Here is a 55355-nt window from a genome sequence, read left to right as displayed (position 1 = left end):
CGACAGCGACTATGCCCGCACCAAGGCATTGGGCGAAGCTGGCGTATTGGCACATATGCCCGACGCGGTGATCCTGCGCCCCTCGATCATTTTTGGCAGCGAAGACGGGTTCTTTAACCGCTTTGCAGGCATGTCCCGCTTGGGGCCGATCCTGCCGGTTGTGGGTGCGGACACGATGTTCCAGCCTGTCTATGTGGACGATGTGGCGAAGGCCGTCGAAGTGGCGCTGACCACTGACGGTGTTTCCGGTGTCTACGAGCTGGGCGGGCCTGATGTGGAATCCTTCCGCGCATTGATGGACACGATGCTGGATGTGATCCGCCGTCGCCGCTGGGTTCTGAACATCCCGTTCCCTGTGGCCAATGTCATTGCTTTTGCCATGGAGATTGGCGAGAAACTGTCGCTGGGTATCGTGCCCGCGCAGATCACCCGCGATCAGGTGCAGAACCTGCGCAACGACAACGTGGTAAGCGACGGGGCCAAAGGGCTGTCGGATCTGGGCATCGCGCCTGTGGCGCTGGAATCAGTGCTGCCTGACTATCTGTGGCGGTTCCGCCCCTCGGGTCAGTATGACGCGATCAAGGAAAGCGCTAAGAACCTGCGCACCTAAGCGTAGGCCCAAAGCAGCAGACCGATCCCGAAGATTACACGATAGATGACGTAGGGCGTGAAGCTGACGCTGCGCAGCAGGCGCATCATCAGCACAAGCGCCCCCAGTGCCGCGACAAAGGCAAAGGCCGCAGCGATGCCCGCGTCATGGGCCAGCGCCCAGTTCGCCTGCCCCACCACATCAAGGCTGAGGACCGCGCCCGAGGCGATGATGACGGGGATCGACATCAGCATGGACAGCTTGGCCGCCCCTTCCCGCCCATAGCCCAGCTTGCGCGCGGCGGTGATGGTGATGCCGGAACGCGATGTGCCAGGGATCAGGGCGAGGCATTGCGCCAGCCCCATGTAGATCGCGTGTTTTAGCGTCCAGTCCTGCGCGTCGCGTTCTGTGCCGCCGGTGCGGTCGGCCCAGTACAGCACCACACCAAAGCCCAGCATCGTCCAGCCGATCACCGCGACGGAGCGCATCGCCTCGTCCAACCCCGTGACCTTGATGGCGAGGCCGACGATCAGCGCGGGGATGGTTGCGATGATCAGGCACAGGGCAAGAAACGCGCCGGGCGTATCGCTGCGCCCTTGGGCAAGGCGGCCCAACCCGCGCGCGGCCACGGCCACATCCGAGCGGAAATAGAGAATCACGGCCAGCAGCGTGCCGACATGCACCGCCACATCAATTGCCAAGCCCTGATCCGGCCCGCCGGTCAGGGCGGGCAGAAGGATCAGGTGGCCCGAAGAAGACACCGGCAGAAATTCTGTGATGCCTTGGATGATCGCGACGAGCAAAAGTTGGAAGAGGGTCATGGCGCAGCCTTATCTGAATGGCCTGTTACTAGAAGCCTATGATTCTGAACGCAAACCCGCTCATTAAGTCCGATTCGGACCTTTAATTTGCCAAAAAGTCCAGCAGCGGGCGCTAATTTCTAAAAAATTCCACTAATAGGTCAGCACTGCTGCCTTTTATTGTGCGGGTAAATAGAATATCCCGCGCTGACTGAATCCTTACTGGCAGGAGCGTACCATGGCCGAGCAACCGATGCTGAAATTTGTCAACATTCCACGTGATATGCCCGCCAAGCGTGACGCCAGTGTACGGCGGGAAGATTTCGGCGAGATTTATGCCGAGTACGCGACCGCCAAGGCGCAAGAGCAGTCGAGCCGTTGTTCGCAATGTGGTGTGCCTTATTGCCAGTCGCACTGCCCGCTGAACAACAACATCCCCGACTGGCTGCGCCTGACTGCCGAGGGGCGTCTTCAGGAAGCCTACGAAGTGTCGCAGGCCACCAATACCTTCCCCGAAATCTGTGGCCGCATCTGCCCGCAGGACCGTCTGTGTGAAGGCAACTGTGTGATCGAACAGTCCGGCCACGGCACCGTCACCATCGGGTCGGTCGAGAAATATATTACAGACACCGCGTGGGAAAACGGCTGGGTCCAGCCCATCAAGCCCGCCACCGAGCGCGCCGAGTCTGTTGGCATCATCGGCGCTGGCCCCGGTGGTCTGGCGGCGGCGGATGTGCTGCGCCGTGCGGGCGTGCAGGTCACGATCTATGACCGCTATGACCGTGCGGGCGGGTTGCTGACCTATGGCATCCCCGGCTTCAAGCTGGAGAAGGACGTGGTGATGCGCCGCAACGAACAGCTTGAGCTGGGCGGCGTGACCTTCAAACTGAATTGCACAGTGGGCGAGGACATCTCGTTCGCGGACATCCGTGCGGCCCATGATGCGGTGATTATTGCAACAGGCGTGTACAAAAGCCGCGATCTGACCATGCCGAACGGCGAAGCGTCGGGCATCGAAAAGGCGATTGATTTCCTGACCGCCAGCAACCGCAAAAGCTTTGGCGATGATGTGGCCGAGTTCGACACGGGCCGCTTGAACGCAGCCGGTAAGAAGGTTGTGGTCATCGGCGGTGGCGACACGGCGATGGACTGTGTGCGCACGTCGATCCGTCAGGGTGCGACATCGGTCAAATGCCTGTACCGCCGCGACCGTACCAACATGCCGGGCAGCCAGCGTGAAGTGCAAAACGCCGAGGAAGAAGGCGTGGTATTCGAATGGCTGAGCGCGCCCAAAGGGTTCACCACAGATGGCGACAAGGTTGCGGGCGTAATGGTGCAGAAGATGCGCCTTGGCGCACCGGATGCCACAGGCCGTCAGGCCCCCGAAGTGATCGAGGGTGCGGATTATGTGGAAGAGGCCGATCTGGTCATCAAGGCGCTTGGGTTCGAGCCCGAAGAACTGCCGACACTGTGGGACGAGCCCGCGTTGGAAGTGACCCGTTGGGGCACGATCAAGGCCGAGTTCACCACCGGCAGAACCGGTATGGATGGCGTTTACGCCGTTGGTGACATCGTGCGCGGTGCGTCGTTGGTCGTTTGGGCCATTCGCGACGGTCGCGACTGTGCCGAGGGCATTCTGAACACGTTCAACGCCACTGCGATGGCCGCCGAATAGGGTCGATTTTCGCGATACACCACCTGTGCACAGCCTGTGCACTGTTTGTGCACCGCCCCGTGCACCACAAAAAGACGAAGACAGATTTTAGGTCAGCCAAGCTGCCACACCTAGGAGAGACAACATGAACAAGTCGGGGGGATGCCTGTGCGGTGCTGTACGCTTTGACGCAGTCAACGTGCCCGACTCGTATGGTGTCTGTCATTGTGAAAGCTGCCGCCGCTGGACCGGATCGGCCCTGCTGGAAGTGTCGGTGAAGACCGACGACCTGACATGGCATGGCAGCGAGCATATTGCCCGCCGCGCTTTCTCTGACTGGGCCGAGCGTGCGTGGTGCAAGGAATGCGGCACCGCCCTGTTTTTCCGCCACACCAAACGCGACCAGTGGTTCGGCGGCACCGATCTGCCGCTTGGACTGTTTGACGATCCCAACGGCTTTACCCTAAGCCACGAGATTTTCATCGACCACAAGCCCGACAGCTTTGCCTTGGCCGGAAACGGTCACAAGCAGTTGACGCGCGCCGACGTGGCCGCGTTGAACCCCGATCTGGATGCGGGCGCATGAGGGCCGTGGCGATCATATCGCTGATGCTGGCCTGTGGCAGTGCCATGGCGCAAAGCCCCAACCGGTTCTATCCGCCAGAGGGCTGCACCGGCACGCTGACCGTGCAGTCGCGTAGCTGTCAGGTGGACAATATCTGGACCTGCGACGCCAATCCCGGCCATAGCTGGCGCATGGAGTTTCAGGCCGATGGCCCGAGCTTTATGGCGCGCATCGACAGCGAAACGCAGTGGGTCGAATCCTATGACCTGTTCCCGATGCGCCGTCGCGAGTTGATCCAGCCTTCGGATGATCCGGCAAGCCTGAGCGAATTGCTGGAAACCGGCATCGACAGTTATGATTTCACCATGCGCACGCCCACCGGGCCGGTGCGGGTTGTCGGCTTTGACCGGCTGACGGGCGAAGAGGTCGTGATTGACGACGAACCGCTGTTGGTCACCGAGTTCAGCGCCCGTCACGAAACCACCAGCGGCACGGTGCTGGAACTGTCGGGGCATGAATATGTCTCGCTCCGCCACCGCCGTTTCATTGCCGGTACCTATGAAGGCACCAGCGATGGCACCGCCTTCGAGATCGACCAATCGCCTGTGGACTTCATCTATCCTGATGAGCCCGGCTTTTTTACCAAGACCCCGCTTTACGACTGCGAGGCCTCGCTGGCCCGCTTTGTCCCGTCTGAGAAAGGATATGACCAATGACCAAATATGATGCCGAATGGGTGGCCCGCGAGGAAGCCAAGCGCGCGTTCATGGCCGAAAACGGTCTGTATTCCGAAGCCGAAGAGCACAGCTCTTGCGGGGTCGGCCTTGTTGTGTCGGTGGACGGGTCGCGCAGCCGTGCGGTCGTTGAAAACGGCATCAAGGCGCTGAAGGCGATCTGGCACCGTGGTGCGGTAGATGCGGACGGAAAGACCGGCGATGGCGCGGGCATTCACGTGCAAATTCCGGTGTCGTTCTTTTACGACCAGATCGAACGCACAGGTCACACACCCGACCGCAACCTGCTGATGGCGGTGGGTCAGGTGTTCCTGCCCCGCACCGATTTTGGCGCGCAGGAAACCTGCCGGACCATCGTGGAAACCGAAGTGCTGCGCATGGGCTATTACATCTATGGCTGGCGCCATGTGCCTGTGAATATCTCGTGCCTTGGTGAAAAGGCCAACGCCACCCGCCCCGAGATCGAGCAGATCCTGATTTCGAACACCAAGGGTGTGGACGAGGAAACCTTCGAGCGCGAGTTGTACGTGATCCGTCGCCGCATCGAAAAGGCGGCTGCGGCGGCGCAGGTACCAACGCTGTACATCGCGTCGATGTCGTGCCGGTCGATCATCTACAAAGGCATGATGCTGGCCGAACAGGTGGCGGAATTCTATCCCGACCTGATGGACGAGCGGTTTGAGTCCGCCTTTGCGATCTATCACCAGCGCTATTCCACCAACACCTTCCCGCAGTGGTGGCTGGCACAGCCGTTCCGCATGCTGGCCCATAACGGCGAGATCAACACGCTGAAGGGCAACCTGAACTGGATGAAATCTCACGAGATCCGCATGGCAAGCGGTGCCTTTGGCGACATGGCCGAAGACATCAAGCCCATCGTCGCCTCTGGGTCGTCGGACAGTGCCGCGCTGGACGCGGTGTTCGAGGTGCTGGTGCGCGCGGGGCGCAATGCGCCGATGGCCAAGACGATGCTGGTGCCCGAAAGCTGGTCCAAGCAGGCGGTCGAACTGCCCGAAGCGTGGCGCGACATGTATTCCTATTGCAACTCGGTGATGGAGCCGTGGGACGGCCCTGCCGCGCTGGCGATGACCGACGGTCGCTGGGTCTGTGCGGGTCTGGACCGGAACGGTCTGCGCCCGATGCGCTATGTGGTGACGCGCGACGGCATGGTGATTGCGGGTTCCGAAACCGGCATGGTGCCGCAGGACGAAGCGAACGTGGTCGAAAAGGGCGCGCTTGGCCCCGGTCAGTTGCTGGCCGTGGATATGGTCGATGGCAAGCTGTACCACGACACCGAAATCAAGGACCGTCTGGCCGCCAGCCAGCCCTTTGGCGACTGGGTCGGCAAGATCAAGGAACTGGAACCAGAAATCACCGGCGTGACCGAAAAGGCGCTGTTCGCAGGCGATGACCTGCGCCGCCGCCAGATCGCGGCAGGCTATAGCATCGAGGAACTGGAACAGATCCTGTTGCCAATGGCAGAGGACGGGAAGGAAACGCTGGCCTCGATGGGCGATGACACGCCGTCGGCGGTTCTGTCCAAGAAATACCGCCCGCTGTCGCATTTCTTCCGGCAGAACTTCTCTCAGGTCACGAACCCGCCCATCGACAGCTTGCGCGAATTCCGCGTGATGAGCCTGAAAACGCGGTTCGGGAACCTCAAGAACGTGCTGGACGAAAGCAGCGCGCAGACCGAGATCATCACGCTGGACAGCCCCTTTGTGGGCAACGCGCAGTGGGACGTTCTGACCACGCATTTCAACGCCAATCTGGTGGAGATCGATTGTACCTTTACCCCCGGTGCGGGCGCGCTGAACACCAGCCTTGGCCGTATCCGCCGCGAGGTCGAGGACGCGGTACGGTCCGGTGCGGGTCACATCGTTCTGACAGACCAGCATTCGGACGCGGAAAAGATCGCGATGCCGATGATTCTGGCCACCTCGGCGGTGCACAGCCATCTGACACGCAAAGGGCTGCGGACTTTCTGTTCGCTGAACGTGCGGTCGGCGGAATGTATCGACCCACACTATTTTGCGGTTCTGATCGGCTGTGGTGCGACCGTGGTCAACGCCTATCTGGCCGAAGATTCGCTGGCGGACCGCATTGATCGCGGCCTGCTGGACGGCACCCTGACCGAAGCGGTTGCGCGCTATCGCAACGCGATTGATCAGGGGCTTCTCAAGATCATGGCGAAGATGGGTATTTCCGTTATCTCGTCCTATCGGGGCGGCATGAACTTTGAGGCCGTGGGCCTGTCGCGCGCCATGTGCGCCGAATACTTCCCCGGCATGATCAGCCGCATCAGCGGCATCGGCATCACCGGCATCCAAGCCAAAGCCGAAGGCGTGCACAAGCAAGGTTGGGACGGCACCAACGTGCTGCCCATCGGCGGCTTCTACAAGGCGCGTACCTCGGGCGAGACACACGCGTGGGAAGCGACCTCGATGCATATGCTGCAAATGGCGTGCAACAAGGCGTCCTTTGCCATGTGGAAGCAGTATTCGGCCAAGATGCGGTCGGCCCCGCCGATCCACCTGCGCGACCTGATGGACATCAAGCCGCTTGGCCCTGCCGTGCCGCTGGAAGAAGTGGAAAGCATCACCAGCATCCGCAAACGCTTTGTCACGCCGGGCATGTCGCTGGGGGCGCTGTCGCCCGAGGCGCACAAGACGCTGAACGTGGCGATGAACCGGATCGGTGCCAAGTCGGACAGTGGCGAGGGCGGGGAAGATCCCGCGCATTTCCACCCCGAACCCAATGGCGACAACCCGTCTGCGAAGATCAAGCAGGTGGCATCGGGCCGGTTCGGCGTGACTGCCGAATACCTGAACCAGTGCGAAGAACTGGAGATCAAGGTCGCGCAAGGTGCCAAGCCCGGTGAGGGTGGCCAGTTGCCAGGTATGAAGGTCACCGACCTGATTGCCCGTCTGCGCCATTCGACCAAGGGTGTGACGCTGATCTCGCCGCCGCCGCACCACGACATCTATTCGATCGAGGATCTGGCGCAGCTGATCTATGACCTGAAACAGATCAACCCGCGCTGTAAGGTGACGGTGAAACTGGTTGCGTCCTCGGGCGTGGGCACGATTGCCGCCGGTGTGGCCAAGGCCAAGGCCGATGTGATCCTGATTTCGGGGCACAATGGCGGCACGGGTGCGTCCCCTGCGACCTCGATCAAATATGCGGGTCTGCCATGGGAAATGGGCCTGACCGAAGCGCATCAGGTACTGTCGATGAACAACCTGCGCGGTCGCGTCACCCTGCGCACCGATGGTGGTTTGCGCACGGGCCGCGACATCGTGATGGCCGCCATGCTGGGGGCCGAGGAATACGGCATCGGCACTGCGGCGCTGATCGCGATGGGCTGTATCATGGTGCGTCAGTGCCAGTCCAACACCTGCCCCGTGGGCGTGTGTACGCAGGACGAAGCGCTGCGCGACAAGTTCACCGGCAATGCCGACAAGGTTGTGAACCTGATCACCTTCTATGCGCAGGAAGTGCGTGAATTGCTTGCCTCGATCGGGGCGCGCAGCATGGATGACGTGATTGGCCGTGCGGATCTGCTGGCGCAGGTCAGCCGCGGGTCGGCCCATCTGGACGATCTGGACCTGAACCCGATGCTGATCACTGTCGATGGTGCGGCGGACATCGTCTATAACCGCGACAAGGAACGCAACGCGGTCCCTGACACGCTGGACGCACAGATCGTGCGCGATGCGGCGCGGTTCCTTGAGGATGGCGAAAAGATGCAGCTGTCTTATGCGGTGCAGAACACGCATCGTACCGTGGGCACCCGCACCTCCAGCCACATCGTGCGTAAGTTCGGCATGCGCAACAGCCTGCAACCCGATCACCTGACGGTCAAATTGACCGGTTCGGCGGGCCAGTCGCTGGGTGCTTTCGCGGCACCGGGTCTGAAGCTGGAAGTGTCGGGCGATGCCAACGACTATGTCGGCAAGGGCCTGTCCGGTGGCACGATTGTTGTGCGACCGCCCATGGCCTCGCCCATTGTCGCGTCGGAAAACACCATCATCGGCAACACCGTTCTGTATGGTGCGACCGACGGTTACCTGTTTGCCGCAGGGCGCGCGGGTGAACGGTTTGCGGTGCGCAACTCGGGTGCGAAAGTGGTCATCGAAGGCTGCGGGTCGAACGGGTGTGAATACATGACCGGCGGCGTTGCGGTAATCCTTGGCGAGATCGGTGCGAACTTCGGTGCGGGCATGACGGGCGGTATGGCCTATCTCTACGATCCGCATGGCACTGCGCTGGACCTGATGAACATGGAAACGCTGGTCGCCTGCCCTGTGACCGTGTCCCACTGGATGAGCCAGCTTGAAGAACTGCTGGAGCGTCACCTGCTGGAAACAGGCAGCGTCAAAGCCGCCGACATCCTGCAACACTGGGAAGCGGAGCAGCATCATTTCCTTCAGGTCTGCCCGAAAGAGATGCTGGTGCACCTGCCTGCTCCGCTGAGCCTTGATGCAGGGGCCATTCCGGCGGAGTAAGCCCGCGAGCGGAACCTGTTTACCTGACATAAAGGCCGGCGTGCGAAACGCGCGCCGGCCTTTACCCGTTCAGGGGGCTATGCATAGTGGGCGGGACTGAACTTTAGCGAGAGATTTACGATGGTAAGATTTTTGATGGCCTGCGCGGCAGTTGTTCTGATGTCCGGCGCGGCGATGGCCGACAGATTGAAGGGGAAAGAGGCCGCCGCCTTGCTGGCCGCTGGTCCGTTGCAGTTCCAAGCGGGCAGTGTCGCCACGTTCAAACCGGACGGTACATTCGATTTCCAGCACGCGAATGCGGCCGAAACAGGCACATTCAAAATATCCCCGAACGGGAACGTGGAAATCCGCGACGCCGCCACCAAGAAGAAAAGCAAATTCTACTTTGACCGCAAGGCCAACGGCACAACGGTTGTCTATACCAGCGGACCCAATAAAGGGCGGCGCTACCCCCTCAAATAGCTCGGCTGAGGTTCGGAATGGGCCACCATTTTACTGGCCTTGTCGCGGCTGCCGATATGGGTGCTTTCGGATAGGACTGCCGACACGCGGCTGGGCATGGTGCCGAGTTTGTTGGCAATCACATGTTCCGCATCACCGGACCATTTGAGAACCCAGATTAGGGCGGCATCTGCGGCATTCAGGACGCGAAACTGGGGTGCGATTGCACCGGGTACGGTTTGAATGGTTCCTTCGATCATCTCCGTTTCTCCGAAGTTTAAAAGTGCTTCCGATAGAAGGATGATACCCGAATCGTACACACTCCGTTAGCGATTAACCTTTTGTAATTGATTAGAGTTTTCTGCGTTTTTGGTGAATCAAGCGTTCACGGCTGGACAGGCTGGGGTGCCGCCTTACCTCTGGCCCATGCGTATGTTGATGATCATCTTGATTTTTCTTGCTGTCCCCGTGGCGGCAGAGCCTTTGCGGGTTCTGGCCATCGGGGACAGCATTCTGGCCTGGCACAAGTGGACGGGGCGGGACATCCCGTCTGAAATGGGCGACCTTTTGGGTGCCGAGGTCGAGAATGGCGCGGTTGCAGGCGCGCGGTTTTCCAACGACTCGGCCCTTGGGCGGGCCACAGGGTTCGATGTGCGTGCCCAGTTCCGCCGTGGCACATGGGATCTGGTGCTGGTCAATGGTGGGGCCAACGATCTGCTGGCCGACTGCAATTGCAGTGCCTGCGACACGGTGCTGGACGGGCTGATTGCACCGGACCTGACCGGCGAGGTGCCCAAGCTGATGGCCGAAATCCTGAGCAGTGGCACGCGCGTGGTCTGGATGGGTTACTACCTGAGCGCGCGATCAGGGCAGTTCGCCGGATGCCGCCCCTATCTGGTGGAATATGACGCCCGCATCGCACGGCTGGCGGCGCGCACCGACGGGTTACAGTTCCTCGACAGCGAGGACGCGGTATCGGCAAAGGACCGCAGCCTGTTCGCCTTTGACGGCATCCACCCATCGGCAAAGGGCGCACGCAGAATTGGCACATATCTGGCCCAATCGATCGCACAGTAGTTCACTTGGCCCGCCCGCGCCCCTATAGCTGGGCCATGGCGAAACGCAGCACCAAGAAACGCACTCCGCGCAAGTTCAGGCCTGTGCGCTGGACCCTGAAATGGGCCCTGCGCGGCTTTTGCGTGCTGTTTCTGGTGGCCGTGCTGGGCACGATCCTATGGGGGCTGCTGAACCCGCCGACGACCTTCTACATGATGCAGGAATCGCGCCGTCTGGGCGGGGTGTCGCAGGATTGGACCGCGATGGAGAACATCGCGCCCATCATGCCCCGCGCCGCCGTGGCGGCAGAGGATGCGAATTTCTGCCTGCACTGGGGGCTGGATGTGAACGCGATCCGCGCCGCCATCGAAGAAGGCGGCGGGCGCGGTGCCTCGACCATCAGCCAGCAGGTCGTCAAGAACGTCTACCTCTGGCACGGGCGCACATGGCTGCGCAAAGTGATGGAAGCGGGCATGACCCCGCTGGTCGAAGCGCTGTGGAGCAAGCGGCGCATCCTTGAAGTCTATCTGAACGTGGCCGAGTTCGATGAGGGCGTGTTCGGCGTGCAGGCAGCCGCGCAGCACTATTTCGGCGTTGATGCGGCCGACCTGAGCGACACCCAAGCCGCCCGTCTGGCCGCCGTCCTGCCCGACCCCAAGGACCGGTCCGCAGGTAAACCATCGGGATATGTTCGCAAACGGGCGGCACGGATTCTGGATGGGGCGGCTACGATCCGCGCGGACGGACGCGCGGCGTGTTTCCAGAGTTGAAAACCTGACGCCATGCGTGCATGGATGCCTGACCCCTATCCCACTTTGGAAAAATCATGGCCCGCCTATTTCATGTTCCTTTGTCTCCGTTCTGCCGCAAAGTGCGCCTGAGCCTTGCCGAGAAGAAAATCGAGGTCGAGCTTGTCGAGGAGAAGTACTGGGAGGCGGATCCCGACTTTCTGCGGCGCAATCCGGCGGCCAAAGTGCCGGTGCTGCGCCTTGACGGGGTGATGATGTCGGAAAGCGCGGCGATCTGCGAATATATCGAGGAAACCCGCCCCGAACCGTCGCTAATGCCTTCGGGTGCGACCGAGCGGTTGGAAGTGCGTCGGCTGGTGGGCTGGTTTGACGACAAGTTCCACAACGAGGTGACGTCGAAACTGCTGTACGAGCGGGTGAACAAGAAGGTCATGGGTCAGGGTTTCCCCGACAGTCGCAACGTCAAGGATGGCGCGAAGGCGATCAAATACCATCTGGATTACATGACGTGGCTGCTGGACCATCGCCGCTGGCTGGCGGGGGACAACATGACACTGGCCGATTTCGCGGCGGCGGCGCATCTGTCATCGCTCGACTACATTTCGGACGTGGATTGGAACCGCAGCGTGGCGGTCAAGGACTGGTACGCCAAGATCAAATCCCGCCCCGCATTCCGGTCCATTCTGGCCGATCAGGTCGCGGGTTTCCCGCCACCCGAACATTACAATGATCTGGATTTTTGATCCCTTTGGTCTGACCGGGGGGCGTGGCCCGCGTCACCAAGGGCGCGGGCGTCGCATGTGCGGCGATGTCGGCCCTTTCAGTATTTATGGCCAAAAGAAACTATGGACCTGAAAGAGCGGGTCATATCACGCGCGCTTGACGAAGGGTTTGTGGCCGCGCGCGTGTGCCGCCCCGACGCGGTGCCCGAAGTGGGCGCGCGTTTGTCTGCCTTTGTCGAGGCGGGCTATCACGGGCAGATGGCGTGGATGGCCGACCGGATGCATTGGCGCGCCGATCCGTCCGTGCTGTGGCCCGAGGCGCGGTCGGTCATCATGCTTGCCGAAAGCTATGCGCCACTGCATGATCCGCTCGACGTGCTGGAAAAGCCCCTATTAGGGTCTGTTTCCGTCTATGCGCAGGGGCGCGATTACCATGATATCGTGAAAAAGCGGCTGAAGCGTTTGGCGCGTTGGCTGATCGAAGAAGCAGGGGGCGAGGTGAAGGTGTTTGTGGACACCGCCCCCGTGCCGGAAAAGGCGCTCGGGCAGGCGGCGGGGCTGGGCTGGCAAGGGAAACATACCAACCTTTTAAGCCGTGAATGGGGCAATTGGGCTTTTTTAGGGTCTGTTTTTACCACATTGCCGTTAGAGCCTGATCCGGCAGAGGTGGATCACTGCGGGTCGTGCCGCGCCTGTCTGGATGCCTGCCCGACCAATGCCTTTCCCGCGCCCTATCAACTGGATGCGCGGCGCTGCATCTCTTACCTTACGATTGAGCATAAGGGCCCCGTGGACGAGGCATTGCGCCCCGCCCTTGGCAACCGGATTTACGGTTGTGACGACTGCCTTGCCGCCTGCCCGTGGAACAAGTTCGCGGTCGCGGCAAGCGATATGCGCTACCTCGGCGCGGTGGGTGCGCCGCCGTTGGCCGACCTGGCGGCGCTGGATGATCCGGCCTTCAGGGCGCGGTTCTCAGGCTCGCCCATCAAACGGATCGGGCGGGACAGGTTTGTGCGGAACGTGCTCTATGCCATTGGCAATTCGGGCGATCCGGCGTTGATAGGCGTGGCGCAGGAATTGGCCAGCGATCCGGACGCGACAGTGGCCGAAGCCGCGCGCTGGGCCATCGGGCAATTGCGCGAGAAAGTGTAAGGGGCGGATATGGCGATATTGCTGGGCGTGGACACGGGCGGAACCTACACCGACGCGGTGTTGTTGCGCGATGAAGAGGTGGTGCTGGCCCGCGCCAAGGCGCTGACCACCCGCCACGATCTGGCCATCGGCGTGGGCGAGGCCGTACGCGCCGTGCTGGCACAAAGCGATGTGGCGGCGGAAGACATCGCCATGGCGTCCCTGTCCACAACGCTGGCCACCAACGCGCTGGTCGAGGGGCAAGGCGGGCGCGTCGCGCTGATCTATGTCGGGTTCCGCGCGCAGGATCTTGAGGCGCAGGGCTTGGCCGAGGCGCTGGCCGGTGATCCGGTCTGCGTGTTGGCCGGTGGGCACAACCACGACGGATCCGAAGCGGCCCCGCTGGACGAAGATGCCCTATTAGCCTTTTTAGAGACGCATAAAGAGGATGTGAGCGGCTTTGCCGTGGCGGCGCAATTTGCCACCCGTAACCCTGCGCATGAACGGCGTGTGGTCGAACGGGTGCGCGAGGTGACGGGGCGCCCCGTCTCGGCCAGCCACCATTTGTCGGCCAAGCTGGGCGGTCCCAAACGGGCGCTGACGGCGGTGCTGAATGCGCGACTGATCGGGATGATCGACGCGCTGATCGGGCGTGCGGAAAGCGAGTTGCAAGAGATCGGAGTGCAAGCCCCGATGATGGTGGTGCGCGGTGACGGGGCGCTGATGTCCGCCGCACAGGCCCGTTTGAGCCCGATAGAGACGATTCTGTGCGGGCCTGCAGCCTCGATCGTAGGGGCGCGATGGTTGACCGGGGCCGAGCGCGCTTTGGTCAGTGATATTGGCGGGACCACCACGGATGTCGCGATGCTGGAAGGCGGGCGACCTGCCATTGATCCCGATGGCGCGCGCGTTGGCCCCTATCGCACCATGGTCGAGGCGGTAGCGATGCGCACCACCGGCCTTGGCGGTGATAGCGAGGTGCATTTCACGACCGAAGGGTTGGCCGGTGGCGTGACCCTCGGGCCGCGCCGCGTTTTGCCCGTATCGCTACTCGCCACTCAAGAGCCGGAGGTTGTTCTGCCGGTGTTGGAGGCGCAGATGCGAAACACCACGCCGAATGCGCATGACGGGCGCTTTGTCCGCGCGGTGACAGGGGTGCATGCGGGCGGTCTGGGCACACGCGAGGCGGATTTGCTGGCGCGGATCGGAACGGAGGTCCAGCCCTTGGCGGCGGTGCTGCGCACGCGGATCGATCACGGCGCGCTTAAGAAGTTGGTGGCACGCGGCCTTGTGCAAGTGTCAGCCCTGACCCCGTCGGATGCGTGCCACGTGCTAGGACGGTTGGAGGCGTGGGACACGGCGGCAGCGAGGATGGCCTGCCAGTTGTTCGGGCGGCGGCGGACTGGCGCGGGCAAGGTGCTGGCACAATCGGCCGAAGAAATGGCGCAGATCGTTATCGACCAACTGACCCATCAGACGGGACTGGCGATGTTGCAGGCGGCCCTTGCGGCGGACGGGCTGGACGAAGCGCTTGCGAGCCACATCCTGATGCAGAAGGGGTTGGGTGGTCACTGCGATGCAACGCGCATATCGACCGGCCTGGGCGTGCCGGTGATCGGGCTGGGTGCCTCGGCGGCGACCTATTATCCGGCGGTGGGCGTGCAGATGGGCACCGAGATGATCCTGCCGCAGGACGCAGCGGTGGCCAATGCCATCGGCGCTGTGGTCGGGCGCGTCACCATGCGGCAAAGCGGCACTGTAACCTCGCCCAGCGAAGGACGGTTCCGCGTGCATCTGGACACAGGGATCGAGGATTTCAGCGCGTCAGAGGACGCTTTGCGCTTGTTAGAGACTGTTTTGACTGAAAAAGCCCGCGCGGACGCAGAGGCGGCGGGCGTGGATGACATTGAGGTGCAAGTGACGCGGGACATCAGCACCGTTCAGGCAGAGGCACGCGAGGTTTTCGTGCAGGCGATAGTGACTGTTGCAGCCACAGGGCGTCCTCGGGTCGCGGTAGACGCGACATAGCAAAACGCCGCACCATGTAGCGGGCGGCCAATATCCCCCATTTAGGGACTGGTTTTTGAGATTTCCAAAGGTTCGGCCCGGAGCGCGCAAACGCTCCGGGCCCCGTCAGGTTAAGTCTTGGGCTTAGTTGACGGCCTTGGCATCAACCACATCGGTTTCGATCGCTTTTTGACCGGCGATCTCGATGCGACGGGGTTTCAATGCCTCGGGCACTTCTTTGATCAGATCAATGTGCAGCATGCCGTCCACGTGGGACGCGCCTGTGACCACAACGTGATCGGCAAGGTGGAAGCGGCGCTCGAACGCGCGGGTGGCGATACCACGGTGGAGGTAGGATTTCTGATCCTCGTCCGCCTTGTTGGCCGACACGATCAGGCTCTTTTCCTTGACCTCGACATTCAGGTCCGCAGCAGAGAACCCTGCAACAGCGACAGAGATGCGATAGGCATCATCGTCGGTCTTTTCGATGTTGTAGGGCGGGTATGTGTTTGGTGTGGTTTCGGTGGCCAGCACGCGATCCATCAGATCAGCGATTTGGTCAAAACCGACAGTTGCGCGGTAAAGCGGTGCAAAATCATATGTACGCATTGTTATCCTCACTTGAGCGATGACAGGCGGGCCTTCCATCATGGACAGTCCCGCGGGTTGCTATGGTCGGACCCCAAGTCGGGCATCCGATGCATCAAATGTGGGGGGTATTTTTGCCCGTTCAAGCCCCCAAATCAGGGTCGGACGAATTTCGCACCTGTGCCGGTGCGTGTGCTGCTGCTGCCAACCGTGATCCTGCGGGGCTTGGCCGTGGGCGGGGCGGTCTGCATCCGCAGCTGCGCCCTGAGTTCGTCGATGCGGGCGGGCAGCACCATGCCAAGCGCGCGTTTGTCCCCATCGACTTCGATCATGCCGGAGATAACCGAGATGATCCGCCCCCGCCCGTTCATGTGCGAAAACACGGGCGAGCCGGAGGAGCCGAAAGTAACATCACAATCAAAGACCATCGCATCACCCTGCCGCGCCAGTAGGTTGCACGCCTTCTGCCGCGACTGCGCCTCGGCACGGTTGCGGCCATAGGACACCGCGCTGACAGGGCCGGTTGCGATACGGCCGTCGTGGATTTGGAACGGGGGCACCTCGAACGTCGAAATGGGCGTTTCAAGCCGTATTAGAGCCACATCATAGGCAATACTGGTGGCCGTGATCCCGCCATCGGGGACAAACCGTGCATGGGCGGCGGCATCGCGTGCGGCGCGGCTGGCCACTGCCGTGCCATTGCGCAGACCCGCATGGAAGGTGATGTCGGATGTTGCCCAAGGCTGCCCCGTGTCGGGGTGGTAGAGGCAATGCGCCGCCGTCAGCACAAGGTCCGGCGCGATCAGCGTGCCAGAGCAAAACGCCCCGCGCCCGAAATCAATACGCCCCACGGCCTTCCAGCTTGCGGATTCGTAGTCGCCCTCAAGCGATTGCAAGGCGCTGGTCTGCGCCTGTGCGCCCGCAGCGAAGATCAGACAAAATAATAGGGCCAGACGCCTCATGGCCGGATGAACTTGGCCCCGGTGTCGTTGCGATCCCCCGCGCCGACACTGCGGGCCAGTTTGCCTTCTTGGGCGACCATTTCGGCCTGAAGCTGGGCCAGTGGTGCGCCAAGGGACGTGCCAAGCGAAACCGCTTTGCCGTCCACTTCGGCCTTGGCCGAGACGACCGACACGATCTGCACCTCGTTATCGCGCACCAGAAAGATCGGCGCGCCGGAACTGCCAAAATCGACTGTGCAGGACGTGACCAACATGCCCTGTTGCAGCGCCAGAATGCTGCACAATTCCTGAAGCGAGGGCGCTTCGGACCGCCCTTTGCCATAGCTCACCACCGCCACTTTCGCGCCGCGACGCGGCTTGGCCTCGGTCGAGAAGGGCATGATCTTGCCGTTGCGGATCGGGTGGTCAAGTTGCAGCAGCGCCAGATCGGTGCCGACGCCGCCTGACCCGACCTCGCTTGCATAGGTGTAGTCGGGATGCACCACCGCCCGTTTGATACTGCGATAGGCCGAGGCGCGCCCGTCGCGCCATCCGGCCAGAAACTCGATCGAACGGTGGTCGATCCGTGCGCCGGTGGCCTTGTCGAACAGGCAATGCGCCGCCGTCAGCACCATGTTCGATGCGATCAACGCGCCGGTGCAAAATCCGGTGCCGCCCACGTTCAAACGCCCGACAGCTTCCCACGCTTTGGCCTCGTCGCCCGTGGTCAGGCGGCGCAGGCGGGATTCTTGCGCGAACGCAGTCGAAGTCACCACCAAAGCAACCATAGAAAGAGCCATCCAGCGGCGCATAGCATCCCTTGTGTCGACGTCAGAGTTGCCAAGGCACTAGACAGCAAAGGGGGCAGAATTAGGGCACGCGCTGCATTTACCTTAAATTGGACACGTCGGACGGGGCACGATCCAGCCCGGCGGGACGTGGCCCGCCCGTGGCCCAATCCAGCAGTTCGACCGTGTGTACCACTGGCACCCCCGCGGCCGAGCCGATCTGCATCATGCAGCCGATGTTTCCGGCGGCGATAATGTCGGGGTTGTGGGCCATCAAGGTGGCAACCTTGCGGTCCTTCAACTGCTTGGAAATCTCGGGCTGCATCAGGTTATACGTGCCTGCCGATCCGCAGCACAGATGGCTGTCAGCAGGCTCTAACACGGTGAATCCGGCCTTTTTCAGCAGATCCTTGGGGAAGGTCTTGATCTGCTGGCCGTGTTGCAGCGAACAGGCCGCGTGATAGGCGACGGTCATGCCTTGGGGCGCGCTTTCGGGCGGGTCCAGCTTCATCAGCACCTCGCTCACATCCATCGCGATGGAGGCCACGCGCGCCGCGTCCTCAGCTAGCGGGTCGTTGCGGAACATATGCCCGTAATCCTTGACCGTGGTACCGCAGCCCGACGTGTTGATGACAATCGCATCCAGGCCTTCGCCATCCATCTCGCGCGCCCAAGCGGTGATGTTGTTGGCCGCCGAGGCATGGCTTTGCGCGGTTTTGCCCATGTGGTGGGTAATCGCGCCACAGCACCCCGCCCCTTCTGCCACCACAACCTCGCAGCCCAAACGGGTGAGCAGCCGGATCGTGGCGTCGTTGATATCGGTGTTCAGCGCCTTCTGTGCACAGCCCGTCATCAACGCAACGCGCATCTTTTTCGTCGTCGCAGGCGCAAAGCTTTGCGGGTCGTCATTGCGGCTGAAGGGGGGGATATGTTTCGGCGCCATGTCCAGCATCGCACGCAGGCGCGCATCGGGCATCAGCCGCGCAAAGGGCCGCCCGATCTTGGCCCCCAGCAGTGCCAGCCGGAAGCGGGTCGGATAGGGCAGGATTTGCGCCAGCATCCACCGCAACATGCGATCCCCGAGGGGGCGCTTGTAGTTATCCTCGATATATTCACGCGCATGGTCGACCAGATGCATGTAATGCACCCCCGACGGGCAGGTGGTCATGCAGGCAAGGCAGGACAGACAGCGGTCGATATGCTTTACCACCTTTTCGTCCGGCACGCGGTCGTTTTCCAGCATATCCTTGATCAAGTAGATTCGCCCGCGCGGACTGTCCAACTCGTCCCCCAGCACCTGATAGGTCGGGCAGGTCGCCGTGCAAAATCCGCAATGCACACAGTTACGCAGGATTTCATTGCTGCGCTGGATAGCGGGCTTGCTAAGCTGTGCGGGGGTAAACGTGGTTTGCATGGTTTATCCTTGCCCTAAGTGGAAGAGGCGTGTGGCGCGGCCCAAGGCCAGCGATATGGGGCGGCGCACCTTCACGGTGCCGCGAGGTGGCGGGCTGTGGCAAAGCCGAACCAAGGCACGGTCGTGCCCATGGCCAGCACGGCGCGGCTGATACGGCGCAACGTGCGTGTCGGACGGGTGGCAAGCACACCGCGCATCACCATCGCCAGCACAAAAATCCACGCCAGCCAGATCAGCGCGACACTGGCAAACAGCGGCGCGGGATCCGGTGCAAGTGTGACACGCAGATCATTGCGCAGCGTATAGCTGATGGCGGCACAGATCGACGCCCCCAAGGCCAGCGGCCAACGACGCCCCTGCCGCCGCCCCAAGATCAGGAACAGCGCAGGCCCGACCACAAAAGCCATGGCATAAAGCACCACAACCATCATGCCGCCATCAGTCCGGTGTTCAGAATGCCGCGCGGATCGAACCGTACGCGCAATGCCCTTGTCAACGCCGCAATGCCCGCCGCTTCGGGCTGGAACACAGGCACGGCGGCGCGCAAATCCTCCGGCCCCTTGATCAGGGTCGCATGCCCGCCAAGCGTCGCGACGGTAGCCTGCAAGCCGGTGTGGGTCGCTGCATCCGCCTCCCACGCCCCGATCCAGACAAGGCCACCGCCCCAGCCCATCATCGCCTCACAACCGTCGGGCAGGCTAGCGATGACCGTAGGCCCGTCGCTGGGTTTGACCGACACGCGCCAGACAGCAGCATGGTTGTGCAGCGGAACCGCATCCCGCACCCGCGTCCAGTCTGCCGCATCGTCCCGCTCTGCCGTACCATGGGTGCGCAAAACCGCCTGCAACGCACCGGCGCGATAATCCACCGAACTGGCAAACCCCTCAATCCGCAACCAGACCGCCCCGTCAATCCACGCCGCACCGGACACTTCGTAAGGAGAGCCGAGCGCCGCACTCATCGCTGCGACGGCACGTTCGGGCGTAAGCCCATCGATTACCAAGGTAGTCGCAGCTTCGACATCCGGCAGCACCTTGAAACTCACCTCGGTCAGAACGCCCAATGTCCCCCACGATCCGCTCATCAGCTTCACCAGATCATAGCCGGTCACATTCTTCATCACGCGGCCACCGTTCTTGATGACAGACCCCGCCCCGTCCACAAACCGCACACCCAGCGCAAAATCCCGCGCTGCCCCTGCCTGTATGCGGCGCGGCCCGCTGGCATTGGTCGCAATTACCCCGCCAATCGTGCTGCGCCCCTGCGTCTCCAGCATGCCTGTCAGATCATAAGGCTCAAAAGCCAGACGCTGGTTCTCCGCCCGCAGCGCCGCCTCGATATCATCCAAGGGCGTGCCCGCCTGCGCCACCATCGTTAATGCTCCCGGCTCATACAGTGTCACACCGGACAGGGCCGACAGGTCCAGAACCTCGCCCCGCACCACCCGACCAACTGACCGCGTGCCGCCACCGCGTATCCGCAACGGCCCGTTCGCGGATTTCACCGCGTCAACAACTTCGGCTTCACTGGTCAAGGGTATCATCTTCTCTGTTCCCAAAAATCCCGGGGGAAGGCCGACAGGCCTGGGGGCTGGCCCCCATTTACTCCGCCGCCAAAGCAGCCGAACGGCGAGGTTGTGTGACCGCCAGCGGAAACACCTTGGCAGGGTTCAACAACCACTTCGGATCGAACACATCCTTGACGGCCATCTGCGCCTCCAGATCGGCGGGCGCATATTGATGGGTCATCAGATCGCGTTTTTCGATGCCCACCCCGTGCTCTCCGGTCAGGCAACCGCCAACCTCGACACACAGCTTCAACACCTCCGCGCCGAATTCCTCGCAAATCTCCAGATCACCGGGCTTGTTGGCATCATAGCAAATCAGCGGATGCATATTGCCGTCGCCTGCGTGAAACACATTGCCCACGGCCAGCCCGTATTTCTTCGACATCTCGCCGATACGGCGCAGCACATAGGGTAGTTCGCTGACAGGAATCGTACCATCCAGACACATATAATCGCTGACCCGACCAATGGCCGAAAACGCCGCCTTGCGCCCTGCCCAGATGCGCAAGGATTCCTCCGGCGATGCACTCTCGCGCAGCGCCACCGGATTGTGCCGTTTGGCGATGTCGGTGATCAGGGCCAACTGGTTGTCGATCTCGGCCTCGGAGCCCTCAACCTCGACGATCAACAAGGCCTCGCACATAGGATAATCGGCTTTGGCAAAATCCTCGCAGACCTCGATCAGCAACCGGTCCATGAACTCGATGGCAACGGGCAACACCCCCGCCTTGATAATGTCCGCCACACAGGCACCCGCGACCTCTGCACTGTCAAACCCCATCAACACAGGGCGCGCGCCCTCGGGCTTGTGCAGAATGCGCAATGTCGCCTCGGTCACGACGCCCAACTGCCCTTCGGACCCGCAGATCACACCCAGCAGGTCCAGCCCACCCGCATCCAGATACGCACCGCCGATCTCGACAATCTCGCCATCCATCTGGACAAGCGTCACCCCCATGAGGTTGTTCGTCGTCACGCCGTATTTCAGACAATGCGCCCCGCCCGAATTCATTGCGACATTGCCCGCAATCGCACAGGCCAACTGGCTCGACGGGTCCGGCGCGTAAAAGAACCCGTCGGCCTCAACCGCGCCGGTCACAGACAAGTTTGTGCGCCCCGTCTGCACACGGATAAAGCGGTTGTCATAGTCGGTTTCCAACACGGCATTCATCCGTGCCACCCCAAGGATCACGCAATCCGCCGTCGGCAACGCACCACCGGCCAATGACGTCCCCGACCCGCGCGGCACAACAGGCACGCCCTCTTCATAACAGACCCGCAACACGGCCGAGACTTCCTGAGTCGTCGACGGCAGCACCGCCACCATAGGCGGACAGCGATATGCGGTCAGCGCGTCACACTCATAGGCACGCGTTTCCATCGGATCGTCGATCACCGCATCACGGGGCAAAACCTCGCGGAACCGCTCGACCACTCGCGCCTTGCGCGCAAGGACCGCAGCGTCAGGTACCGGCATTTCCATGAGCGACCTCCCGTTGATTGGTAAAATAATATGACCAATTTAGACTGGATGCAATCTTTATCACGCCGGTGTATGACGGCAGGCATGACATGGCTTGACCGCATCCTCTTCTTTTCACCGCTCGACGCGATTGCGCTGGGCGCACTTGTGCTGACTTGGCTGCTGATCGGGTGGCGCATCGAATTCTCCCCCAAGGGTAGACCCTCCACTTCACAAATCATGGCCGAGTTCCGGCGCGAATGGATGACACAGATGGTCACCCGCGAACCACGGGTCTTTGACGCCCAGATCGTCGCAAGCCTGAGACAGGGCACAGCTTTCTTCGCATCCACTTCTGTCATCGCCATCGGCGGTGTACTGGCCGTGATCGGCAGCGCCGAACGCCTGACCGGCATCGCCAACGACCTGACGATGATGGACAACCCCGCCTTTGTTTGGGAGGCCAAACTCGTCGTGCTGGCCCTGTTCCTGACCAATGCCTTTCTGAAATTCGTCTGGGCCAACCGGCTGTTCGGCTATGCCGCCGTGGTGATGGCAGCCGTCCCGAACGATGTCACCCATCCGCTCTGCGACGTGCGCGCCGCCCAAGCTGCCGAGGTCAACATCACCGCCGCCAGATCCTTTAACCGCGGCCTCCGCTCTATCTATTTCGCCCTGACCAGCGCTGCGTGGCTGGCAGGCCCTGTCGCCCTGCTCGCAGCCACCGCTTTTACCCTCGCCGTAATCTGGCGCCGCGAGTTCGCGTCGCAGTCTCGCACGATTCTTCTAGGCACGGACACGTGAAAAGACATCTGGCGCGCGTCCATATACGATCCGAACCATGATACGCGCGATCCTCATTCTGCTCAGCCTCGCCTGCCCGCTGCAAGCGGATGAACCTGTGATCGAGACGGTGACGGTGACGCAAACCGCCCCCAACGAATTCCGCTTTGACGTTACAATCCGCCATCCCGACACCGGATGGGACCATTACGCCGATGGCTGGCGGGTACTGGATATGGACGGCAACGAACTCGGCCTGCGCGAACTGTTCCACCCGCATGTGGACGAACAGCCATTTACCCGCAGCCTCAGAGGGGTAAATATCCCCCCCTCCATCACCCGCGTACAGGTGCAGGCCCGCGACTTGCCACATGGCTGGAACACCTCAACCACTCTGGTAGACCTGCGCTGACTGAAAGCGGATCAGGGGGCCAAAAGAATTCGACTCCAGCTTCTTTTGGCTAAAAATACTGTGGGGGAGACCGAAGGTCGGGGGTGAACCCCCCTAAAACTTGGCGTCGCGCAGCGGCAATCGGGTCAGACGCGGTGGTAGGGGGTGCCGGCGAGGATGGATGCCGCCCTGTAGAGTTGCTCGGAGAGCATCACGCGGACCAGCATATGGGGCCAGACCATGGCACCGAATGACAGTTTATGATCGGCTTCGGCGCGCAGGCTTTTGTCGATACCATCCGCGCCGCCGATAACAAATGCCAGATCGCTGCGGCCTGTGTCCCGCCATCCGGCGATCCGGTTGGCGAAGTCTGGGGAAGATTCGGCGCGGCCGCGTTCATCAAGGCAGCAAATCACCGCGCCTTTCGGCAGCGCCTTGCGCAAGAGGTCCGCTTCGCCCCCCATGCCGCCGCCCTTCTTGTCCTCGACCTCGACAATCGACAAAGGGCCGAGCCCGAGGGCACGTCCCGTACGGTCAAACCGCGTTTTGTAATCGGAAATGAGGTCATGCTCGGGACCGCCCCTAAGGCGGCCCACCGCGCAGATATGCACCCGCATCAGCTGCGCTTCAGTTGTTGGTCGCCGCTGTGGGCAGCCACATCTTCTCTAGCTGGTAGAACTCGCGCACTTCGGGGCGGAAGATATGGACGATCACGTCGCCTGTATCGATCAGCACCCAGTCGCCCGTGCCCTTGCCTTCGGTACGCGAATTGCGCCCGAACTCGGCCTTGAGCCGCTCGACCAGCTTTTCCGACATGGCCGACACTTGCCGCGTCGAACGACCCGAGCAGATGACCATGTAATCGCCGATCTCGGTTTTGCCGCGCAGGTCGATCTGCACGATGTCTTCCGCCTTGTCGTCGGAGAGTGAGGAAAGAACGGCCTCAAGGAGCAACTCGCTTGTGGCTTGCGTTTTCGCGTTGGCCATCATGGCCGTCGCTCCATCAGCGGCGTGCACCGCTTCTGCAGAAATTGACAGGACATTGTCCTCCTTTTCATCGCGCCGCCGATGTCCCCGGCGCTGGGACCTTTATATATTAGCCACGCATGCGTCACTTTTCAATGAAGCGCGTGATTTCGTGCCTTTATGCCCCGCAATTTGGCCACAGCCGCCGCGTCCCTAGTCAATTGGCACGTCCGGCGGCGTACCACCGCCCAGCACGCGCACCTCGCGTTGCGGGAAGGGAATCGAGATATCGTTGGCTTTGAAAATGTCCCACAGCGCAAGGTAGACCGAGCCGCGAATATTGGTCAGCCCCCCTGTCGGGTCGGTGATCCAGAAGCGCAGGATGAAGTCGACCGAACTGTCGCCAAAGCCCACCACATGGCACACAGGGGGACGGCTGGTTAGCACGCGTTCCACATCCGCCGCCGCCTCGACCGCCAGTTTGCGCACCAGATGCGGATCGTTGTCATAGGACGTGCCAAAGAAGATATCGAGGCGCACGAACTCGTCACTATGGGACCAGTTCACCACCTGCCCAGTAATCAGGTCTTCGTTCGGGATCAGGTATTCCTTGCCATCCCGCGTCACCACCGAGGCATAGCGCGCGCCCAAGGTCTGGATCCAGCCGAACGTATCGCCAAGGCTGATCACGTCACCAGGCTTGATCGATTTGTCGAGCAGGATGATCACGCCCGACACAAGGTTACTGACCACCTTTTGCAGGCCAAAGCCCAGCCCCACACCAATCGCGCCGGACAGCACCGCCAGCCCTGTCAGATCAATGCCAAGCGAACGCACCCCGATAAAGAAGGCCATCGTGTAGAACACGATCTGGACCACTTTGGTAATCAGCACCCGCATCGAGGGCGAGATATCCTCGTTCCGCGACACGCGCGCCGAAGTGGTCGTGGTGATAAAACGCGCGGCGACCAGCAACATGCCGATGACGACAATCCCCTTGACCACCGTCAGCATGGACAGACGCATTTCGCCAAAGTGAATGGCCGTCGCTTCGAGGATGCGCGCGGTTTCGTCAACGATCCCGAGGATATAGAGCGTCACGTAGATCAGCGCGCCCAACCGCACCGCGCGGCGCAGCAGGACGGACCGGATCAGGCGGGTAACAAAGGCCACCACAAGCCAAGCCAGCACCAGCGTCCCGATCAATGACAGCACATAAGAACGCGACGGCCACGTGACTTCGCGCATGATCAGGATCACCACCCAGATCAGTATCACATAGAAAATCTGGCGCAGCCGCTGGTGGATCACCACCAGCACACGCATCCGCCATTTGGGCCAGCCTTCGCGCGTGGCCATCCATGCGCGGATATGTGGCCCAAGCCAGCGACGCAGCAGATGCGCCGCCACAAACAGGCCCAGTGCGATCAGAAGTTGATATCCCACCCATGGCCGCATCGTCAGCGCCAGCAGCGCGAGAATTTCGGACCACAGGGTCATCACAAGGGCGATCACCGATTCGACGAGGGTGGCACCATCATCCGTGGTGCCTTGCACGGCGGCTTCGGCGGCTGAATTGACCGCGTCGAGAATGGCGTTGCTGTTATCCTCGGAGATATGGTTGGCCATTGCGCCCCTTTCGATCCCGTTCAAGGTCGCATGACGCATAGCGATGTGGCAAGTCCCTGCCCCCGATCAGAAAAAGGGCCAACACATGACACAATTCCTCCACAATTGGCCGCCAGTTTCTACCTTAGGTTTTAAACGAGTTGGACAGATATTATGCGATCTTTCATGCAATCCCTCTATGATCTGGTGCTGCGCGCGCAGGGTGGCTACCTGCTTTTTCTCGCGATGCTGACCTTGGGGGCAGTGCCTTCGGCCCTGATGGAAGGGGCGATCTGGATGCCATATCTGTGCATCGGGGCGCTGTCCCTCGTAGTCGCCTTAGGGTTGTTACTGAAGGGGTGGACGCCTGCGTTTCTTGCCCGCCCGTCTGGACTCTTGTCCCTGTTCGCGGCGCTGTGCGGCATTTCCGGCGTTTTTGTCGTCGGCGCGCTGGCCGCTTATGCGGGGATCATCGCATTGGGCCTGCCCGAGCCGTTGTCGCGCAATGCCGCGACGGTGATGGCACTACCGACGCTGGTGATGACCGGCATGCTGTGGTTGATCGCCCCTGCCCTCGGGTTGATCGCGCCGGACGCCGGATCGCCGCCCGATGCACCGCAGATCGCGGACCTCCCCAACGTCACCGGACATGTGACGCCCAAACGGCCCCGCCCCTCTGCCTATGCCAAGGCGCTGCGGATGAAGCAGGCCGCACAAACGAACAGCGCGCGCGCCTAACGCGCTCGCTTGCTTGGCTTGCGGAATCCCGTTAACAGCAAGGCATGAACCGCCTCTTTGACATGGATGACCGCGCGCGACTGCGCGAACGCTTTTACGGGGCGACGCATTCCGTGCTCGCGCGTCTATAAACGCGCCTGTTTCCGTTCATCCATTCAAATACCGCCAATCAAAGGGAGAGGACCCCATGTCCCCCAAGACGCTTTACGACAAAATCTGGGATGCCCACGTGGCTCACGAGGCCGAAGACGGCACATGCCTGCTGTATATCGACCGCCACCTCGTGCACGAAGTCACCAGCCCGCAAGCCTTTGAAGGTCTGCGCATGACCAACCGCACCGTGCGCGCACCGGACAAGACAATCGCCGTACCTGACCACAACGTGCCGACAACGCTGGACCGTGCCAATGCCGCGACCATGACCGAAGACAGCCGCGTTCAGGTCGAAGCGCTGGATAAGAACGCCAAGGATTTCGGCATTCACTACTATCCTGTGTCGGACGTCCGTCAGGGCATCGTGCACATCGTCGGCCCAGAACAGGGTTGGACCCTGCCCGGCATGACCGTTGTTTGCGGTGACAGCCACACAGCCACCCACGGCGCGTTCGGCGCGCTGGCCCACGGCATCGGCACTTCCGAGGTCGAGCACGTTCTGGCCACGCAGACGCTGATCCAGAAAAAGTCCAAGAACATGAAGGTCGAGATCACGGGCAAACTTGCCCCCGGCGTCACGGCCAAGGACATCACCATGTCCGTCATCGGCAAAACCGGCACCGCCGGTGGCACCGGCTATGTCATCGAATATTGCGGTGAAGCGATCCGCGATCTGTCGATGGAAGGCCGTATGACCGTCTGCAACATGGCCATCGAGGGCGGCGCACGCGCAGGCCTGATCGCACCGGACGAAAAAACCTTTGCCTATTGCAAAGGTCGACCGCACGCCCCCAAAGGCGCGCAGTGGGAAGCCGCTGAAGCATGGTGGAAAACGCTGTACTCGGATGACGACGCCCATTGGGACAAGGTCATCACCATCAAGGGCGAAGACATCGCCCCCGTCGTGACGTGGGGCACATCGCCCGAGGACGTTCTGCCGATCACCGCCAATGTCCCTTCGCCCGAGGATTTCCAAGGCGGCAAGGTCGGCGCAGCGCAACGCTCGCTTGAGTATATGGGCCTGACACCCGGCATGCCGCTGACCGATATCGAGATCGACACCGTGTTCATCGGTTCCTGCACCAACGGCCGCATCGAAGACCTGCGCGCCGCTGCTGCCATCCTTAAGGGCAAAAAGATCAAGGACGGCCTACGCGCCATGATCGTTCCCGGTTCGGGTCTGGTCCGTGCGCAAGCCGAGGAAGAAGGGTTGGCGGATATCTTCAAGGAGGCCGGTTTCGAATGGCGCCTTGCGGGTTGTTCCATGTGTCTGGCGATGAACCCCGACCAGTTGAGCGAGGGCGAACGCTGTGTGTCGACGTCCAACCGCAACTTCGAAGGGCGTCAGGGCTATAAGGGGCGGACGCACCTTGTATCCCCCGGCATGGCGGCTGCCGCTGCGATCACCGGACGCCTGACGGATGTGCGAGAGTTGATGTGATCAACACGCTCGCCCGCCCACAGATCGGTGCGCTAGGCCTTGCGCACTTCGCTGTGCGACTTCAGCACCTCGCTGCCGTCGTCCTGTTCGATCTTGTAGGCGGGCGAGTCGTCACTGGCATCTCGGGTCACTTCGTTGCCCGAAATCTTGAGAGTGATCTTCTGGGTGTAAACCTTGGTGACCTCTCCGGTGCCGGTGCCGTTGCCCCAATCCCATTCGACGGTCGTGCCTTCTTTGTATGACATGATCTGATCCTCATAATCTGTCTGTTCGCATGAACAACACGCGGTGCGCGGGCCGGTTCCCGCAAAACCGCAAAGCCAAAGGATGAACCCAATGGACAAATTCGAAACACTGACAGGGATCGCGGCGCCCATGCCGCTGGTCAATATCGACACCGATATGATCATTCCCAAGCAATTCCTGAAAACCATCAAACGGTCGGGCCTCGGCGTGAACCTGTTTGACGAAATGCGCTATGACCGCGAAGGCAACGAGAACCCGAACTTCGTTCTCAACAAGGACGCATATCGCGACGCCGAGATTCTGGTGGCAGGCGATAACTTCGGCTGCGGTTCCTCGCGTGAACACGCCCCGTGGGCGATCAAGGACTTCGGCATCCGCTGCGTCATCGCGCCGTCCTTCGCCGACATCTTCTATAACAACTGCTTCAAGAACGGCATTCTGCCCATCGCTCTGCCCACAGAAGTGGTCGATGTGCTGATGAAAGACGCCGAAAAAGGTGCGAACGCCCGCATGACCGTCGATCTGGAAGCCCAGACCGTCACGACATCCGATGGCGAAGTATTCTCGTTCGAGGTGGATTCGTTCAAAAAGCACTGCCTGATGGAAGGGTTGGACGACATCGGCTTGACCCTCGCCAAAGAGGCAAGCATCGACAGCTTTGAAGCGCAGGCAAGCCAAGCGCGCCCGTGGGTTTAACCCCCGACTGCAAGAGCTAGATGGCCTAAACCTAGAGGCCAATATGCCCACAGCAGGGCCCAACCACTAGATGTTGGGCCCTGCCTATTTTTTGACATCGTTCTGATGCACAATGGCACCACCCCCTCCTTCAAAATGCCCAAAGCGTTACCTGTTATACGTGTCGAGACTTGAGCGCCCGAAGTAATCAAGGCAGAATTAGGGCAATAATGAGGCACCCGCCCGATAACGAGGTGGGATCAAGTTGGGACAAGTACGCGACAATGTATCGTGGCTGGCCAGTTTGAAGGGATCGAGACGTGATAACACGAATTTCAGGTGCCGCATTGCGCGGCCTGCTGATGGCATTGATGATTTCGACGCCGGCGCTGATTGTGCCGGGGATTTCGATCGACACATCGCAAGTGACCGTCCTGATCGCTATTCTGGCGTCGTTCCTGACGTTTGTTGAATACTATTCCGGCAGCCCCAGCATTGTTGAATTCCGCGACGCGTCGCCGTTTAACCGCATGCGCTTTTTCGGCCTGTTCGTAACCGTTCTGATGCTCAGCCTGATCTGCAAGGGCAAGACCGATCCTACGCTGCTGACCGGCGCGCTAACGTCGATCGGGCGGATCATCGGCAACAGCATCGACTTCCCCTATTCGCCGGTGCGCCTTGTGGTGCTGATGCTGCCTGCGGGTGTTGATTACGACGTGGTGCAGTCTGTGCGCTCGGCGGCGGGGCTGTCCTATCTGACGTCGCTGTTGTCGATGGTGGCCTTTCTGGTGCTGGTGCGGGTGCTTGGCTGGCCCTCGCGTTCGGGTGCATTCAACGTTTGGGTCAACCTGCCGCTGTTCGATCCCACGACGGGCGGCGATGTGTTGCAGCGCCTGAACCGTGATGCGCGGATCAACATCGCCCTTGGCTTCCTGTTGCCCTTTGCCATCCCCGCGCTGGTCAAGCTGGCAGCGGACCTGCTAAATCCGATCTCACTGGAAAACCCGCAAACCCTGATCTGGACAATGAGCGCATGGGCCTTCCTTCCTGCCAGCATGATCATGCGCGGCATCGCCTTACAGCGGATTGCGGACATGATCCGCGACCAGCGCAAGCGCGCCTATGCCAGCGCCGAGGGCGAGTTACAGCACGCCTGATCGCGCTTTGCCTTGCGGCTTTTGCCTGCCTCGCGCCGGTACTGGCCCAAGCCGACAGCGGCGCAGCACCCGCGGCGCCCCGCGCCGGCACCATTCGTATCGCCACCTATAATACCGAACTTCAGCGCGACGGCCCCGGCCTGTTCCTGCGCGATCTGGTGCGCGGCACCGATCCGCAAATCGACGCCGTGTTGCAGGTGATCGCCGCCGCCGATGCCGATGTGCTGGCGCTGCAAGGCATCGACTATGACCTGACGGGCGAGGCGCTGCGCCGCTTTGCCAAAGCCGCCGGATACCCCCACAGCTTTGCCCTTCGTCCCAACACCGGACTGCCAACCGCGTTTGACATGGATGGTGATGGCAGGCTGGGCGGGCCGCGTGACGCCCAAGGCTATGGACGGTTTTCGGGGCAGGGCGGCATGGCGATCCTGTCGCGTTTTCCTATTGATGCGGAACGTGCGCAGGATTTGTCTGACCTGCTGTGGGTCGACATGCCCGATGCGTTGTTGCCCGAACAGAACGGCACGCCCTTTCCGAGCGTTGAGGCGCTCGCCGCGCAACGTCTGTCTACTACAGGCCACTGGATCGTGCCGTTGGCTGGCCCTGCGGGGCCATTCGATCTGTTGACCTTTCACGCCACACCGCCGGTTTTTGATGGTCCCGAAGACCGCAATGGCAAACGCAACCACGACGAAATCCGCCTATGGGCGCACGTGCTGGCGGGCACTGTGGGCACGGCACCTGCGGGCGCGTTCGTGATCGCGGGCGATGCCAACCTCGACCCCGAAGACGGCGACGGGATCAAGGCGGCGATCCGGTCGCTGCTGGCCCTGCCGCAACTGCAAGACCCCGCCCCGCGTGGCCATGCAGGTACCGATACGGTGGACTGGTCCGACCCCGTTCCAGGCGATCTGCGGGTGGATTACGTGCTGCCCTCGACCCACTTCACCGTGGTGGACAGCGGCGTAATCTGGCCCGCGCCAGAGGATCCGATGGCGGCCACCGTGGCGCTGGCAAGCCGTCACAGACTGGTTTGGGTAGACCTGTCTTATTGACCCTGCCCTGCTGGGCGCGTAACGGAAACTGAACGAATTGAACGCCAGACCAGCAGGAGACTTACCCATGTCCAACCCTTCGCTTTTGATCCTTCCCGGTGACGGTATCGGCCCCGAAGTGATGGACGAAGTTGTCCGCGTCATCGACTGGTTCGGTGCCAAGCGCGATCTGCCCTTTGACGTCGAAACCGATCTGGTGGGCGGCGCGGCCTATGACAAGCACGGCGTGCCATTGCATGACGACACCATGGCACGCGCGATGGAAGTCGATGCTGTGTTGCTGGGCGCCGTAGGTGGCCCGAAATACGACAACCTCGACTTCTCGGTAAAGCCCGAGCGCGGCCTGCTGCGCCTGCGCAAGGAAATGGACCTGTTTTCCAACCTGCGTCCCGCCCAGTGTTTTGACGCACTGGCCGACTTCTCGTCCCTGAAAAAGGACATCGTTGCGGGCCTCGACATCATGATCGTGCGCGAGTTGACCTCGGGCGTCTATTTCGGAGAGCCCCGCGGCATCTTCGAAGAAGGCAACGAGCGCGTCGGCATCAACACGCAACGCTATACCGAAGCCGAGATCGAGCGCGCCGCGCGCTCTGCCTTTGAACTGGCCATGAAGCGCAACAAGAAACTGTGCAGCATGGAAAAAGCCAACGTGATGGAAAGCGGCATCCTGTGGCGCGAAGTCGTGACCAAAGTGGGCGAAGAATACCCCGAGGTCGAGCTGAGCCACATGTATGCCGACAACGGCGCGATGCAGCTGGTGCGCGCACCCAAGCAGTTCGACGTCATCGTGACCGACAACCTGTTCGGCGACATCCTGTCCGATTGCGCCGCGATGCTGACCGGCAGCCTTGGCATGTTGCCTTCGGCCAGCCTTGGTGCACCAATGGCCAATGGCCGCGCACGGGCGATGTACGAACCGGTACACGGCTCGGCCCCCGATATCGCGGGTCAGGGCAAGGCCAACCCGATTGCTTGCATGCTCAGCTTTGCCATGGCGCTCCGCTACAGCTTTGATCAGGGCGACGAGGCGACCCGCCTTGAAAGCGCGATCGAAAAAGTGCTGGCCGATGGCGCACGCACGGCGGACCTGATGGGCCCCGAAGGCGGCACACCGCTGTCCACCACCGAAATGGGCGACGCCATTCTGGCGGCGCTTGACGCGTCTCTCTGACGCGCGGGCAAGCGTTCGGGGTGTTGGCGGCTGTCAACATCCCGTCGCGCCCCCATTGCGTGTGAAATACGCGCAGCGATGGCGCCAAGGTGCCGATTGTCGCGAAAACGCAATCGAAACCTTTTATCTGTTATCGCAAACAGGCATTGCCGTTACATAAGGTCCGTAAAGCAGGCTGTTTGAAACGTATTCAGGACAGGGAAAGTCACGATGCAACCAAATGCAAAAGGCGCACTCCTGTCACTGGTCGCGTTCGCCGTCTATGCGACCCATGACGCGTTCATCAAAATTTTGGGCTCAACCTACTCGCCCGTGCAGATCGTGTTCTTCAGCGTCTTGCTCAGCTTTCCTTTGGCCACGCTTAGCCTGATGCGGGAAAAGGCGCCTGGCACCTTGGTGCCGGTGCATCCATGGTGGATCGGGGCGCGCACCATTGCCGCCGTCATCACAGGTTTCGCGGCCTTTTATGCGTTTTCGAACCTGCCGCTGACCCAGACCTATGCGATCCTGTTCGCAACGCCCCTGATCATTACGGTGCTGTCGATCCCCGTGCTGGGCGAAAAGGTGCGCCTGCCGCGCTGGTTGGCCGTGTTTGTCGGGCTGGCAGGGGTCATGGTCGTACTACGGCCCGGTCAGACGGATCTGTCGCTGGGCCATGCGGCGGCGTTGCTCGCGGCCTTTACGGGGGCTTTTGCGTCCATCGTGCTGCGCAAGATCGGCGCGGACGAACGGCCTGTGGTTGTCATGCTCTATCCGATGGTTGCGAACTTTGTGGTCATGGGCGCGCTGCTGCCCTTCGTCTATGTGCCGATGCCGCTTGAGCATCTTTTGTACCTCGGCATCATCTCGGTCTTTGCGTGGATCGGCGGGCGCGTGATCATCACCGCCTATCAGGTCGGCGAGGCGGCAATCGTGGCCCCGATGCAGTATTCGCAAATCCTGTGGGCGACCCTTTATGGCATGCTGTTCTTTAACGAAGGGCTGGACCTGTTCACCGGCATCGGCGCGGCCATCATCATCGCTTCGGGCCTGTTCATCGTCTTCCGCGAAAGCAAGGGCGGCCATTCGGCCAACACGCCGGTTCTGCGTACCCGCAGCCGGATCGGCACGCCCTCCATGTTCCGCGTCAGCGACCTGATGAAAAGCGGGCGTGCCCGCGACAAGGCGTTCGGCTCGGCCCCCTCTGCGAAATAGAATCGCCTGACGCCCTGCCCCATCAAAGGGCAGGGCGATGCGCCGGCACCTGTCGTTTGCCGAGAAACGCAGCGCAAAACAGGGCCGGATTTTCAAAAAAGCCAAACCGCAGTTCCATGATTTCAATATGGATTGCGCGCGCGCCGTTGCGCTTGCGCGGGCGCAAAACTGCTTCCTAATCTCCTTGCGAAACGCCGATGCAATGCACGGCGACATTCTGGGGCAAGGCTGGGAATATGGCACGTACCTACCTGAAAAAGGCGACATTGCGGGCATCCTCTGACGCGTCGGAAGTGCACGAAACGGTCAAGGCGATCCTTGCCGATATTGAGGCTGGTGGCGACGACGCGGCGCGGGCCTACGCGGCCAAGTTCGACCAATACGACGGCAACGTCCTGATGACCGAGGAAGAGATCGCCGCCGCCTGCGCCCGCGTGCCGGACAAGATCAAGGACGACATCCGCTTTGCCCATGACAACGTGCGCCGCTTTGCCGAGCTTCAAAAGGGAACTGCCACGGATGTCGAGATGGAGATCGCCCCTGGCTTTGTGGCGGGGCAAAAGCTGATCCCCGTGGATGCGGCGGGCTGCTACGTGCCGGGGGGGCGGTACAGCCATATCGCGAGTGCGATCATGACGGTCACCACGGCCAGCGTGGCGGGCTGTCGCCAGATCACCGCATGTTCCCCGCCCCGTCCGGACATCGGCGTGCCACCGGCCATCGTCTATGCGGCCCATATCTGCGGCGCACACAACATTCTGGCCATGGGTGGCGTGCAGGGAGTGGCGGCGATGGCCTATGGCCTGTTCGGCCTGCCCCGCGCCAATATCCTTGTCGGTCCGGGCAACCAGTTCGTGGCCGAGGCCAAGATGATCCTGTTTGGTCGCGTCGGGATCGACATGATCGCGGGCCCCACGGACAGCCTTGTGCTGGCCGATGCCACGGCGGACGCGCTTGTGGTGGCCACCGACCTCGTGTCGCAGGCCGAACACGGCTACAACTCGCCCGTCTGGCTGGTCACGGATGACCGCACGCTGGCCGAAAAGGTGATGCAGATCGTGCCGACCCTGATCGACGCCCTGCCCCCGATCAACCGCGACAACGCCCGCGCTGCATGGCGCGACTATGCCGAGGTGATCCTCTGCGCGGATCGCGAAGACATGGCCGCCTGTTCCGACGCCTACGCGCCCGAACACCTGACCGTACAGGCAGCTGACCTTGACTGGTGGCTGGGGCGGCTGACCTGCTATGGTTCGCTGTTTCTGGGCGAGGAAACGACCGTGTCCTATGGCGACAAGGCGACCGGCACCAACCATGTGCTGCCCACCTCCGGCGCGGCGAGCTATACGGGCGGGCTGTCCGTGCACAAATACATGAAGATCGTCACATGGCAGCGCGCCACCCGCGAAGGGTCAAGACCCGTGGCCGAGGCTACAGCGCGCATATCACGGCTCGAGGGGATGGAGGGCCACGCCCGCGCCGCCGATGTGCGCCTTGCCAAATATTTCCCCGACGAACAGTTCGATCTGCGCGTCGACGCCTGACCCCAACACGCAAGGACAGCGGTTTCGCCCCCGCATATTCACGATACAGTCGCCCCGCGACGACATCCCAAGAAAGGCACGCCGAACATGAACATCGCCCAGAAGATCACCGATGATCTTGTTGCGAACGACATTTCCTTTGTGACCACCGTACCCTGCAAGCAACTGGCCGGTGTCATCGACGAGATCGACGCAAGAGACGAGATTTTCCACATCCCCGCCAACAAGGAAGACGAAGGGATGGGCCTGTGCGCGGGTGCGTGGATGGGTGGCAAACGCCCCGCGATCATCATGCAAAACACAGCCATTGGCGTCACGATCAACTCGCTGGCGACGCTGATCCAGTACTACCGGATGCCCCTGCCGATGTTGATCTCCTATCGCGGGGAGTTACGCGAACCCGTCGCCTGTCAGGTGGAAATGGCGCTCCACACCAAGGCGCTGCTCGCGCAGATGAATATCCCCACCTACCACTTCCATTGGCAAAAGGACGTGGCCGAACTGGGTAACATCCTGAAATACACCTTCATGTGCAACAAACCCGTGGCGATCCTGACCGACGCCAACTTCTGGGGAGGCTATGGCGACCAATGATCCGTTCCGACATCCTGCGCGAGATCGCGCCAATCCTGAACCCGCACCTTGTTGTCTGCAATATCGGCCTGCCCAGTCAGGAACTGCATATGATCGACGACAATGCGCGCAATTTCTACATGCTGGGCACGATGGGCCTGTCGTCTTCGATCGGGCTGGGCCTTGCGCTGTCGCAGGACAAAACCGTGATCGCCATTGACGGCGACGGGTCGGTTCTGACCAACCTTGGCACGCTGCCAACCATCGCTAACAACGTGGCCGACAATTACATCCTGATGATCATCGATAACGGCTCTTACGGCTCGACCGGTGACCAGCCGACCTATGCGGGCAAAAAGACTCGGCTAGAGGCTGTCGCCGCCGCCTGTGGCTGCGAGAATGTCGTTACCTGCGAAGGCAAGGATACAGGCCAAGTGCTGCAAGCGGCCATCGACAGCCACAAGATGACGGTGATCGTGGTGAAGTGCGACAGTGGCAATATCAAGGTGCCTGTTATCACCATGGACCCCGTGGTGATCCGCGACCGTTTCATGAAGGCAGTGGCCGGATAAGCGCCGCGCCTAGAACCCGACCCTGTCGCCGCCCTTGAGGTCGAGGATCGCGCGCGCCTCGTCCGGTGTTGCGACCTCGTGGCCCAGATCTTCGATGATTCGACGGATCTTGGTCACCTGCTGCGCATTCGAGGTCGCCAGTTCACCACGTCGGATGAACAGGCTGTCCTCAAGCCCCACACGCACGTTACCGCCCATCTGGCAGGCGGTGGCGGCCAGACCCATCTGCGCGCCCCCTGCGCCCAGTACGGACCAGCGATAGGCATCCCCGAACAGACGATCGGCGGTGCGTTTCATAAAGATCAGGTTATCCACCTCGGCCCCGATCCCGCCCAGCACGCCGAACACGAACTGGATGAACACCGGCGCTTTGAACAGGCCCGCATCCATCAGGTGCTTGAGGTTATAAAGATGCCCCACGTCATAGCATTCATGTTCGAACTTGGTGCCCAACGGGGTCAACGTCTCGGCAGCCTCGCGGATATCGGCAAAGGTGTTGCGAAAGATATTCGCCTCGGACCCGAGGATATAGTCCTTCTCCCACGGGTGTTTCCACGTGTCATAGCGGCCCGCCAACCCGTGGAAAGCAAAGTTCATCGACCCCATGTTCAGGCTGCACATCTCGGGTCGGAACTCGGTCGCGGCCTCGATCCGTTCGGCAATGCGCATAGTCGGCGCACCGCCCGTGGTGATGTTGATGACCGCGTCGGTTGCCTGCTTTACCCGTGCAAGAATCGGCGCGTAATGTTCGGGCTCGACCGAAGGGCGGCCATCCTCGGGATCACGGGTGTGCAAATGCAGGATCGACGCCCCAGCCTCGGCGGCGGCAATGGCCTGTTCGGCAATCTCGTTCTGGGTGACAGGCAGATGGTCGGACATGGTGGGCGTGTGGATCGCCCCCGTCACAGCGCAGGTGATGATCGTCTTGGATGTCGCCATGGGTGGTGATCCTTTTCATGCGGTTTTACGCGAAGATAGCAGAAAATGCCGAAAAGGATGCACAGCGCATTCTCAACCAAACGAATCACAGAAACGGACGCCGCAATGCCGTATGGCGCCCTGCGCCGCTCAGTCATGTTGGTAGATCATAAGGGAGATAGTGGTGAGCCGTGCAGGGTTCGAACCTGCGACCCGCTGATTAAAAGTCAGCTGCTCTACCAACTGAGCTAACGGCCCCACTAGGTGGCGTATCTAGAAAGGGTGGCGCATGGGGTCAAGCCGATTCTTTGCTGTTTTTTGGCGACATACTGGATTCTGCAAATGCGGGCGGTTATATGCGCCAAATGCACGACACAGAATCCTCCGGTTGGCCCTTCATGAAGATGCACGGGCTTGGCAACGACTTTGTCGTCGTGGATGCGCGTGCGCGCCCTGTAGACTCGCCCAAAGCCCTTGTTTGCGCCCTTGCGGACCGCCATCGCGGCGTCGGATTCGACCAGCTTGCGGTCATCACCGAAGGGCAGGATCTGACGATTACGTTTTTTAATGCCGACGGATCGCAATCTGCGGCCTGCGGCAATGCAACGCGGTGCATCGCGGCGCGTGAGATGGCGATGACGGGCAAGGACCGGCTGGATATCGCCATTACCGGGCGCGGCCAGCTTGCCGCGCTGCGTGATGCGAACGGCGTAACGTCCGTGAACATGGGCCATCCGATGCTCGATTGGCAGGACGTGCCGCTGGCACAGGACACCGACACCCTCGCCCTGCCGATTGATGGTGCGCCCGTGGCGACGGGCATGGGCAATCCGCATTGCACCTTTTTCGTCAACGATGTGGCTGCAATCGACCTCGCCACACGCGGTGCCGAGATGGAGCATCACCCGCTTTTTCCCGAACGCACCAATGTGCAATTCGCCCAAGTGATCGGCCCCGACCATATCCGCATGCGCGTCTGGGAACGCGGCACAGGCATTACGCTGGCCTCCGGCTCCTCTTCCTGTGCGACAGCCGTGGCTGCAGCCCGCAGGGGGCTGACAGGGCGCACGGTGCGCATTGATCTGGACGGTGGCACTCTGCACATCGACTGGCGCGACGATGGCGTCTGGATGTCCGGCCCCACGGCCCATGTGTTTGACGGCACCCTGACCCAAGAGTTTCTGGACAGTTTATGAGCCCGCCCGTCTTCTCAAACCACGGCTGCCGCCTCAACGCCTATGAAACCAAAGCGATGGAGGAACTGGCGGCACAGGCAGGCATGCAGAATGCCGTTGTGGTCAACACCTGCGCGGTAACGGCCGAGGCGGTGCGCAAGGCCCGTCAGGACATCCGCAAACTGCGCCGCGCCCATCCTGACGCGAAACTCATCGTGACCGGCTGCGCCGCCCAGACCGAACCCGCGACGTTCGCAGGCATGGACGAAGTTGACGCCGTCATCGGCAATACGGAAAAGATGCAGGCCAGCACATGGGCGGGCCTTGCTGGCGATTTTGGAACCGAACCTGTGCAGGTGGATGACATCATGTCGGTCACCGAAACGGCAGGCCACCTGATCGACGGTTTTGGCACCCGCAGCCGCGCCTATGTGCAGGTTCAGAACGGCTGCGATCACCGCTGCACTTTCTGCATCATCCCCTTCGGGCGCGGCAACTCGCGCTCGGTGCCTGCGGGCGTTGTGGTGGACCAGATCAAGCGCCTCGTGGATCGCGGTTTTAACGAGGTCGTGCTAACCGGCGTAGACCTGACCTCATGGGGTGCGGACCTGCCCGCGACACCGCGCCTTGGCGATCTTGTGGTGCGCATCCTGAAACTGGTACCAGACCTGCCGCGCCTGCGGATCAGTTCGATTGACTCGATCGAGGTGGACGAGGCACTGATGGGGGCCATCGCCACCGAACCAAGGCTGATGCCGCACCTGCACCTGTCCCTGCAACATGGCGACGACCTGATCCTCAAACGGATGAAACGACGGCACCTGCGCGACGACGCGATCCGCTTTGTGCAAGAGGCGCAGCGCCTGCGCCCCGATATGACCTTTGGCGCCGACATTATCGCCGGTTTCCCGACCGAGACCGAAGCCCATTTCGAGAACGCGCTGGCGCTGGTGCAGGACTGCGACCTGACATGGTTGCACGTCTTCCCCTACTCGCCCCGCGCCGGCACACCTGCAGCCCGTATGCCGCAAGTGGATGGCGCCCTGATCAAGGACCGCGCCGCACGGCTGCGCGCCGCAGGCCAAGCGCAAGTGACCGCGCACCTAGCGGCCCAAGTGGGCAAGACGCACCGCATCCTGATGGAAAACCCGCATATGGGGCGCACTGAACAATTTGCCGAAGTGACCTTTGCCACCCCGCAAACCGAGGGTGCCATCGTGACCGCGCAAATCACCGGCCACAGCGGCACACAGCTACAGGCCTAAGCCCTCCTTCTCTGTTCCAAAAAATCCCGGGGACGCGCGCAGCGCGGGGGCAGAGCCCCTATGCCCCAACCATCCACGCGCCGTCTGCCCCGCCAATTCCCAGAATACTCCGCAAAACAAAAAAGCCCCGCCAGATTGGCGGGGCTTTCAAGCAAGAGATATGCGTCGCCTGTTATTTCTTCTTGGCGCGTGCCTTAACCGGTGCCCAGATGCGCTTGTTGGTCAGGTACAGCAGCACCGACAACAGCGTCAGGAACAGCACACCGACAAAACCGGCTTGCTTGCGTGCGGCAAGCTTGGGCTCAGCGGTCCACATCAGGAAGGCAGAGACATCCTCGGCCAGGTGATGCAGGTCGTTGGCGTGGCCATCTGCAAACTCGACATCCTCACCATAAAGTGGGGGCGCCATAGCGATCCAGCCACCTGGGAAGATTGTGTTTTCGTACAGGACGGAACCCGCTTCTTCCTTTTCTTCACCGGTATAACCCTGAAGCAGGGCCGCGATGTATTCAGGACCGCCGATGCCGTTCATCAACTGGTTGATGCCCAGCCCGTAAGGGCCGTGGAAGCCCGCGCGCGCCTTAGCCATCATGCTCAGGTCAGGCGCGTTGGACAGTGCAGAACCCGGGAAGTTGTCGTTAGGCGTTGCGGGGCGGAAATCGTCCAGCTCGGCGTCGAACACTTCGTAGAACTCGGCATAGGCACGAACCTGATCGTCGGGCAGGTGCGGACCACCGTCATCGCCCAGCGTCCGCAGTGGCACGAATTTCAGACCGTGGCAGGCCGCGCAGATCTCGGTGTAGATCTGCAAGCCGCGCTGCAACTGGTTCTGGTCGTAGGTGCCGAACGGTCCGTCAAAGGAAAACCCGATGTTTTCCACGTGGCCCGTTGCCTCGCCAGCGGCGAATGCGCCGGTGGTCAGCATGATGGCTGCCACCGCGCTTGCTGCAAGTTTCTTGAACATTCGCAGTCTCTCCTTATTCCGCTGGTTGCGTCGATGGGGACGCACCCGCATCGTCGCCACCGTAATGCGCGGCAAAGTCTTCTTCGATGGTCGCAGGCTGCGCATCCGGTTTCTCGATCACGCCAAGCAGTGGCAGGATGACGAGGAAATACGCGAACCAGTAGGCCGACGCGATCAGCGACAGCGATGCGAACGGTTCTTCCGCAGGCATCGCCCCCAGCCACATCAGGGCAAAGAAGTCGACAACCAGCAGGGCAAACCACCATTTGAACATCGGACGATAGCGGCCCGAGCGGACCGAGGATGTGTCCAGCCAAGGGGCCAGCGCCATCACGGCAATCGCACCGAACATCGCCATCACACCAAAGAACTTGGCGTCAACGATGCCGCCTGTCAGCGTCTCTGCGATGATCACAACCCAAACATCCGCCGTAAAGGCACGCAGGATCGCGTAGAACGGCAGGAAGTACCATTCGGGCACGATGTGCGCAGGCGTCGCCAGCGGGTTCGCCTCGATATAGTTGTCAGGGTGGCCAAGGTAGTTCGGCATGAAACCGACCACGGCAAAGAACACCACCAGCACAACGGCCAGCGCAAACAGGTCCTTGATCACGAAGTAGGGCCAGAAAGGCAGGGTGTCTTTTTCTGCTTCTTCCTTGGACCCGCGACGCACTTCGACACCTGTGGGGTTGTTGTTGCCCGTGGTGTGGAAGGCCCAGATGTGCAGGATCACAAGACCCGCAATCACGAAGGGCAGCAGGTAGTGCAGGCTGAAGAAACGGTTCAGTGTCGAGTTATCAACAGCAGGCCCGCCCAGCAGCCATGTTTGCAGCGCTTCGCCCACAAAGGGGATCGCGCCGAACAGACCGGTGATAACCGTGGCACCCCAGAACGACATCTGGCCCCATGGCAGAACGTAGCCCATGAACGCCGTGCCCATCATCAACAGATAGATCAGCATCCCGATCAGCCACGTGATCTCGCGCGGGGCCTTGTAGGACCCGTAGTAGAGACCGCGGAAGATGTGGGCATAAACAGCGATAAAGAACAGCGACGCGCCGTTGGTGTGAATATAGCGCAGCATATGCCCGCCGTTCACGTTGCGCATGATGTGTTCAACCGACGCAAAGGCCAGATCGACATGTGGCGTGTAGTGCATGACCAGCACGATGCCGGTGATGATTTGCAGCGCCAGACAGAACGTCAGAATAATGCCCCAGATCCACATCCAGTTGAGGTTCTTGGGCGTGGGGATCATCAGCGTGTCGTAAAGCAGACCGACAACGGGCAAACGCTTGGCAAGCCCCTTTTCCCAGCCAGCTTTCGGTTCGTAATGGTCGTGAGGAATTCCACCCATGGCTTATCTCTCCCTTAACCGAGTTTGATCGTGGTTTCGTCCACGAATTCAGCAACAGGCACCGGCAGGTTCGTCGGCGCGGGGCCGCGACGGATACGTCCGGCAGTGTCATAGTGCGAACCGTGGCACGGGCAGAACCAGCCACCGAAATCACCGGCGTCGCCCAAAGGCACACAGCCAAGGTGCGTACACACGCCCATCATGACCAGCCATTCACCGGCTTCATCCAGCGTGCGGTTTTCGTCCGACGCGTCGGCACCTGTTGGCGCGTTCGCGTTTTCCGCGCCCGTGTCAGGCAGGGTGTTCACGTCAACCTCGCGCGCGGCCTCGATCTCTTCGGGGGTGCGGCGACGGATAAAGACGGGCTTGCCCAGCCATTTCACAGTCAACTGCGTGCCCGGCTCGACGCTGCTGACGTCGACGCGGATGGAGGACAAGGCCAAAACATCTGCGGAGGGGTTCATTTGGTTGACCAATGGCCAAACTGCGGCTCCGGCTACGACAGCACCAGCGCCAGCGGTGGCGTAGTACAGGAAATCGCGGCGGTTACCTTCGTGCTCTTCTTCTGCGTGGGACACGGGGGACTTCTCCAGTTTCCGGCGACCCGGACGGGCCAATTGCAACACGCGCCGCAAAACCGCAGCGTGTGATTTATCGGGTTATCTATCTTCGCGGCGCGCCCGCGTCCAGCATACAATCTGACACACGTGGTCGCAGGGGCCGCTTTAAGCCTTTGATATGACCCATCAAGACCTATGTCAGTTTCCGCCCCGTTTTCACGCCACCTGTGACACAGCGATCACGGGTCGGTGATTCGCCGTTTCACGATGGAATCGGGGTGTTGTTCCGGCGCTGGAAATGCGCGCCGAAAGCGGTGACATGGCGTCAGGGTTTGCTGGCCTGCATCGACGGGCGGGCGGCGAAGGTTTCGAACCATGCGGCCAGTGCCGGACGGCCCTCGCGCCAGTTCCGGTCGCCGTGGCGCAGATCAAGATAGCCAAGGGCACAAGCGACAGAGATATGTCCGATCCCAATCGGCCCTGACAGGTGGCTCATCCAATGTGATTCCAGCGCGTTGAGCCCGCGCGAAACCTTGGCCCACTGCGCCTCGATCATCGCCTCGGACACTTGTTCCGGCGCGCGCAGGCGGGTTTCGTAGACCATCGCCACGGCGCTATCCATCATGCCGTCGCCGGTGGATTCCAGCGTCAACGCCTCCCACCGCGAACTGCCTGTCGGATACATCCCGCCTTGATAGAGGTCATCGAGGTAGGCTGTGATGACACGGCTGTCATGCAGGGTGATCCCGTCCTCGCGCACAAGCGACGGTAGGCGCGCCAGCGGGTTCGCCGCCACCAGCGCCGGATCAGAGGCAAGCACCGTGGTCGATACCTCGACCCGTTCGACCGCGTCGGTTTTCCCAAGCTCGTCCAGCAGGACAACGACTTTGCGCACGAATGGCGAGGCGGGTGAATAAAAGAGCTTCATGGCTGATCCTTTGCGTTTCGCCGCAACAGTATTCAGAGCGATCAGCCCTGTCTATCTGCACCGCGCATCAGGGCGGCAAGGATGCGGGTTTCGGACCCGATGCCATAGGCGTCCATATAATCCGCAGCGCGCAGGCGCACCGCGTCCGGCTTGTTCTGGTTCAGCTTCCAAGTGCCGTCCACCGCGTCGATCCGCATCCGGCATGGCACGATCTGGCGCAACATCTTGTCCAGCACATCCGGCGTCATCTTGTCGGTTGTCCACGGTGCCTTGGGATCCAACTGCTCTTCGAACAGTGCCGACTGGCGGTCCAGCAGGGCGCGCAATTCTTCCTGCGGTCGCAGTTCAAGCGGGCCTGCCAAATGCACGGCGACATAGTTCCACGTGGGCACCTGATCGGGCACTTCGTACCAGTCGGGCGATACATATCCATCTGCGCCACTGATCGCGATTCGCGCGGCGATCGGACCGGCGGACGCCAGCGCCCGCGCAATTGGGTTTGAACGGACCAGATGCAGGTCCATGTGCCCCGCATCCTCGGACAGCAGAAACGGCACATGCGACATCAATGGCCCCTCATCGCCATTCACCGCCAGAATGCCAAAGCTGCGCGCGCGGGCAAAATCAAGGTTCTGTTGCGCGGTTTCACCACGAAAGGCGGGATTGGGATGCATGGGTCGGGTCCGGTCACTGTTGCATCCCTCTTGCCTCTGGCGGCGGGACTTGGCAAGTTCGCCGTGTTCTCAGGGCGGGGCGGAATTCCCCACCGGCGGTATGCGGGCATCGACCCGTAAGCCCGCGAGCGCCTTGGCCTTGGCCAAGGGTCCAGCAGATCAGGTGAGAGGCCTGAGCCGACGGTCATAGTCCGGATGAAAGAGAACGTGCAGCGGTGCCGCCCTGACGGGTGTGTGGCGCTGTGCGCAATCGCCTTGGGTGAAGTGTCTGGACCTAAAGGAGATATCTGTATGACACACACCCGTTTCGCTTTCGTAAAAGCCCGCTGGCATGCGGATATTGTTGACCGTGCCTATGACGGTTTCACCGAAGTCATCCCCCCCGCACAGGTCGATGCCTATGACGTACCTGGCGCGTTCGAGATGCCGTTGATGGCACAGACGCTGGCCGCCGAAGGGCGCTATGACGCGATCATCTGTGCCGCCTTGGTGGTGGATGGTGGTATCTACCGCCATGATTTTGTCGCCGCCGCCGTTGTCGACGGACTGATGCAGGTGGGGCTGAAGACCGGTGTGCCGGTCCTGTCCGTATCCCTGACCCCGCACCAGTTTCAGGATACCGCGCATCACCACGCGATCTATGCTGATCACTTCGTGACCAAAGGGCGCGAGGCAGCGCAGGCGGCCTTCGGCATCCTTGAGGCGCGCAAAGGATTACGCTCAGTCGCCTAGATAGGCGCGCAGCGCTTCGGGCGGGTTGGCCATGATCTCGGCCACCGGAACGGGGGCATTTGCGTGGCCCTGATCCACAAAGATGACCTGATCCGCCGCCCGTTCTGCATCCTGCGGGGCATGGGTAATCATCAGCACCGTGGCCTGCGTTTCGCGGGCCACATCGCTGGTGAGGTCCAGCATCTCGGCGCGCAGCGCGGGGCCAAGCGCGGCAAAGGGTTCGTCCAGCAGCAGCAGCGGCTTGCCCTGCACCAGCACGCGGGCCAAAGCGGCGCGGCTTTGCTGGCCGCCCGAAATATCCGCCGGTTTGCGCGCGGCATATCCGCCAAGGCCGACACGGTCCAAGGCTTGGGCGACGGATGCCTGCTCGGGCGCGCTTAGCCGCAGGGACGGGCGCAGGCCCAGTCCGACATTCTGCGCCAGCGTCAGATGCGGAAACAGGTTGCCATCCTGAAACAGCATCGCAATCCCGCGCTGGTCCGGTGGCGCATCACTGACATCGCGCCCGCCGATGCGCACGGCACCGTTGCAGGGCAAATAGCCCCCGATGGCCCCTAGCAGGGTCGATTTCCCCGCCCCCGACGGGCCGATCACGGCGACGCGCTGGCCGCTCTCTACCGTGAAATCGGCGGTAAGGGAGAATGCCCCCTGCGTGACGCGCAACGCCTCAACCTGCAACATGCCGTCGCCCCCATGTGTCACACATCCAGAACAGCCCCAATGCCATCGCCAGCAGCAGCAATGCCGCCCCCGCCGCCGCATCGGTGCGGTAGGTGCCCATCAGACGGTACATCTGCAACGGCAAGGTGGCCATGTCCGAATCCGCAAACAGGGTGACCACACCCAGATCGCCCACCGACAGCGCCGCCGCCAGTCCGGCGGCAAATCCAAGCGGCGCGCGTACCCGTGGCAGGATCACAATGCGCCACAAGGCAAAACCGGATAGGCCCAGCCCAGCGCTCAGCCGTCCGTAATCCTTTAACACCTGCCGCATGGCGGGCAGCAGGATACGCACCGCAAAAGGCAGCGCCATGATCGCGTTGACCAGCGCCGTGGCCAGAAGCGCATAATCCACCGGCGAAGCGAAAGGGTAGATCAGGATGAACCACCCCGTCCCGATCATCAGCGGCGACGCGGCGAGGCCGATCAATGTCAGCGCCTCGGCACCGCCCCAGCGCGTTTGCGCCAGCCAGATCGAAACCGGCAGCGACAGCGCAACCAGCAGCACCGTGCACAGCACCGCCACCCACAGCGATGTCCATGCTGCGTGCCACACCAGCGGCGGCATCTGCCCCAAGCCGATCAGCCCCGCGCCGACAATGGCGCCCAGCGGCACCAACAGAAACCCAGCCGCCAACGTGATCCAGAGCGCGTCCAGCAAACGCAGCCCCAGCCCGCGCGCATCCCAGCGCTGCAACGGGCGGTCGCGTCCCATCTGCGCCGTCACCGCAGGCAACACCCAAAGCGCCAACACCGCCGCCGATCCGGCGACCAGCAATTGCAAAAGGCTCAGCACCGCGGCGCGGCCCAGATCGAATTCAAAGCGGAACGCCTGATAGATGGCCAGTTCGATGGTCGTGGCACGCGGCCCGCCGCCCAACGTCAGCGCCACCGCGAAACTGGTCAGACACAGGACGAAGATCAGCGCGAAAGCCCCCGGCACCACCTGACGCAATACCGGCCATTCCAGCGTGCGGAAGACCACCATGGGCGGCAGACCCAACTGGCCCGCAAGGCGGAACTGTTCCGCCGGAATCGCCTGCCAGCCTTGCAGGATCAAGCGCGTCGCCAACGGCATATTGAAAAACACATGGGCCAGCACCACACCGGGCAGGCCATAGATCGACAGCGGCGGTAGGCCTACCAGACCAAGCGCCGCACTGACCCATCCGGCACGGCCGAACACGGTCAGGATGCCCATCACCGCCACAATGACAGGCAGAATGAACGGCGCACCCAGAAGCGTCACCAGCACACCGCGCCCCACAAACCGCCGCCGCGCCAAGGCGCGCGCCACAGGAATGGCAAAGGCGACGCTGAACGCTGCCGACAAAAGCGATTGCCACAGCGTGAACCGCACCGCCGCGCCGTCGCCCGCACCGAAACGCACGGGCCAGTCGGCGCGGCTGGCCACAGCGGCCAGCGCGGCGAGGATCAGCACGATGACCACCCCCGCCGCGACCGGCCCCAAACGGGCGCCCGTTTTTACTGGGAAAGCGTGGCGCGCCATGTCTCGATCGCTTCAGCCTGAATTTCTGCGGCCTCTGTTTCGGAATAGAACAGAACCTTTTCAGGCAAAGGCAGATCGGACCACCCTTCCGGCCAGTCGGCCTGTGGCAGCGCGGATGGCAGCGACCAGTTCGCGCTCGGGATCATGGCTTGGAAATCCGCACTCATCACATAGTCCATGAAAGCATCGGCCAGTTCGGGCACATCCGTGCCTGCGATCTTGCCCACAGTTTCGGCCATGAAATAGTGACCCTCGGGGAAGATCGCCGCCTTCTTGGTGAAATCCTCTTCGGCGAACATGTGATAGGCGGGCGAAGTTGTATAGCTGAGGACCATGTCGGCCTCGCCATCGGTGAACAGGCCATAGCTGGCCGACCAGTCCTTGGTCACGGTCAGGATTTTGGGCGCAAGCTTGGCCCATGCATCGGCAGCGTCGTCGCCATAGACCGCCTCGACCCACAGGACGAGTGCCAGACCCGAGATCGACGTGCGCGGATCCTGAATCACGATCTTGATGTCGTCATCCATCTCCAGCAGGTCGGCAAAGCTTGCCGGCGGCGTGTCGATGCGCGTCTCGTCATAGATGAAGGCCGTGTGCCCGTAGTTGAATGGCAGGAATACGTCGTCCTCCCATGCAATGGGCAGGGTCAGCGCGGCGTTGTCCTGACCGTGCGGCGCGAACAAATCGGTCGCGCGGGCCTTGGCCGTCACGTCGGTGGACAGGCCGATCACGACATCTGCCTTGGTACGCTCACCTTCCAGCAGCAGGCGCGGCATCAGATCGCCAGTAGAAAATTGCAGATCGCAGTCGCAAATTTCCTCGAACCCCGCTTCGATCTTGGGGCCCGGCCCCCATTCAGAGGTGAAATAGTCACCCGCATAAACGGTCAACACAGGTGTGTCGGCCCATGCCGCGCCAGCGGCCAGCACAGCCACAGTTGTCATCAAATACTTCATCGCATTCTCCAATACAGAAGACGGCGGGAATTCGGTGTTGGGATGCTCCAAACCTTCCCTCCGCCGGTGTTAACCGGTTCAGGTTCAACGGGTTCGCATCATTGCATCTCAGCTGTTTCCAGCACCCCGAGGTAGCGCGGAAGCTAGGGGGACGATGCCCCCTTATCAAGCGGAAAACACCTTGAGCCGCCCCACCCGCACCGCTAGACGGGATCGCAAAGGAGCATGCCCCATGTCGATCAACAGCTTTGGCCATCTTTTCCGCGTCACTACATGGGGCGAAAGCCACGGGCCCGCGCTTGGCGCAACGGTTGACGGCTGCCCCCCCGGCGTCGCGATTGACGAGGCGATGATCCAGCAGTGGCTGGACAAGCGCAAACCCGGCCAGAACAAATTCACCACCCAGCGGCGCGAACCGGATGCGGTCAAAATCCTGTCCGGCGTGTTTGAAGGGGTGACCACCGGCACGCCGATCCAGTTGATGATCGAAAACACCGACCAGCGGTCCAAGGACTATGGCGATATTGCCGAGAAATTCCGCCCCGGTCATGCCGACATCACCTATTGGCAGAAATACGGCATCCGCGACTATCGCGGCGGCGGACGGTCTTCGGCACGGGAAACGGCGGCCCGCGTGGCGGCAGGCGGACTGGCCCGCGCGGCATTGGCAAAACTCGCTCCCAAGGTCGAGATCAAAGGCTACATGACCCGCATGGGCGCGCACGAGATCGACCGCGACCAATTCGACTGGGCGCAGATCGACCAGAACCCTTTCTGGGCACCGGATGCACAGGCGGCGGGCACATGGGCCGAATACCTTGACGGCCTGCGCCAGTCCGGCAGCAGCGTCGGCGCGGTGATCGAAGTGGTGGCGCGCGGCGTGCCTGCGGGCCTTGGCGCCCCAGTGTACGGCAAGCTCGACACCGACCTTGCCGCCGCGATGATGTCGATCAACGCGGTTAAAGGGGTCGAGATTGGCGAAGGCATGTCAGCGGCAATGCTGACGGGTGAGTTGAACGCCGACGAAATCACCATGGGGCCGGACGGGCCGGAATATTCCTCGAACCATGCGGGCGGCATCCTTGGCGGAATTTCGACCGGACAGGATGTCGTGGTGCGCTTCGCGGTCAAGCCTACCTCGTCCATCCTGCAAACCCGCAAGACGATCACAAAGTCCGGCGAAAATGCCGAGATTTTCACCAAAGGCCGTCACGATCCCTGTGTCGGCATCCGTGCCGTGCCGGTAGGCGAGGCGATGATGGCCTGCGTGATCCTTGATCACCTTTTGCTGGATCGCGGCCAGACCGGCGGCGTGCGTGGCCAGATCGGTGAGGCGCGCCAGTAGCGCCTTGCCAATCCCGCAAACAGGGTTCATGGATCGGCGCATATGTTAGCTCCATCCACCCAGAATAAACCTGGTCTTGCCATTACGCTCAAGCTGTCGGCGGTGTTCCTGTTCATGGTCATGGCCGCCATGATCAAAGAAGCGACCCAGACCGTTCCCGCAGGCGAGGCCGTCTTTTTCCGCTCTCTCTTTGCGATGCCGATCATCGTCGGCTGGATATGGCAGCGCGGCGATCTGCGCGAGGCTTTGGTGCCCGTCAACCTGATGGGGCATATCTGGCGCGGGCTGTTCGGCACATGCGCGATGGCGCTGACCTTTGCCGGATTGGGCCTGCTGCCCCTGCCCGAAGTGACGGCCATCGGTTACGCCACGCCCATGTTCACCGTCATTCTGGCCGCCCTCATGCTGGGGGAAACCGTGCGCCTGTTCCGCATCAGTGCGGTTGCACTGGGGCTGTTCGGGGTAATGATCGTGATCTGGACACGGCTGAGCATGGACGCAAACACCATCGGTGCCGCGGGCACAATCGGGGTGGTGATGGTGCTGGCCGCGTCAATGCTGCGCGCGCTGGTGCAGGTGCATATCCGCACTTTGGTCAAGACAGAGCATACGGCGGCCATCGTTTTCTACTTCTCGCTGACCGCCACGGTGCTCAGCCTGCTGAGCCTGCCCTTTGGCTGGGTCGTGCCATCGCCGTTCAATATCGGCCTGCTGATCTCGGCAGGGTTGATCGGGGGAGTGGCGCAAATTCTTGTCACGTCGAGCTATCGCTTTGGCGGGGCGTCCATGCTGGCACCGTTCGAATATTCGTCGCTGATCTTTGCCGCGATCATCGGCTATCTCGTCTTTGCCGAGGTGCCGACACCGCACATGGTGGCGGGCGCGGCCTTGGTCGTTCTGGGCGGCGTGCTCATCATCTGGCGCGAGCGTCAGTTGGGCGTAGACCGCAAGAAAGTGCGACAGGTCAGCGACCCGAAAAGCTGAGCGTATCGCGCAACAGGCTGCTGCATGAAAAAACCGCACCCCATGCGCTGCACAGGATGCGGTTTTGATTTTCAACCTTCCAAACGGCGCAGCCAAAGGGCAACGCCGTCAGAGACAATCCGTCTTAGGCGCGGACGAGCTTTTCGTAATCTTCCGCGATTGACCGTGTGATCGTGCCAACCTCGAAATTGTAATCGGCGATCTGGCCCACGGGAGTAACTTCGGCAGCGGTGCCGGTCAGCCAGCACTGTTCGAACCCTTCCAGTTCCTCGGGCATGATCACGCGCTGGTGCACCTTGATCTGCTTGTCCTCAAGCATGCCGATGACTGTCTGACGGGTCAGGCCGTTCAGGAACACGTCTGCCTTGGGCGTGTGCACCTCGCCATCCTTGACGAAAAAGATGTTCGCGCCGGTGCACTCGGCCACATAGCCGCGGTAATCCATGAACAGCGCGTCGGAACAGCCCTTTGCCTCGGCGGCATGTTTGGAGGTGGTGCAGATCATGTAAAGGCCAGCCGCCTTGGCATGGACCGGAATGGTTTCGGGGCTGGGGCGCTTCCACTTGGCGATGTCGATCTTGGCGCCTTTCATCTTGGCGTCGCCATAATAGCTGCCCCATTCCCATGCGGCGATGGCCAGATGGACGGGGTTGCGCGCCGAGGAGACACCCATGTCTTCGCCCGCACCGCGCCATGCAACCGCACGCACATAGGCGTCGGTCAGGCCATTGGCGGTCAGCACCTGCTGCTTGGCGGCTTCGATCTCGTCCACGGTATAGGGGATCTGGAAATCAAGCTCGCCCGCGGAAAAGTGCAGGCGCTCGGAATGTTCGCGGCTCAGGAAAATCTTGCCGTTATAGGCGCGCTCGCCCTCGAAAACCGAGCTTGCATAGTGCATGGCATGGCTCAGGACGTGGACATTGGCAGCGCGCCAGTCGACCATTTGGCCGTCCATCCAGATTTTACCGTCGCGATCATCATATGCAGCCATGTCAGCCTCCGTAATTTGCGAAAATTGCGCCAATACGTCCACTTCGGATATAAAGTTGCGCAAAACCTGAGATTCGATATCGCTTCGCTCTTGGAATGTCAACAAGGCTGACTTAAACTGCCCTGCAACGGTCAGAAAAAGAACGGGGACAGTATGGCAGACGGACGCCCGAGCGCTGCGGTCAGCGGGGAGAACCTGCTGTTTCTGACGGACGAGCAATTGCGGCAAGGCATTGAGGCGATGTTCTTTGCCTATCGCGGCTTTACTGCCGATCCCGACCGGATTCTGGCAGACCTTGCTTATGGGCGCGCCCATCACCGCGCAATCCACTTTATCAACCGCGCCCCGGGAACAACGGTGAATAACCTTCTCAATATCCTCGGGGTAACGAAACAGTCGCTGAACCGCGTGTTGCGCACGCTGATCGGCGACGGTCTGGTGGAAAGCCGCGTGGGGCGATTGGACAAGCGCGAGCGGCATTTGCACCTGACCGACGAGGGGCGCGCGTTGGAGGCGCAACTATCGGATGCACAACGGGCACGTATGCGCGCCGCATTCCGCGATGCGGGGCCGGACGCGGTGGTCGGTTTCCGCACGGTTCTTGAGGCAATGATGGACAGCGAGATGCGCCACGCCTACACCCGCCTCAAGGAGAGCGGCGCATGACAACATTCGACGTGCACCTGTTGATCGTGGATGACGACGAACGCATCCGGTCACTGTTGCGCAAATTCCTGATGCGGAACGGGTTTCTGGTGACAGCAGCCCGCGATGCGCAACATGCACGGCGGATTCTGGCGGGGCTGGATTTCGACCTGATCGTGCTGGACGTGATGATGCCGGGCGAGGACGGGCTGAGCCTGTGCCGGTCCTTGCGCGAAACCCACACGACGCCGATCCTGTTGCTGACCGCCAAGGGCGATACCGAGAACCGGATCGAGGGACTGGAAGCGGGAGCGGACGACTATCTGCCCAAGCCCTTCGAGCCCAAGGAACTGCTGTTGCGCATCAACGCGATCCTGCGCCGCGTACCGGAAACCGACAAGGACGAGGCCGCGCCCAAGATCCTGAGCCTTGGCTCCATCCGCTATGACATGGAGCGGGGCGAGCTGTGGCAGGGGGCCGATCTGATCCGGCTGACCGCGACCGAGATGCAGTTGATGAAACTGTTCGCCGCGCAACCCGGCGAAGCGATCAGCCGCGCCCAACTGGTCGAGGATCTGGGCCGTGACCGCGGACAGGCGCAGGAACGCGCGGTCGATGTGCAGATCACCCGCCTGCGCCGCAAGATCGAGGCCGACCCCAAGCAGCCGCGCTATCTGCAAACCGTGCGCGGTGCGGGCTATATGCTGGCCCCTGACTGAGCCCGTTGGATTTGCATATTTCTGGAACAATGATGTCATGAGCACAGCCCTGATCACCCATACCGCGTGCCTTGGTCACGTCACGCCCGCCTCTGTTCCCGAACAGGTGGCGCGGCTTGAGCATGTGTTGCGCGCTTTGGAAGATTTGCCATTGGTGCGCAGCGAGGCACCGGAGGCGGCGGACGCCGACATCGCGCGCTGCCATCCGCAGGCCTATATCGACAGTATCCGTGCGCGCATTCCCAAAGAAGGGGTGTTGTGCATTGATCCAGGGCTGGATGATGAGACTTTTCTGTCGCCGCAGTCCTATTCCGCCATCTGGCGCGCCGTGGGCGGAGCGGTTGCCGCGGTTGATCTGGTGCTGGGCGGATCCGTGCGAAATGCCTTTGTCGCGACGCGCCCACCGGGCCATCATGCGGAACAGGAACTGCCGATGGGGTTCTGTGTGTTCGGCAATGTCGCCATCGCGGCCAAACACGCGCTGGACCATCACGGGTTATCGCGGGTCGCGGTGGTGGATTTCGACGTGCATCATGGCAATGGCACGCAAGCCCTGTTGCAGGATGATCCGCGCGCTTTAGTCGTGACCTCGCAGCAGATGCCATTGTGGCCGGGCACAGGCGCGGCAGAGGATCGCGGGCCACATGGCACGGTGCTGAACATTCCGCTGCCCCCCGAAACCGACGGAGCGCATGCAATTGCAGCATATGACGCGCAGGTGATTCCCGCGCTGCGCCAGCACCAGCCGGAACTGATCCTGATCTCGGCCGGATTTGACGCCCATGCGGACGACCCGCTGGCCCAGCTGAACTGGTCGGTCGATACCTATAGCGTTCTGACGGACATGCTTGCCAAATCTGCGCAAGAGCTGTGCGAAGGTCGGGTGGTATCGGTGATGGAAGGTGGTTATGATCTGGACGCGCTGGCCCTTTGTGCCCGCGCCCATGTGCAATCGCTGATAAAGGCCGCCCTATGACTGACCGCCCCGTTGAAGAAATGAGCTTTGAAGAGGCGATGGCCGAATTGGAGCAAGTGCTGAGCAAGCTGGAGCGTGGCGATGTCGCGCTGGATGCGTCGATCACCCTGTACGAGCGCGGCGCGGCCCTGAAGGCGCGGTGCGAGACCAAGCTGAAAGAGGCTGAGGAAAAGGTTGCCGCCATCACACTGGACGGCGACGGCAATCCGGCTGGCCTGAAGCCTGTCAGCGACCTGTAACCTTGTTCCAGCAGCGTTTAACGGATGCGGGCCGCGCCATTCAAGCGCAGTTTGATATGGTCCTTGGGGGTTTGGGCGACGTGCCAGTTGTGCACGCGATGGCCCATGCGACCAAGGGTGGCAAACGTCTGCGCGGGTTCATGGTACTGGAAACTGCACGTCTGCACGGCGTTGATCCGGCCGCCGCGATCTGGCCCGCAACAGGGATCGAGGCCTTGCACGCCTATTCGCTGGTGCATGACGATCTGCCCTGCATGGATGACGACGATCTGCGACGCGGCGCACCGACCGTGCATGTAAAGTGGGATGAGGCGACGGCAGTACTGGCCGGAGATGCGCTGCAATCGCTGGCCTTCGAACTGGTCACCGCACCGGACGTGGGCGGGGGTGATGTGCGCGCCGATCTGGCCGCATCGCTGGCGCGCGCGTCGGGGGCGCGGGGCATGGTGCTTGGGCAGGCGCTAGACATCGCCGCCGAAACCGCCGCCACGCCCCTGAACATTGACGAGATCACCGCCCTTCAACAGGGCAAGACCGGTGCGCTGATCGAATGGGCCGCCATGGCGGGTGCGCGCATGGCGCAGGCCGATACCGCACCTTTGCAGACCTATGCGCGCGCCATCGGCCTTGCCTTCCAGATTGCGGATGACATTCTGGATGTAACCGGCGATGCCGACACGGTTGGCAAGGCGACAGGCAAGGATGCAGATGCGGGCAAGGCCACCTTCGTGTCCCTGCTTGGCATGGACGAAGCGAGACGCCGCGCGGATGCGCTGGTGACAGAGGCATGTGATGCCCTAGATATATATGGACCGGATGGCGATGTGTTGCGGGAAACCGCCCGCTTTGTCGTGACCCGCAAGACGTGAAGGCACCCCATGACTGATGGCCTCAAGACCCCGCTGCTTGATACTGTTTCGCGCCCTGCGGACCTGAAACGGTTTTCCGATGCGCAATTGCGCCAGATTGCGGACGAGCTGCGCGCCGAAACCGTATCGGCGGTGTCGGTGACGGGGGGGCATCTGGGCGCAGGGCTGGGCGTTGTAGAACTGACCGTGGCGCTGCATGCGGTGTTCGACACCCCGCGTGACAAGCTGATCTGGGATGTGGGCCACCAGTGCTATCCGCACAAGATCCTGACCGAACGGCGCGACCGTATCCGCACTTTGCGGATGAAGGACGGCCTGAGCGGGTTCACCAAACGCGCCGAATCCCCCTATGACCCGTTCGGGGCGGCGCATTCGTCGACCTCTATCAGTGCCGCGCTCGGCTTTGCCGTGGCGCGTGATCTGGGCGGCGTGGTTCCCGAGGGCCTCGGCGATGCGATTGCCGTGATCGGTGACGGGTCGATGAGTGCCGGCATGGCCTATGAGGCGCTGAACAATGCGGGCCATCTGGGCAAGCGTCTGATTGTGATCCTGAACGACAACGAAATGTCGATTGCGCCGCCGGTGGGGGCGATGTCGACCTATCTGTCGCGGCTGTATTCGCAGAACCCGTTTCAGGACTTCAAGGCGGCAGCCAAGGGCGCGGTCAGCCTGTTGCCCGAACCCTTCCGCGAAGGCGCCAAGCGCGCCAAGGAAATGCTCAAGGGGTTGGCCGTTGGCGGCACCTTGTTCGAGGAACTCGGCTTTAGCTATGTCGGGCCGATTGACGGGCATGACATGTCCCAGCTTTTGCCGGTGATGCGCACCGTCAAGGACCGCGCGAACGG

58 protein-coding genes, 1 tRNA gene and 2 riboswitches (2 of these 61 only partly in view) are annotated in these 55355 nt (G+C 61.6%); of the genes, 34 read left to right on the top strand and 25 right to left on the bottom strand.

Annotated features, from left to right (window positions below; translation table 11 throughout):
• Positions 1-610: the 3' portion of a complex I NDUFA9 subunit family protein gene (locus AC6GQJ_RS12150; RefSeq protein WP_500768574.1), read on the top strand. The gene continues 371 nt to the left of window position 1, outside the view; only the last 610 of its 981 coding nucleotides appear in the window; its start codon lies off the left edge, out of view; its stop codon occupies positions 608-610.
• On the opposite strand, the gene AC6GQJ_RS12145 is transcribed toward AC6GQJ_RS12150, so the two are convergent.
• Positions 607-1410 carry an undecaprenyl-diphosphate phosphatase gene (locus tag AC6GQJ_RS12145; RefSeq protein ID WP_500768572.1) on the bottom strand — a complete coding sequence of 268 codons (804 nt, stop codon included), beginning with the start codon at positions 1408-1410 and terminating at the stop codon, positions 607-609. The two genes, AC6GQJ_RS12150 and AC6GQJ_RS12145, sit on opposite strands and share 4 nt — an antisense overlap.
• Before the next feature lie 217 nt (positions 1411-1627).
• Between AC6GQJ_RS12145 and AC6GQJ_RS12140 the strand changes: the two genes are divergently transcribed.
• From AC6GQJ_RS12140 to AC6GQJ_RS12120, 5 genes are all read left to right on the top strand, one after another.
• Positions 1628-3064, top strand: a complete 1437-nt coding sequence (locus AC6GQJ_RS12140; protein WP_500768570.1) for an NAD(P)-dependent oxidoreductase — start codon at positions 1628-1630, stop codon at positions 3062-3064.
• Between the two features lie 124 nt (positions 3065-3188).
• Positions 3189-3629, top strand: a complete 441-nt coding sequence (locus AC6GQJ_RS12135) for a GFA family protein (RefSeq protein WP_500768568.1) — start codon at positions 3189-3191, stop codon at positions 3627-3629.
• Positions 3626-4324, top strand: a complete 699-nt coding sequence (locus AC6GQJ_RS12130) for a hypothetical protein (RefSeq protein WP_500768566.1) — start codon at positions 3626-3628, stop codon at positions 4322-4324. The genes AC6GQJ_RS12135 and AC6GQJ_RS12130 overlap by 4 nt, the downstream gene beginning before the upstream one ends.
• The gene (gene gltB / locus AC6GQJ_RS12125) at positions 4321-8850 is read left to right on the top strand and encodes a glutamate synthase large subunit (RefSeq protein ID WP_500768564.1); all 4530 of its coding nucleotides are present in this window, start codon (positions 4321-4323) and stop codon (positions 8848-8850) included. The genes AC6GQJ_RS12130 and gltB overlap by 4 nt, the downstream gene beginning before the upstream one ends.
• A gap of 120 nt (positions 8851-8970) precedes the next feature.
• On the top strand, positions 8971-9312 hold the full coding sequence (locus AC6GQJ_RS12120) for a hypothetical protein (protein WP_500768563.1): 342 nt from the start codon (positions 8971-8973) through the stop codon (positions 9310-9312).
• Here the strand turns inward: AC6GQJ_RS12120 and AC6GQJ_RS12115 are convergent.
• A complete protein-coding gene (locus tag AC6GQJ_RS12115; protein ID WP_500768561.1) occupies positions 9297-9551 on the bottom strand; it encodes a hypothetical protein in 255 nt (84 codons plus the stop codon). The two genes, AC6GQJ_RS12120 and AC6GQJ_RS12115, sit on opposite strands and share 16 nt — an antisense overlap.
• Positions 9552-9729: 178 nt before the next feature.
• Between AC6GQJ_RS12115 and AC6GQJ_RS12110 the strand changes: the two genes are divergently transcribed.
• From AC6GQJ_RS12110 to AC6GQJ_RS12090, 5 genes are all read left to right on the top strand, one after another.
• Positions 9730-10368: an SGNH/GDSL hydrolase family protein gene (locus AC6GQJ_RS12110; RefSeq protein ID WP_500768559.1), complete on the top strand. Its 639-nt coding sequence runs from the start codon at positions 9730-9732 to the stop codon at positions 10366-10368.
• A gap of 35 nt (positions 10369-10403) precedes the next feature.
• The gene (gene mtgA, locus AC6GQJ_RS12105) at positions 10404-11117 is read left to right on the top strand and encodes a monofunctional biosynthetic peptidoglycan transglycosylase (RefSeq protein WP_500768557.1); all 714 of its coding nucleotides are present in this window, start codon (positions 10404-10406) and stop codon (positions 11115-11117) included.
• 56 nt (positions 11118-11173) lie between these two features.
• On the top strand, positions 11174-11839 hold the full coding sequence (gene fzlA, locus AC6GQJ_RS12100; protein WP_500768555.1) for an FtsZ-binding protein FzlA: 666 nt from the start codon (positions 11174-11176) through the stop codon (positions 11837-11839).
• 102 nt (positions 11840-11941) lie between these two features.
• A complete protein-coding gene (queG, locus tag AC6GQJ_RS12095; RefSeq protein ID WP_500768553.1) occupies positions 11942-12970 on the top strand; it encodes a tRNA epoxyqueuosine(34) reductase QueG in 1029 nt (342 codons plus the stop codon).
• A gap of 9 nt (positions 12971-12979) precedes the next feature.
• On the top strand, positions 12980-14977 hold the full coding sequence (locus AC6GQJ_RS12090; RefSeq protein WP_500768551.1) for a hydantoinase/oxoprolinase N-terminal domain-containing protein: 1998 nt from the start codon (positions 12980-12982) through the stop codon (positions 14975-14977).
• A 123-nt stretch (positions 14978-15100) separates the two neighbouring features.
• Here AC6GQJ_RS12090 and AC6GQJ_RS12085 read toward each other — a convergent pair whose 3' ends face one another.
• From AC6GQJ_RS12085 to AC6GQJ_RS12055, 7 genes are all read right to left on the bottom strand, one after another.
• The gene (locus AC6GQJ_RS12085; protein ID WP_500768549.1) at positions 15101-15565 is read right to left on the bottom strand and encodes an Hsp20 family protein; all 465 of its coding nucleotides are present in this window, start codon (positions 15563-15565) and stop codon (positions 15101-15103) included.
• Between the two features lie 134 nt (positions 15566-15699).
• A complete protein-coding gene (locus AC6GQJ_RS12080; protein WP_500768547.1) occupies positions 15700-16506 on the bottom strand; it encodes a trypsin-like serine peptidase in 807 nt (268 codons plus the stop codon).
• Positions 16503-17297, bottom strand: a complete 795-nt coding sequence (locus tag AC6GQJ_RS12075; RefSeq protein WP_500768545.1) for a trypsin-like serine peptidase — start codon at positions 17295-17297, stop codon at positions 16503-16505. Before AC6GQJ_RS12075 ends, AC6GQJ_RS12080 begins: the two co-directional genes overlap by 4 nt.
• 76 nt (positions 17298-17373) lie before the next feature.
• Positions 17374-18687 carry a glycolate oxidase subunit GlcF gene (gene glcF / locus AC6GQJ_RS12070; RefSeq protein WP_500768543.1) on the bottom strand — a complete coding sequence of 438 codons (1314 nt, stop codon included), beginning with the start codon at positions 18685-18687 and terminating at the stop codon, positions 17374-17376.
• Positions 18688-18758: 71 nt separating this feature from the next.
• Positions 18759-19118 carry a hypothetical protein gene (locus AC6GQJ_RS12065; protein ID WP_500768541.1) on the bottom strand — a complete coding sequence of 120 codons (360 nt, stop codon included), beginning with the start codon at positions 19116-19118 and terminating at the stop codon, positions 18759-18761.
• The gene (glcE, locus tag AC6GQJ_RS12060) at positions 19115-20230 is read right to left on the bottom strand and encodes a glycolate oxidase subunit GlcE (protein ID WP_500768539.1); all 1116 of its coding nucleotides are present in this window, start codon (positions 20228-20230) and stop codon (positions 19115-19117) included. Before glcE ends, AC6GQJ_RS12065 begins: the two co-directional genes overlap by 4 nt.
• Before the next feature lie 58 nt (positions 20231-20288).
• Entirely contained in the window at positions 20289-21737 is a 1449-nt protein-coding gene (locus tag AC6GQJ_RS12055) for an FAD-linked oxidase C-terminal domain-containing protein (protein WP_500768537.1), read from the bottom strand.
• Between the two features lie 84 nt (positions 21738-21821).
• On the opposite strand from AC6GQJ_RS12055, the gene AC6GQJ_RS12050 reads away from it, so the two are divergent.
• On the top strand, positions 21822-22520 hold the full coding sequence (locus AC6GQJ_RS12050) for a DUF599 domain-containing protein (protein ID WP_500768535.1): 699 nt from the start codon (positions 21822-21824) through the stop codon (positions 22518-22520).
• A 37-nt stretch (positions 22521-22557) separates the two neighbouring features.
• On the top strand, positions 22558-22911 hold the full coding sequence (locus tag AC6GQJ_RS12045) for a hypothetical protein (RefSeq protein ID WP_500768533.1): 354 nt from the start codon (positions 22558-22560) through the stop codon (positions 22909-22911).
• Positions 22912-23036: 125 nt separating this feature from the next.
• On the opposite strand, the gene rlmH is transcribed toward AC6GQJ_RS12045, so the two are convergent.
• The 3 genes from rlmH to AC6GQJ_RS12030 form a co-directional block, all read right to left on the bottom strand.
• A complete protein-coding gene (gene rlmH, locus AC6GQJ_RS12040) occupies positions 23037-23507 on the bottom strand; it encodes a 23S rRNA (pseudouridine(1915)-N(3))-methyltransferase RlmH (protein WP_500768531.1) in 471 nt (156 codons plus the stop codon).
• A gap of 10 nt (positions 23508-23517) precedes the next feature.
• Positions 23518-23880, bottom strand: coding sequence for a ribosome silencing factor (gene rsfS / locus AC6GQJ_RS12035; protein ID WP_500768529.1), 363 nt, complete (start codon positions 23878-23880; stop codon positions 23518-23520).
• A gap of 189 nt (positions 23881-24069) precedes the next feature.
• Complete coding sequence (locus tag AC6GQJ_RS12030) at positions 24070-25485, bottom strand: mechanosensitive ion channel family protein (protein ID WP_500768527.1); 1416 nt, start codon at positions 25483-25485, stop codon at positions 24070-24072.
• 153 nt (positions 25486-25638) lie between these two features.
• Between AC6GQJ_RS12030 and AC6GQJ_RS12025 the strand changes: the two genes are divergently transcribed.
• Positions 25639-26202 (top strand): hypothetical protein, encoded by a 564-nt coding sequence (locus AC6GQJ_RS12025; RefSeq protein ID WP_500768525.1) that lies wholly within the window; start codon positions 25639-25641, stop codon positions 26200-26202.
• Between the two features lie 187 nt (positions 26203-26389).
• Positions 26390-27796 carry a 3-isopropylmalate dehydratase large subunit gene (leuC, locus tag AC6GQJ_RS12020; RefSeq protein WP_500768523.1) on the top strand — a complete coding sequence of 469 codons (1407 nt, stop codon included), beginning with the start codon at positions 26390-26392 and terminating at the stop codon, positions 27794-27796.
• 32 nt (positions 27797-27828) lie between these two features.
• On the opposite strand, the gene AC6GQJ_RS12015 is transcribed toward leuC, so the two are convergent.
• Positions 27829-28041, bottom strand: coding sequence for a hypervirulence associated TUDOR domain-containing protein (locus AC6GQJ_RS12015; protein ID WP_500768521.1), 213 nt, complete (start codon positions 28039-28041; stop codon positions 27829-27831).
• A gap of 91 nt (positions 28042-28132) precedes the next feature.
• Here AC6GQJ_RS12015 and leuD point away from each other — a divergent pair, with 91 nt between their 5' ends.
• The 5 genes from leuD to AC6GQJ_RS11990 all read left to right on the top strand — a co-directional run bounded on the left by leuD (position 28133) and on the right by AC6GQJ_RS11990 (position 33294).
• On the top strand, positions 28133-28738 hold the full coding sequence (gene leuD, locus AC6GQJ_RS12010; protein ID WP_500768520.1) for a 3-isopropylmalate dehydratase small subunit: 606 nt from the start codon (positions 28133-28135) through the stop codon (positions 28736-28738).
• A gap of 299 nt (positions 28739-29037) precedes the next feature.
• A complete protein-coding gene (locus tag AC6GQJ_RS12005; RefSeq protein WP_500768518.1) occupies positions 29038-29874 on the top strand; it encodes a hypothetical protein in 837 nt (278 codons plus the stop codon).
• Positions 29871-30929, top strand: coding sequence for an endonuclease/exonuclease/phosphatase family protein (locus tag AC6GQJ_RS12000; protein ID WP_500773905.1), 1059 nt, complete (start codon positions 29871-29873; stop codon positions 30927-30929). Before AC6GQJ_RS12005 ends, AC6GQJ_RS12000 begins: the two co-directional genes overlap by 4 nt.
• A gap of 67 nt (positions 30930-30996) precedes the next feature.
• Positions 30997-32100 carry a 3-isopropylmalate dehydrogenase gene (gene leuB, locus AC6GQJ_RS11995; protein WP_500768516.1) on the top strand — a complete coding sequence of 368 codons (1104 nt, stop codon included), beginning with the start codon at positions 30997-30999 and terminating at the stop codon, positions 32098-32100.
• Positions 32101-32310: 210 nt separating this feature from the next.
• On the top strand, positions 32311-33294 hold the full coding sequence (locus AC6GQJ_RS11990) for a DMT family transporter (protein ID WP_500768514.1): 984 nt from the start codon (positions 32311-32313) through the stop codon (positions 33292-33294).
• Positions 33295-33316: 22 nt separating this feature from the next.
• Here the strand turns inward: AC6GQJ_RS11990 and AC6GQJ_RS11985 are convergent, their stop codons facing one another.
• Positions 33317-33460, bottom strand: a complete 144-nt coding sequence (locus tag AC6GQJ_RS11985) for a hypothetical protein (RefSeq protein WP_500768512.1) — start codon at positions 33458-33460, stop codon at positions 33317-33319.
• A 70-nt stretch (positions 33461-33530) separates the two neighbouring features.
• On the opposite strand from AC6GQJ_RS11985, the gene hisD reads away from it, so the two are divergent.
• The 3 genes from hisD to comE all read left to right on the top strand — a co-directional run bounded on the left by hisD (position 33531) and on the right by comE (position 35983).
• Positions 33531-34838: a histidinol dehydrogenase gene (gene hisD / locus AC6GQJ_RS11980; RefSeq protein WP_500768510.1), complete on the top strand. Its 1308-nt coding sequence runs from the start codon at positions 33531-33533 to the stop codon at positions 34836-34838.
• Between the two features lie 87 nt (positions 34839-34925).
• Positions 34926-35432, top strand: coding sequence for a sulfopyruvate decarboxylase subunit alpha (locus tag AC6GQJ_RS11975; protein ID WP_500768508.1), 507 nt, complete (start codon positions 34926-34928; stop codon positions 35430-35432).
• A complete protein-coding gene (gene comE / locus AC6GQJ_RS11970) occupies positions 35429-35983 on the top strand; it encodes a sulfopyruvate decarboxylase subunit beta (RefSeq protein WP_500768506.1) in 555 nt (184 codons plus the stop codon). Before AC6GQJ_RS11975 ends, comE begins: the two co-directional genes overlap by 4 nt.
• 9 nt (positions 35984-35992) lie before the next feature.
• On the opposite strand, the gene kce is transcribed toward comE, so the two are convergent.
• On the bottom strand, positions 35993-36922 hold the full coding sequence (gene kce / locus AC6GQJ_RS11965; RefSeq protein WP_500768504.1) for a 3,5-dioxohexanoate:acetyl-CoA acetone transferase: 930 nt from the start codon (positions 36920-36922) through the stop codon (positions 35993-35995).
• 161 nt (positions 36923-37083) lie between these two features.
• Positions 37084-37159 (bottom strand) — tRNA-Lys (locus tag AC6GQJ_RS11960).
• Positions 37160-37266: 107 nt separating this feature from the next.
• Here AC6GQJ_RS11960 and dapF point away from each other — a divergent pair.
• Both dapF and mtaB read left to right on the top strand, forming a co-directional pair.
• Positions 37267-38097 (top strand): diaminopimelate epimerase, encoded by an 831-nt coding sequence (gene dapF, locus AC6GQJ_RS11955; protein ID WP_500768502.1) that lies wholly within the window; start codon positions 37267-37269, stop codon positions 38095-38097.
• The gene (gene mtaB, locus AC6GQJ_RS11950) at positions 38094-39341 is read left to right on the top strand and encodes a tRNA (N(6)-L-threonylcarbamoyladenosine(37)-C(2))-methylthiotransferase MtaB (RefSeq protein WP_500768500.1); all 1248 of its coding nucleotides are present in this window, start codon (positions 38094-38096) and stop codon (positions 39339-39341) included. The genes dapF and mtaB overlap by 4 nt, the downstream gene beginning before the upstream one ends.
• A 172-nt stretch (positions 39342-39513) precedes the next feature.
• On the opposite strand, the gene AC6GQJ_RS11945 is transcribed toward mtaB, so the two are convergent.
• The 5 genes from AC6GQJ_RS11945 to AC6GQJ_RS11925 form a co-directional block, all read right to left on the bottom strand.
• Positions 39514-40305, bottom strand: coding sequence for a cytochrome c1 (locus AC6GQJ_RS11945; protein ID WP_500768498.1), 792 nt, complete (start codon positions 40303-40305; stop codon positions 39514-39516).
• A 13-nt stretch (positions 40306-40318) separates the two neighbouring features.
• Entirely contained in the window at positions 40319-41662 is a 1344-nt protein-coding gene (gene petB, locus AC6GQJ_RS11940) for a cytochrome b (protein WP_500768496.1), read from the bottom strand.
• Between the two features lie 14 nt (positions 41663-41676).
• A complete protein-coding gene (petA, locus tag AC6GQJ_RS11935; RefSeq protein ID WP_500768494.1) occupies positions 41677-42240 on the bottom strand; it encodes a ubiquinol-cytochrome c reductase iron-sulfur subunit in 564 nt (187 codons plus the stop codon).
• 307 nt (positions 42241-42547) lie between these two features.
• Positions 42548-43150, bottom strand: a complete 603-nt coding sequence (locus AC6GQJ_RS11930) for a glutathione S-transferase (protein WP_500768492.1) — start codon at positions 43148-43150, stop codon at positions 42548-42550.
• Between the two features lie 41 nt (positions 43151-43191).
• A complete protein-coding gene (locus tag AC6GQJ_RS11925; protein WP_500768490.1) occupies positions 43192-43824 on the bottom strand; it encodes an FMN-binding negative transcriptional regulator in 633 nt (210 codons plus the stop codon).
• Between the two features lie 61 nt (positions 43825-43885).
• Positions 43886-44035, top strand: a riboswitch (FMN riboswitch).
• A gap of 80 nt (positions 44036-44115) precedes the next feature.
• Here AC6GQJ_RS11925 and AC6GQJ_RS11920 point away from each other — a divergent pair.
• Positions 44116-44556, top strand: coding sequence for a 6,7-dimethyl-8-ribityllumazine synthase (locus AC6GQJ_RS11920; RefSeq protein ID WP_500768488.1), 441 nt, complete (start codon positions 44116-44118; stop codon positions 44554-44556).
• Here the strand turns inward: AC6GQJ_RS11920 and AC6GQJ_RS11915 are convergent.
• From AC6GQJ_RS11915 to AC6GQJ_RS11905, 3 genes are read right to left on the bottom strand one after another with little or no spacing between them, the layout of a single operon-like run.
• Positions 44545-45237 (bottom strand): thiamine ABC transporter ATP-binding protein, encoded by a 693-nt coding sequence (locus AC6GQJ_RS11915; protein WP_500768486.1) that lies wholly within the window; start codon positions 45235-45237, stop codon positions 44545-44547. The two genes, AC6GQJ_RS11920 and AC6GQJ_RS11915, sit on opposite strands and share 12 nt — an antisense overlap.
• Positions 45224-46786: a thiamine/thiamine pyrophosphate ABC transporter permease ThiP gene (locus AC6GQJ_RS11910; RefSeq protein WP_500768484.1), complete on the bottom strand. Its 1563-nt coding sequence runs from the start codon at positions 46784-46786 to the stop codon at positions 45224-45226. Before AC6GQJ_RS11910 ends, AC6GQJ_RS11915 begins: the two co-directional genes overlap by 14 nt.
• On the bottom strand, positions 46762-47742 hold the full coding sequence (locus tag AC6GQJ_RS11905) for a thiamine ABC transporter substrate-binding protein (RefSeq protein WP_500768482.1): 981 nt from the start codon (positions 47740-47742) through the stop codon (positions 46762-46764). Before AC6GQJ_RS11905 ends, AC6GQJ_RS11910 begins: the two co-directional genes overlap by 25 nt.
• Positions 47743-47780: 38 nt before the next feature.
• A riboswitch (TPP riboswitch) is annotated at positions 47781-47881 on the bottom strand.
• 93 nt (positions 47882-47974) lie between these two features.
• Between AC6GQJ_RS11905 and aroC the strand changes: the two genes are divergently transcribed.
• Positions 47975-49087 (top strand): chorismate synthase, encoded by a 1113-nt coding sequence (gene aroC / locus AC6GQJ_RS11900; RefSeq protein ID WP_500768480.1) that lies wholly within the window; start codon positions 47975-47977, stop codon positions 49085-49087.
• A 42-nt stretch (positions 49088-49129) separates the two neighbouring features.
• Positions 49130-50071, top strand: a complete 942-nt coding sequence (locus AC6GQJ_RS11895) for a DMT family transporter (protein WP_500768478.1) — start codon at positions 49130-49132, stop codon at positions 50069-50071.
• 124 nt (positions 50072-50195) lie between these two features.
• On the opposite strand, the gene AC6GQJ_RS11890 is transcribed toward AC6GQJ_RS11895, so the two are convergent.
• The gene (locus AC6GQJ_RS11890; RefSeq protein ID WP_500768476.1) at positions 50196-51062 is read right to left on the bottom strand and encodes a branched-chain amino acid aminotransferase; all 867 of its coding nucleotides are present in this window, start codon (positions 51060-51062) and stop codon (positions 50196-50198) included.
• A 153-nt stretch (positions 51063-51215) separates the two neighbouring features.
• Here AC6GQJ_RS11890 and AC6GQJ_RS11885 point away from each other — a divergent pair, with 153 nt between their 5' ends.
• The 6 genes in view from AC6GQJ_RS11885 to dxs are tightly spaced (at most 56 nt apart) and all read left to right on the top strand, a layout consistent with a single transcriptional unit that may run on beyond the window.
• Positions 51216-51728 carry a MarR family winged helix-turn-helix transcriptional regulator gene (locus AC6GQJ_RS11885; RefSeq protein ID WP_500768474.1) on the top strand — a complete coding sequence of 171 codons (513 nt, stop codon included), beginning with the start codon at positions 51216-51218 and terminating at the stop codon, positions 51726-51728.
• Positions 51725-52426: a response regulator gene (locus AC6GQJ_RS11880; RefSeq protein WP_500768472.1), complete on the top strand. Its 702-nt coding sequence runs from the start codon at positions 51725-51727 to the stop codon at positions 52424-52426. Before AC6GQJ_RS11885 ends, AC6GQJ_RS11880 begins: the two co-directional genes overlap by 4 nt.
• 37 nt (positions 52427-52463) lie before the next feature.
• A complete protein-coding gene (locus AC6GQJ_RS11875) occupies positions 52464-53402 on the top strand; it encodes a histone deacetylase family protein (RefSeq protein WP_500768470.1) in 939 nt (312 codons plus the stop codon).
• Positions 53399-53641, top strand: a complete 243-nt coding sequence (locus tag AC6GQJ_RS11870) for an exodeoxyribonuclease VII small subunit (protein ID WP_500768468.1) — start codon at positions 53399-53401, stop codon at positions 53639-53641. The genes AC6GQJ_RS11875 and AC6GQJ_RS11870 overlap by 4 nt, the downstream gene beginning before the upstream one ends.
• Before the next feature lie 56 nt (positions 53642-53697).
• Positions 53698-54510, top strand: coding sequence for a polyprenyl synthetase family protein (locus tag AC6GQJ_RS11865; RefSeq protein ID WP_500768466.1), 813 nt, complete (start codon positions 53698-53700; stop codon positions 54508-54510).
• Between the two features lie 9 nt (positions 54511-54519).
• Positions 54520-55355 carry the 5' portion of a 1-deoxy-D-xylulose-5-phosphate synthase gene (gene dxs / locus AC6GQJ_RS11860; RefSeq protein WP_500768464.1) on the top strand. The gene runs 1093 nt beyond the window's last position, so 836 of the gene's 1929 nt are visible here — the first part of the coding sequence; its start codon is at positions 54520-54522; the stop codon falls past the right edge of the window.

This window comes from Tateyamaria sp. 7Alg 36 (assembly GCF_059882455.1).
This window is presented reverse-complemented; position numbering and strand designations above follow the sequence as displayed.

Coding starts and splice junctions, on each gene's coding strand:
- AC6GQJ_RS11975 (WP_500768508.1), top strand. CDS start 34,926: ATGAACATCGCCCAGAAGATCACCGATGATCTTGTTGCGAACGACATT.
- hisD (WP_500768510.1), top strand. CDS start 33,531: ATGGCACGTACCTACCTGAAAAAGGCGACATTGCGGGCATCCTCTGAC.
- leuC (WP_500768523.1), top strand. CDS start 26,390: ATGTCCCCCAAGACGCTTTACGACAAAATCTGGGATGCCCACGTGGCT.
- AC6GQJ_RS11910 (WP_500768484.1), bottom strand. CDS start 46,786: ATGGCGCGCCACGCTTTCCCAGTAAAAACGGGCGCCCGTTTGGGGCCG.
- AC6GQJ_RS12030 (WP_500768527.1), bottom strand. CDS start 25,485: ATGGCCAACCATATCTCCGAGGATAACAGCAACGCCATTCTCGACGCG.
- mtaB (WP_500768500.1), top strand. CDS start 38,094: ATGAGCCCGCCCGTCTTCTCAAACCACGGCTGCCGCCTCAACGCCTAT.
- kce (WP_500768504.1), bottom strand. CDS start 36,922: ATGGCGACATCCAAGACGATCATCACCTGCGCTGTGACGGGGGCGATC.
- AC6GQJ_RS11880 (WP_500768472.1), top strand. CDS start 51,725: ATGACAACATTCGACGTGCACCTGTTGATCGTGGATGACGACGAACGC.
- fzlA (WP_500768555.1), top strand. CDS start 11,174: ATGGCCCGCCTATTTCATGTTCCTTTGTCTCCGTTCTGCCGCAAAGTG.
- AC6GQJ_RS11915 (WP_500768486.1), bottom strand. CDS start 45,237: ATGTTGCAGGTTGAGGCGTTGCGCGTCACGCAGGGGGCATTCTCCCTT.
- AC6GQJ_RS11945 (WP_500768498.1), bottom strand. CDS start 40,305: ATGTTCAAGAAACTTGCAGCAAGCGCGGTGGCAGCCATCATGCTGACC.
- gltB (WP_500768564.1), top strand. CDS start 4,321: ATGACCAAATATGATGCCGAATGGGTGGCCCGCGAGGAAGCCAAGCGC.
- leuB (WP_500768516.1), top strand. CDS start 30,997: ATGTCCAACCCTTCGCTTTTGATCCTTCCCGGTGACGGTATCGGCCCC.
- AC6GQJ_RS12015 (WP_500768521.1), bottom strand. CDS start 28,041: ATGTCATACAAAGAAGGCACGACCGTCGAATGGGATTGGGGCAACGGC.
- AC6GQJ_RS11990 (WP_500768514.1), top strand. CDS start 32,311: ATGCAACCAAATGCAAAAGGCGCACTCCTGTCACTGGTCGCGTTCGCC.
- queG (WP_500768553.1), top strand. CDS start 11,942: ATGGACCTGAAAGAGCGGGTCATATCACGCGCGCTTGACGAAGGGTTT.
- AC6GQJ_RS12045 (WP_500768533.1), top strand. CDS start 22,558: ATGATACGCGCGATCCTCATTCTGCTCAGCCTCGCCTGCCCGCTGCAA.
- glcF (WP_500768543.1), bottom strand. CDS start 18,687: ATGCAAACCACGTTTACCCCCGCACAGCTTAGCAAGCCCGCTATCCAG.
- AC6GQJ_RS12130 (WP_500768566.1), top strand. CDS start 3,626: ATGAGGGCCGTGGCGATCATATCGCTGATGCTGGCCTGTGGCAGTGCC.
- AC6GQJ_RS12110 (WP_500768559.1), top strand. CDS start 9,730: ATGATCATCTTGATTTTTCTTGCTGTCCCCGTGGCGGCAGAGCCTTTG.
- AC6GQJ_RS11905 (WP_500768482.1), bottom strand. CDS start 47,742: ATGAAGTATTTGATGACAACTGTGGCTGTGCTGGCCGCTGGCGCGGCA.
- AC6GQJ_RS12115 (WP_500768561.1), bottom strand. CDS start 9,551: ATGATCGAAGGAACCATTCAAACCGTACCCGGTGCAATCGCACCCCAG.
- petB (WP_500768496.1), bottom strand. CDS start 41,662: ATGGGTGGAATTCCTCACGACCATTACGAACCGAAAGCTGGCTGGGAA.
- dapF (WP_500768502.1), top strand. CDS start 37,267: ATGCACGACACAGAATCCTCCGGTTGGCCCTTCATGAAGATGCACGGG.
- rlmH (WP_500768531.1), bottom strand. CDS start 23,507: ATGCGGGTGCATATCTGCGCGGTGGGCCGCCTTAGGGGCGGTCCCGAG.
- AC6GQJ_RS11930 (WP_500768492.1), bottom strand. CDS start 43,150: ATGAAGCTCTTTTATTCACCCGCCTCGCCATTCGTGCGCAAAGTCGTT.
- comE (WP_500768506.1), top strand. CDS start 35,429: ATGATCCGTTCCGACATCCTGCGCGAGATCGCGCCAATCCTGAACCCG.
- AC6GQJ_RS12080 (WP_500768547.1), bottom strand. CDS start 16,506: ATGAGGCGTCTGGCCCTATTATTTTGTCTGATCTTCGCTGCGGGCGCA.
- AC6GQJ_RS12055 (WP_500768537.1), bottom strand. CDS start 21,737: ATGGAAATGCCGGTACCTGACGCTGCGGTCCTTGCGCGCAAGGCGCGA.
- AC6GQJ_RS12075 (WP_500768545.1), bottom strand. CDS start 17,297: ATGCGCCGCTGGATGGCTCTTTCTATGGTTGCTTTGGTGGTGACTTCG.
- AC6GQJ_RS12065 (WP_500768541.1), bottom strand. CDS start 19,118: ATGATGGTTGTGGTGCTTTATGCCATGGCTTTTGTGGTCGGGCCTGCG.
- AC6GQJ_RS12085 (WP_500768549.1), bottom strand. CDS start 15,565: ATGCGTACATATGATTTTGCACCGCTTTACCGCGCAACTGTCGGTTTT.
- AC6GQJ_RS11890 (WP_500768476.1), bottom strand. CDS start 51,062: ATGGCTGCATATGATGATCGCGACGGTAAAATCTGGATGGACGGCCAA.
- glcE (WP_500768539.1), bottom strand. CDS start 20,230: ATGATACCCTTGACCAGTGAAGCCGAAGTTGTTGACGCGGTGAAATCC.
- rsfS (WP_500768529.1), bottom strand. CDS start 23,880: ATGATGGCCAACGCGAAAACGCAAGCCACAAGCGAGTTGCTCCTTGAG.
- AC6GQJ_RS11895 (WP_500768478.1), top strand. CDS start 49,130: ATGTTAGCTCCATCCACCCAGAATAAACCTGGTCTTGCCATTACGCTC.
- AC6GQJ_RS12025 (WP_500768525.1), top strand. CDS start 25,639: ATGCGATCTTTCATGCAATCCCTCTATGATCTGGTGCTGCGCGCGCAG.
- AC6GQJ_RS12140 (WP_500768570.1), top strand. CDS start 1,628: ATGGCCGAGCAACCGATGCTGAAATTTGTCAACATTCCACGTGATATG.
- aroC (WP_500768480.1), top strand. CDS start 47,975: ATGTCGATCAACAGCTTTGGCCATCTTTTCCGCGTCACTACATGGGGC.
- AC6GQJ_RS11925 (WP_500768490.1), bottom strand. CDS start 43,824: ATGCATCCCAATCCCGCCTTTCGTGGTGAAACCGCGCAACAGAACCTT.
- mtgA (WP_500768557.1), top strand. CDS start 10,404: ATGGCGAAACGCAGCACCAAGAAACGCACTCCGCGCAAGTTCAGGCCT.
- AC6GQJ_RS11920 (WP_500768488.1), top strand. CDS start 44,116: ATGACACACACCCGTTTCGCTTTCGTAAAAGCCCGCTGGCATGCGGAT.
- AC6GQJ_RS12050 (WP_500768535.1), top strand. CDS start 21,822: ATGACATGGCTTGACCGCATCCTCTTCTTTTCACCGCTCGACGCGATT.
- AC6GQJ_RS11865 (WP_500768466.1), top strand. CDS start 53,698: ATGGTCCTTGGGGGTTTGGGCGACGTGCCAGTTGTGCACGCGATGGCC.
- leuD (WP_500768520.1), top strand. CDS start 28,133: ATGGACAAATTCGAAACACTGACAGGGATCGCGGCGCCCATGCCGCTG.
- AC6GQJ_RS12145 (WP_500768572.1), bottom strand. CDS start 1,410: ATGACCCTCTTCCAACTTTTGCTCGTCGCGATCATCCAAGGCATCACA.
- AC6GQJ_RS12090 (WP_500768551.1), top strand. CDS start 12,980: ATGGCGATATTGCTGGGCGTGGACACGGGCGGAACCTACACCGACGCG.
- AC6GQJ_RS12135 (WP_500768568.1), top strand. CDS start 3,189: ATGAACAAGTCGGGGGGATGCCTGTGCGGTGCTGTACGCTTTGACGCA.
- AC6GQJ_RS11875 (WP_500768470.1), top strand. CDS start 52,464: ATGAGCACAGCCCTGATCACCCATACCGCGTGCCTTGGTCACGTCACG.
- AC6GQJ_RS11870 (WP_500768468.1), top strand. CDS start 53,399: ATGACTGACCGCCCCGTTGAAGAAATGAGCTTTGAAGAGGCGATGGCC.
- AC6GQJ_RS11885 (WP_500768474.1), top strand. CDS start 51,216: ATGGCAGACGGACGCCCGAGCGCTGCGGTCAGCGGGGAGAACCTGCTG.
- AC6GQJ_RS12120 (WP_500768563.1), top strand. CDS start 8,971: ATGGTAAGATTTTTGATGGCCTGCGCGGCAGTTGTTCTGATGTCCGGC.